Genomic DNA, 56282 nt, shown 5'->3' with positions numbered 1-56282 from the left:
TCAGGAGCACTTACAGTAATAAAATCTGTTAATGGCCGTACATCCCTAGCATTCACTTTTTCATAAATTAATTGAATAATTTCTTCTGAAGGTAATTCTCCGTTTTTTAATAAAACACTAATATTTACATAACCAGGTTGTGGAGAATCTACAAAAATGTCACTAATCAATGGTGATGCTGATTTTGCATAATACTCATAAGCACCTGTAGGACCTGCATTAGAGAGCCTCTCAGGTGCTAAATAAATACGATTTCGGTATGATTCCTCATCTTCTTCAAGTGATCCACCTGCTGAAACTGTAATATTTTCAACTTTGTTTACATACGGCAATGGCTTCACTAAGCTATTGATTTCTCCAATAGCGAAATCGTTACCTTCAGGCCCTTTGGTTGTACATTCTAACTGAACATCAATAAACCAATCGCCTCGTTCAATAACTACGTCATGTGTTGAAGCAAAAAAAATAGCCCCTTCGCTTGAAGTAGCTAATAAATCACCTTTTTTTATGAGTATTGATGATCTAAGTGGTTCTGAAACGGTACGATGTATTCTTAGTGTTGTCTTAGCAGCTGTCGCTTCCATTTTAGGCGTATCTGATTCAGCACCCTTATGGACTAATACATTTCCACGTGCATAATAAAGTAAATTTTGTTTTGCTGCGTCATTTATCGCCACATTTTGTTTGGTAATCACAGATGCACAGGATAAAAAAATAAGCCTCAATGGATCGGCTTGTGCAAGTTTTCTACCTTCTAAATTTTCATAAGTTGATATAATATCAGTAACCATTTTTTGTGCATCTGTTTCTAAAAAAATAATTTCAGGCAATACAACTTGCGTCATACATTCACCCCATTTTTTAAGCTGAAAATAATAATTGGATAAGCTATGCCATCCATTTCAGCTGTCATTTTCACTTCTTCTACAATGACACGTGGTTCATATTTTTCTACAGTTTCCACCACTTCGCGTACAAAAAGTGGGTGTAAAATACTCATAGGTTTATCGACGAATTCAGCTTCAAGACCAAACCCTCGAAACAAAGGAACGCTGAATTTGTACGTTCCTAAAATTGTATTGATATTTTGAAATATTTCTTCCAGCACACTTTCAGGGCGAAAGTTTATAACTGATGGATTATAAGTTAACGTATATTGTCGCGTCATACATATTCCTCCATTGTTACATTTAAACCTGCTGTTAAAATGTTCCCACGATTATCAATATGATCCCAAGATTGATCTGTCCCAGGCATGTACCATTTACCAACGCCCACACGTTTTGTACCAATTATTAATGTATGCGCCACTCCACTTCTGACATATTTGATGAATTTATCTAATTCCACAATTGGATTAACTCCATGAAAAGCTGAAAAATGCATGGTAAACGACACTTTTCCTGCCTCAATTCCAATAAATTCAGATTTTTGTTTTTTACCATGAATGTCATGCTTTGACCAACGCGCTGTTTCGGTACGTTTAAAATCATCAAATGTATTAATTTTTTTCTCTGATACCGTGAATACTACGTCACCCCATACAGCAATCATCTATATCACCCCGAACTATTAATACTAATGGGACCATTTTCATCTATTATTTCAATTTTACCTTTAATATCAATTGTTAATTTATGATTTGTTACATCGTAACGTATCAATGTGCCATCAGGAAAAAGAATGCCATCACAATTATCTGATTCTAAAAATTCCTTGGGGACTGTATCTGCTTCTGAATAAATAGCTCCAAGCACTACACCATCTTGTGCACCGTTTGCAAAGAATGCACAAATAACTTGTTCATTTGGTTCAGGCATCCAGTAATACTTCGTGTTTAGAGTATTTTTTTGCATAACTGGCAAATCGAATGACACTTTTTCATCCATATCAGGAAAATAAACTTGCGCTGTACAATTTTCTCGATTTACGGAAGATACAAGTCCTTTTCGAATAGCTTCAAACGGTGTATTTTCCATTCCACCTTTACTCAATAACTAAGCACCTCCCGTAAGTTGATGTTTGTTGTATAGCCACCTGTGACGTTATGACTTGAGGATTCAATGAAATATTTTCCGTCAAAGGCTCCAAAGTTCTTAATGTTTACAGTTACACCTTGAACCATCTTTTCATGACCCATCAACGTAATTTTCCCACTTTTAGATCCTTTGTTTTTGTTGCGTGCTTCTTTTTGCGCCCAACGTTTTGCTTCATCAATATTTTTAGCTCGCTTGTTAACTTTTAAAGTAGGACCATCTTTTACACCAGGAACATTATACGTATACTTGATATTTTTCTTTGTTTTACTATCGAAGTACGACAATTCAACTTTTGAATATTGTTCTTCAGCAGCTGTTACCTTGAAGTCATAACTTATTACATCACCTTCACCACGTGTAATCGTCCGCACTTCAGCTTTCTTTTCGTACTGCAGTTCATCATAAACAACTAGTTGCTCTTTTGTAACCTTTGTTGCCAATCCTTCGCGCTTTGCTAAAGACTTTGCAAACGCAAGTGGTGTTTTTTTATCTTGTTCCACACGATCATATAAAAATGTTGGTGCATCATATACCAATTTCAAGCCTGCTTCTTTTGCAACGTCTGTTAATATGTTTTGTAGTGTCGTATTCTCCCAGGCTTTTGTTTTCTTTGTATCCTTACCACCTTTGGTAAAAGGGACAGATAAAGCCTTAATCGAAACACTGTCAGGTGGTCCTTTAAAACTGACCTCATCGACAAAAAATGTACCACAATTTAACTTGGCCCTTGCACCTTCCTTGTACCAATTACGCAATTCTATCGAAGCACTAATTTTGTCGCCTTTTTGTGGTAGCCATGGCCCCTGCCACTTTCGTTCACGATCTTCAAGATCGATGGAAATATCGTCACTTTCTCCCTCGTTGTCATTAAATGTGAAGGACTTCAAATAGGGGGCAATATCTTGTGTAATATTTACGCCCATGTACGAAATGTTAGCAATGGCACGCCTTGTATTTGTCATTAGACATCACCTCATCCAAGGTGGTAGATCATCTACACTTTGTTTTTCCTCTAAATTAAAAGCAGGCATGTTAAGTACAATGCCTGCCGAAAAAACGACTGTTTTCATATGTGAAGGATTCGCATACATGACTTTATCTAATAACATCTCACCATTTTCACCATAATGTTTGAAACAAATTCCATCCCACTCGTCACCTGAAATAGTTGTGTATGTGTTCGTGCTAGTCACCAAACGATTTCCTCCTTTCGTTACGTGCAATCTCAGCTAGACGTGCTTCTAAGTCGTCTTTATCTGTATCAGCATGTTGTTTCACCTGATCTAAATCCTCTGGTCGTTGGACACTGTATTGCGGAGCATAATGTAAGACAATTCCTCCACCATTATTAGTGTTAGCTACCTGTTTTGGATCAATAATCGATGCATCTGGAGCAGTTTGTTTTTGCAGATCCGCAAGCATTCCATCATTGTTCAACATACCAAGTGCTTGGCCTGTTTGTAACCACAAGTCTCTGCTTCGTTGACTATTATTCCAAGGGATTACAGACTCTGTGTCACCGCCCTCACCAATCCATGCTAATGTTGGATTACCAACGATACCACCTTCAGCAAAGCCAGGGAGCGCCCCTAAAAACTTACTAGCTGCGCTTTTCAAAGGTTTAGGTACTAAATCACCTATCGCGCCTAAAACAGCCCCACCCATGGATTTAATACCGTTGATTAATCCATTGATAATTGCTATCCCAACATCATACAGATTAATTCCTTGGAAGAATGAAATGATATTATTCATTATTGTTTGTGCAGTTGATAGAATTGCACTCCAAGCACCATCCCAATCGCCACGCAAAAGGGCCATCCCTGCTTGTATAATTCCATTTACGATTGCTATAGCATTTTGAATTATCATTTGAACATATGGAAAGACAAATTGTACAATTTGTAAAAAACTAGATAAAGCAGGGACTACAAAATTTGTGAAAATCAGTGCGATTCCTTGTATCAGCATAGCAATTACTGGAACTGCTGTTTGAATTACAGAAACTATAATCGGAAATACAGATTGAATAATGGTTGATAAGATGGGAATTGCTGCAGTTGCGATTGACATTATAGCTCCGCCTAAAGAAGAAAATGCCTCCATAATTACTGGAAGGTAGCTCATAACAGTTGAACCTATAGCAGATACACCATTTATGAACGTCTCTTTTAACAGCGCTAGCAATGGCGATATGGCGTTTCTAAATGTTTCCGACTTCTGATAAGCAAAATATAAACCAGCGCCTAATGCGGCTAATCCTGCAACGATAAGCACAACAGGATTGGCTAACATGGCTGCATTAAACGCACGCATTCCACTGGATACAGCTGCAAGCATTCCTTTAAATCCTCCACCTGCAAAAGTAGAGGCCAACATAGCTGTACGATGTGCAGCCATTAAAGCAGTGCTTGCTTTTTGAATGCCATTATATATCTTTTGATAGGCAACAACAGCTGATAAACCTACCTTATAAGCCGCAAAAGCACCAACTAAACCTAATACAATCGGTCCTATAACAGTGAGCACCATTTTGAGCCTTGATACAGCAGTAGGTAGCCTGTCCTTTAAGTATTGAGCGAACATATTGAGATATGGAAGCACAGCATCTCCTATTGGATACACCAAATCCATAAATAAAATGCGCCCAATTCCTCGAATGGCCGCATTAAAAGAACTAAACTGTATTTGGTTTACTGTTTCCATAGCACCCTCAAAACTTTCCATGGCATCAGTAGATCCTAGCATGGCATACATAGCTGTAGACTCTAAATCTTCCCATTTTGTCCCAAAAAGCGCAACAGCTAATTGGTTGGCTGTGACTTGGTCATCCATGCCTTGGAGCTCTTTTGTCACAGCGCTTGCAACATCAGCTACGCTTGCTTCGCCCCTGTTGAATGACTCCCAAAGGTCAAATGTTGATTTACTCATGGCCGAAAATGTTTCGTCAGTTGACTTCGAACCATCTTTGACACGAATCTGGAATTCTTTCATTACATCGTTTACATAATCTAAATTGTAAACACCTGCCTTGGCCCCACGTTCCATGATGCCAAAATATTCTTCAGCACTATAACCCATCTCACCGAAAAGTGGTGCGTATTCAGCAACGTTATCGAGCATTTCATCAGAAAAATTAAGACCTCTTTGCGCGCCTGCAGCAAAAAGGTCCATAGCTGTTGCTGAATTAACACCAAAGCTACTCATCATATTGTTAGCAGCTCTAGTTACTTCATTTATATCTTCGTCAAAAGTTTTGGCAAATGATAAAGCCTCACCAGTGAATTGCTCTAAATCGGCATCACTCAATTCATGCATGTTCTGTTTGACCTTGGCCAATGCATCAGTAACTTCTTCAAAAGAATCTCCATAGTTATTGCGAAATAGATTCTCTGCAGTTCCTTTTAGATCTTCGAAATCGTCACCAATTAAGCCTGTTTGAGCTGATAAATTCGCCAATTCTTGGCTCATATCAGCTACTTGTGAAATGGCATTAGTAAGAGCAGCCGCGCCACCAAGAGCAGCTGCGGCACCTCCTAACATTTTCATCATGCCATTCGCATTGTTAAACGTACTCGCAAAGCTACTCGTTAGTTCAGCTCCAAGCCTAAATGCAATATCAAATACTCTACCTGACACTAACTTTCACCTCACTCCTTAGACTTTTCAATAAATTGTATAGTTTCATACCAGCTAAATAGCCTTCTTATTGATAGCTTCAAATAAAAATCGACTGATGTTTCACTACGCACAGCGCAGTAAATACAAATCAGTCGAATACTTTGAGCAGGCTCTTTGGCTATTTGCCACCTAATAAAAAAAGCGAGCAACGAGTCGTTACTTTCGCGTAGTCTGGTGCTGATAATTTACGAATTAAAGACACATTAACTTTAGCTGCCTTTGAAGCCACAATGGCCAAAAATGGTTTAGACATTTCCTTTACCATGATCATCGAGTTTTGTGGATTTTCCGCGTTAAATTGGGCTTCGGCTTTCTCAATATCTTCACCTGTTAAACTTTCAAAATCTAAATTAATTTGAGAGATTGTCTCATTCTCAAAAACAATAGGCCGTTTTAAATCAATACGTGTTTCTAAAGCTTTGTTGTCTACCACTTCTACATTAGTTGTTTCCATAATTCCTTAACCCCCTATAATCCTAAGTTTTTACGTACTTCTTCCATCATGTCTTTGCCATTTACTTTGTACACGAAGTTAAATTTATCAAACTCTATTCTTTCTTTACCATCAATTAAAATTTTGACGTAATGTACTTCAAATTCATTTGCGGTTTCTGTTGCGGAGGCAACCGCAAATTTACCAGGTGTTAAGTTAGTTGGTACACAACGTGTTTTTACAACAACTTCTTGATGAATGTACCCTTTCAATGGGTCAAATATTTGTTGGTTGCCACGAAAATCCAGCGCATGTACTTTCGGTTCTGCTAATTTTGTTGCATCAGATGAAAGTGTGCGCCACGTTAGCTTTGTTGTCTGTGAACCAAAATGGCCAATTACAGGTGCTGTAGATTCCCCTGCAATACCTGCACCTTTCAATGTTTCCGTTAATGGTTCGAAATTTGGCAATTCTACATCAACTACACCTAACCAATTTACTGCATCCTCCCAAGCTGTAAAGTTAGTTAAAATTTGATCAGTCTTTTTCATTGATTATCCCCCCTATGCAAATAACGTTTCGAAATACGTTGGATCAAATTCAAACAATGCTTTTAATTGACGGCCTGGTGTAGCTGGCGTAAGGAACAAATGAAATGCATAAGTACCATCAATTAATTCAGTCAGTGGATTTTCTTCACGTAAAAATTCAATTCGACCACCTAAAATAAATTGACGTGCAGCCTTGCCGTTTAAATCAATATTTTTACTATCTACAACATTATCGATTAATTTTCGATTACCAGGCTTATCTACCTTTTGCCAATATGACAAGATAAACTGATTCATCTCATAAATAAAGACACGTCTGACAGAAATAAACGTGTCTTTCGGATCTGTATTACCTGGATAGCAACTTGTACGATGCCCCCAAAGTTTCCAACCACCAATGAAATTGAGTGAAGTAACAATTCCTTGACCATTCAGATAGTTGGCTTGTTCTAAGCCTAGTAAAATTTCTGTCCCATCTTCTAAGACAGCTGCATCCATTTGTAAATTATTATTTGAGGCTTCGTGATATGGGTAGCCTTCGTTTTGAGCATCAATTAAGTTAAACAAACTCGCCGCTTGAGTAGATTTATGATACTGAATGCCGTCAAGAGAACATTTTGGCCAAAAGACTTCCATGTTGGGATCATCTAAATTATTCATATTTTTGTATTCGGGAACTGCAGTATAATCACGTACTTCTGTTGTTGGAACATCCACAAATGCTTTAGCTTGGAACAAACCATTAATATTTTTTGATTTTGCCTTTAGTACAGCTGCAACTAATGGGTTCGTTGAGAATTTCGGTGCAATTAGGATGCCAGGAACTTCACGGAAACGAGGGAATACTGTATTTACTAATTCAATACCCTTGTATGATCCATCTAATGATACGCCACCTACAATATCAGCAGCTGCCACTAATGAAGGATCTAGTCGTTCAAATTCTACGTTTACTTCACCATCATTACTTGTATAGATGTGAAGCTTTCCTTCGTCATCAAACTCCAATTCATAATCTTTTTTATCAATAGGATTGGAGCCATTTTTCACAACGACTGTTGCTTTTAGTACACCGTCTGCTTCAAAAACGCCTTCACCTTTTGTAATTTTCACAGTTTCAGAACCAGCAACAGCATGTTTTTCTGGATCTAATACATTTATCATTACAAGTGGTGCTATTGCAAATAATGCAAAATGAGAGCTAATAGCCTCGCAAATTGTATATTTATCAAAGTCAGCACTATATCCCATTTTTTTTACTGCTTCACTGTACGTGTAAGCTAACTCTGCACGATTTACAGCCTTTTCGGGTTCGTTTAACAAATGTATTGGTGCCGTACCAAAAACCACGGTAAGACCTGCTGTAGACACTAAAGGAGGCACTATAGATGTTGGCAACTCATAGCCGTATACCCCATGTTTATATGCCATTATGATTCACCCTTTCCAACTCTAAATTCGGCTACTTTGTTGTGATAACGATGTTCCAAAGTACCTTTTTGTGTTACACGGGCCTCTGTTTCTGCCATTTCATCAATGGCGACAAACAGTTTTTCGATTTCTGGACATTCCTTAATGAAGGATTGAATATGTGGTACTTCGATAGATTCGACCACTGTATATTTGGGTAGCCCTAATAAATTGGGACCCACGTATATTTTTTGTGAAACTGTTTCTTTATGAATTGCAATCTTTTCTTCAGCTGCTGTTGGTAAAGCTGATTCAATTGCATCAGCAACTTGCTCTGTTGTCGCTTTCGCTTCTTCTTTAATTCGTTCGTTTGCCACGTTAATCCCCTCCTACAAATTGCATCGATGGACTTTCAAAGCGTAGACGCATTATTCCATAGTAGTATGGATGTGTTTCAGCATCATCTTCATTCAAAGCGCAATCGAGCTCATACTTGATTTTGAAAAAACTCGCTACAACAGGGTTTTTATTTAGATCATTCCAAATATGTTGCATGCAAGATAGTACATCGTCATAACCTTGACCTTCGTATCCGTCATTTTTGACACCGATAAATACATTTACAGCAGTTTCTTGATTTGAAACATTTTCTTCTTTTGAAAAAGTGTCGATTTTAACCACACAAAAAGGAAACACATCTTCCTGCGTTTCCTTTGATCCTTTGATCTTCACTCTATTATTCAATTGTTCAGGCACTTTATGCCGATAAATATTGAATTTTATTGGTGTAGAATCTGCTAGTTTTATCGGGAAATCTTCTAATATATCTTTTAAACGTTCAACTAACCCATCCATTAAATCTAATGCTGTTGACAACTAATTAGCCCCCAATCTACTTAACAAGCGATTAATTTCATGATTAGTACGAGTTTCATACGTTATATAAGCATCTTGATTAATCTTATTAACTGTAGATTCATTACCAATCATTTGTGGTACAGATGGACCCATTAAACGACTAATTGGCAATCGACCGATCCCATCTCTTTTAAACACTTTTGTCCCATTTATATTAGCAATAAATGCGCCTAAAATTTGTTTGGTTCCACCTTTCTTGACAGCAACTTTAAGTTGGCTTTTACGTTTGGGATTAACCGTCTTAGGTGAAACTTTAAACTTATCCAGGCCTAATGTTTTACCACTTGATTTTACTTCAGCTTGTAATTTAGAGGCACTGGCTTTAAAAACTTTAAGAGTTGCTTTAATATCGGCTGCTTTAGCATGATAATCTTTTCGAACTTCCTTTGGAACATTGGCTTTGATGTTAGATACTGATCGATTTAAAGCATTGGCAATAACATTTGGTGCTTTGTGTTGTAGTTCACCTAGTCGTTGCCGAACACTTTGTAATTCTGACTCATCAATTACCACACGCATGCTCATGAGTTATTCCTCGATAAGGTGATTTTTAACATGCCCATATCGTTGCTCACACTTTCAATCATGTAGTCACGACCATTGAAATTCATCAACTTTTCAGCTTGTGGAATTTCTTCGAAATATGAGCTTGCAACATGGAATACGACATCATAAGCCGCAACCTGGTATTTCTTATCAGCTGGTGAAATCATGTCAGTATCTAGCACTATATCCATTTCTACACCTTCGACAATCGCCTTCTCAGCAAATTCATCTTGATTAGCAAAAACATTATTTACATCTTGTAATAAAAAACCTTTAAAAGTCTTATTCATGATCATCATCTACTTTTTTCACGCGGCGACTTTTTGGTTGTTCATCCTTACTATCTACTGCATTTGCTACTTTAGCAGAACCACCCTCGATTAATTTAGTAGCAAAGGCATCATCTGCTGAAAAAACTTCACCTGGCGGAATCATTCGTCCAGCGAACCATACGTGAGTGATTGACTCTAAAATAATGGCCATATCATTACCTCCACTAATCGATTTTTACTCGGGCAATAGTTCCAGCTTGTGATTTTGGCTCAATAATCCAACCTGCAGGTGTAGCATCTGTTTCGGTAGCTTGTACCTTGCCATCTTTAAAATAAACAGTTTGGCCAATTGTAAATGCTTCTGTAGTAAGGGCAGGTAAATCATACACACCCATTACATTGATAGCTCCTTTTGTACCCACAGGAATTGCAGTAGCTGCAACACCAATGCGGTTGGATAAGGAGATAACTTCGCCTGCTACAATGTCCGCACTAGTGTTATTAATAAAATCAATTGTTTCGCCACGTTGTACATATTTTGCTTGCGCCATTTTGTCTTAACCCCTTCCTTATTTACCGTTGTTTTTAACTACTGTTTGATAATCTACAACTGTTACACCATAATCCATATAAATGTCCCATAGGAAACCTAATTGGCCAGCTGGTGCTTGTTTCATTACAATCGTCGGCATATCTTTCCCATTTAGGAAATCAACTTGAATTGGTGAACGTAAAATATCTGATGTTACATACCATTCTAATTCGCCATTTACACTTGCATCATCAAGCTCTGCATCTGAAACGATTGTAAATTGATTATAGAATGGGTTTGGAATATTAGGATTCGCTTGTGATGGATCCACAGTTGAACCAATTAATTGACCTGCCTTTGTTTCAAGTGAAGTTGGTACTAACATGAATCGTGCAGGAATATTTAACTTCACATCGCCACCTGCAGCCGTTTGTTTTCTTAATAGCTGACGTGCTTGTGACAATGTATCAACCGATGGTGCTCCGCCTGTGGCCATAACATTCTTATGATCTGCATGGAAAAGTGTCTTACCATCCCAAATTGCTGGGTTTTTAGCTAATGTTTGATAAACCAAACGGTTAATACCAAGTCGTGCTGATTGAGCATAAAGTGCAGGAATAGTTTCAATAAAACTTACATCATCATTGATAAACGCCTGGCGTGACATAGAGAATTGACGACCATAAGTTAATAATTGACGAGTTGGTCCTTCAACGCCATTAGGATCATCATGTTTTAATTCGCCATTCTCTGATACTAGTAAAAGTTCACCTGCAGTGCCAACTTGATATGTTTTAGTTGGACGGAAATCAGTTAATGTACCACGGCGTGTCCAATGTTGATATGTTGTAGCTGCGTCTGTATATGCTTGTTGGAATACATTACGAGCTGTTTGATCGATAATATTTGTAAATAGAGACGTTGGTGTTAAATGTTGACGTAAAAGTTCATCATCACTTAATCGATAAGCGTTATTTACACCTTCGATAATCAGTGATTCTTTTGCTAATTCACGTAATGATAAATTACGTAATTCTCCAGCGCCATCATTCGGCTTTTCAACGTTCATTCCAACACGTAAAGCTAGTCCATCTGCAGCTGCATCACGGAATTTATCACGCTCATCTTTCCCCATTTGAATACCTGAAGGTTGTGGCGCACGATCTTTAATTTGCTTTTCTAATATGAATTGACGAACTTGGTCAATTGAATGGCCATCTTTAATATATTCCTCAGCGTTTAAACCAAAATCTCGGCAAAGTGATGTAATTCCAAGAGCACGTTGACGTTCGGCTGCAAGTGCACGCTCCGAGTTATCTACTGGTGCTGGTGTTGGCTCATTTGGATCACCTTGTGCATGGAGAGCATCAATTTTACTTTGTAATTCATCAAATTCTCGCTTTTCTTCAACTGATAATGCACGATTTCCCTCTGCTTTTGCAGCATCAACAATCGCCTTTTGACGTGCTAACATTTGTAATAAATTCATTATTTTATCCCTCCAAATAGGTTTTCATTAAGTAAAATTTGGCGTTCATAATACGAATAGTCGCCTTTTTCTTGTATTTCTTGCTCAAATTCATCTTCCATATCTCGACCCACTCCTACTGATGCATCTGCAGGCACAGATACGATGCTAATTTCGTATGGTTGCCACTTTAAAGCGACACTACATGGTCCAACATGGCGTCCATTTGCAGATGTTTTACCAGGTGCAACTTCTTCCCACGATTCAACTTGATAACCAACCGACACAGCTTTCAACGTTTGTGACTTTACTTTTTGATAAATCACATCGGATTCATCATCTTCATCAAAGGTAACTTGCGCATAAGCTCGATTATCCTTTGTCCACGCTTTATCGATACGGCCAATTACTTTGTCACGATTATGGTTATATAAAAGAACGCCAATTTCATTTAATCGACTTAAATCAATTGCACCTGGTTCATGTGAGAGAATTTCAGGACCAAACCAACGTTGATATGGTTCTTCTGATGAAAAAGACAGCTCAAATGTCCGTTTTTCGTCATCTAATGAGCGAATATCAAAAGATAAATCACGATTCATCTTCTGGTTTTTCGTCATCTGTTTCCTCAATGAGTTTGTCGATTTCTTCTGATTTTGTTGCGGATTCACTATTTATCACCCCCTTTTCTTTCATATATTCGATTTCACGTGCTCGCTGATCAATGATTTCACGCCAATCATTCCCTGTATTTCCTGCAATCTCTGCAAGTGTCGTTTGATTTGTTTCCAGCGCTATTTTATTTGCATTTGCTTCTTTAAGAGGATCAATCCATTTCATACCTGGTGCAATCCATTCATGCTGTAGGTAGCTCTCTTTTTTTGTATAAAAGTCTTTAATACTGATCTTTCCAGCCAAAACAGCTGATTCAACGAAAGCTTCATATACAGGAATAAAAAAGTGGTCAATTAAATATAGTTGTTGCATCAAATATGTTTTTTGGTCCTCTAATAGCCCTTGGCGAGCTGATGAATAGTTGACTTGTGACATATCACGTGCTGCAACTTCATAGGAAATGCCTTGAGCCGAACCTGAAAGGCGCTGTTGTAAACGAATAAATTCGGCTGAGTTAGCGGCCTGTGCTGGAGGCTGAACAACATGAACATCGTCCCCTGGATTCAATTCCATCATCATACCTGGACTAAGCATTTTTCCTGCATATCCAGTCCGTTTATCAGGTTGGCCAGTTCCTCGTCCAAGACCTCCACCATTAGTAGGCGTTATTCGCTTTATTAAAACCGCTAACAATGCTGCAACACGTTCTTTTACAGATACAGCTTCCATAAATTGATTCATGTCGCGTACACGTGGGAGCGTAGACGATAATTCACTCATTTCCCGTAACTGACTAGGACGTTTTTTCTTGAATAAAAAAAGCACATCTTTAGCGTCAATTCGCTCAGATGTACCGATATAGTTTCCATATGCATCATATTTTTTTAGATAATAGGCAACTGGCCGATTATAGGCATTGTATTCAATACCATTCACAATCTTTTTTGTCGTAGTTGTATGAATCATTGTATCTAAATCATCTACCTCATAGATTTGTAATGATAAAGGTACAACACCATCATCAATATATCTCAAAACTACAATAATCCCACCGTCTACCTTTTGGCGTCGCACAAGCATTTGACATATTTCTGAAAAACTCTGTTGTTGTGTAACATCACAATTTTTAGGACGGCACCACAATTTGAATAATGATTCTATAGCTGTATTCAAATCTTCATTTTCAGTTTTCGCTTGCAACTTAAAGCCTCCGCCAACGACATTTCGTTCAAATGCCAGGACAACACTTTCTAAAATGTCGCTATTTCGTTCTAAATCACGGCTTCTCGCACGAATTGTATCGCGATACATACCATCAGTAGATTCAGCTTTTGCATTTACAGCTCGCCACCCTGCGTTTAAATGATCATCCCCAGCTGCGTCATATGAACGCATATCATTAACAGCTTTTCGATAACCCAAACGTTTATATGCAGATTCAGGAGATAACCAAGCAATTGTTCTATCTAACCAATTCATTAACACACCTACCTTCGATCAAATATAGCGACAGATGTATTGGCCAGGCCAAAACCATCAGATTTTTCAGCCTCTAACTGCCCATGTAATTCCTTTTGTCGCTGATAAAGCAAGGATAAATCAGCACGCTTCAACCGTCTTGAACCGATTTGATATTCCTGACCACCTATTTCAATGGCAGCAATAGCATTGTTTACTTGTTGTAATTGCTCTAGAATACTCATAGCCTCTCAACTCCTTCCCAAAATTTGTTATAATCACTTTGAAAGTGAGGTGATTACATATGTCAAAGTTATTAAATAAAGAATTCCTTATACAATCTGCTAATGAGTGTTTGATGTTTTCTAAAGATGCATTAGAAGGATACGAAAAACATTCAGACAAAGTTGTTTCAACACAGTTCATTAATCTGGCTTCACAAAGCATTAAAAATGCACAGGCTTATTATTTTCAAAATAAAGATGAATTTAAAATTCCAGAATTCGAATATTACTGTTATCAATTCAACCAATTTAGTAGAGAATTTTTATGGTCCCTTGAAGGAAACCATGATTTTCAACACCCAACAAATTTTTTAAAAGAGTTAGAAAAAATGTATTTCGACCTTAAGCATCTATTAGTTATTTAATTGACACATCTACTATTTGTAGTCTCTTTAAAAATAAACTTAATTCATCTTTTGTGAGTTTATATTTTAAAAGTTCGTTTGCTGTATTATTAGCTAATAAAGCAAGTTTTACTTCTCTTTTTTGAGCCTCTGTTACAACAGGGGCATTTTCTTTATCCATTATTAATTCACCCCCAACCATTTTTTCTTACCATCCAACCAATCATTATTAAATTCTTCAGCATCAGAATTTACATTGTCTTCAACTGGTGATTCCTGTTGCAATAAATGCAACGTCCTAACGCCTAAAACATCCGCCATTGCAAAATCATAGACCTCACAATCGAGATAGTGGTTATCTGCATGGGAAGTTTTCTTTACCCATATAGAAACGGTTCGGCCACTTCGTTTTTCATTAATTTTATGTTCAGCTGTCACTTGTTCCGCATAGTCATCATCAATGCCTTTATAAACCATCCATGATCCAGTACCGTTTTTCTTTTTCATTCGTGATGCGATCATGTCTTTATATTTACCGCCATCAATAAGAATTAACTGCATACCATGCGCTGATGATGTTGTTCGATTGACCATACTAATGCGGAAGTGATGAAGTCCATCACCAACACCTTTGATTGGTATAGCCCATTCACTATTTCGTGCACAGAAATCATACACCTCATCGGTTTGGTCCCCTGAATCAATTCCAGCTGCATTTACTATCATTCTTTCGCCATTCTCTTTATAGAATTCTGCATTCATGATGTTTTCAATATCAGTGAAACTTGATACTTGACCCTTCGCAACTAATTGAGAAGTCATATATTTTCCCCAAGCTCGAATTGTATAGTATAAACTTGTTTCCTGGACATCAACACCTGCAGTTAATAGTTCGGCCCATTCTGGGACTGTAAATTCAGGAATATCAGTTTGTCGTTCCCTAACCATATCTGCATTAGTTTTTAATTTGGTATCTTCCCAGACTTCTGCTAACCAGGAATTGACGAAGTTTTGAAATGCTTCAGGATCATCCTTTGATGTTAAAAATTCTTTTGCAATGGCTCCAAATGTTACAAATGGCGAGTACAAAGTATTCATCCAATATGCAACTTTACGAGGAAATTTAGTACGCTGTTCTACAGGTTCCCATTTCCCTAACCTCAGCATTTGAATTTTGTGCTGATCAGTAATGATGCAGCCGCATTCTTGACATACATAATGGGCGAACTCAGCACGATCGATTTCACTCATACCTTCTTCTTTTGGCCATTTTATTTGTTTAAATTTAAGCTCAATCATTTCTCCACAATGACAGCAAGGTAAAAAGAAATGCTTTACTACATCTGCTGTATCTTTTGCTTTTGCAATATGGCCAGTTCTAATAGTTGGTGTAGACGTTATAAAAACCTTACTATTTGAAAAAGTTTTAGTACGTTCACGTGCCAACTTAATTGGATCGGCTTCTTTTTTAGAAGCACCAGGATACTTATCAACTTCATCCAGTAGTAAGTACCGCATGGCTTTTGAAGATAAAGAAGCTGGCGAATTCGCACCTGTCAAAGATAGATACATTCCATCAAACTGTAATTCCAACCGACTTGATTCATTTTTTTTGAATTTGCTTTTAAGTTCACCTGATAATTGGAACATTGGTTGAATACGATTTTCAGAAACAGATTCGGCTAAATCATCTGTTGGATAAACAACCATAGCTGGATTAGGATCCTGCATAACTACGTAGCCTAAAACATTTAATAAAACTTCTGTTCCACCAACTTGTGTTGGTTTAATAAAGACAATTTCTTCTGTCTCTGCATTATTAAATTCATCCATAATCTCCACTAAATAAGGTGTCATTTCATTTCGCCATGGACCAGGAATCGCACTTGTTTTTGGATCTAATTTTCTATATTTTTCAGCCCATTGGCTAACAGTCAAATTCTCAGGAGGTTTTAAATGGCGTAATGCATTTTTCAAGTAGGTTGGTAATTCATTTTTACTTTTTCTTGGCATTATAAACACCATCCACACTCATTTGATTCAATGCATCATTTATTAGCTCTGAAATTTGCTTTTCAACTTTTCGCAATTCCATAGGATCCAAATAGCCAGTGATAAAACCAATTAATTTGCGAGGCAACATCATGGCTGATTTTTTAAATACCAAGAAAAAGCGAGTAAGTTCAGCTTCAACAATTTCCTTCTCGATGTATTTCCCCTCAGCAATATCCATTTTGATTCGTGCAAGCTCTGTTTGTGATTCTTTGAATGCAACCTCTGCTTCTAGCTTTTTTTGTTGCAGATTTACAGACTTACTCGTCTCGGAATCACCGTTATAAATTTCGCCTCGCCATTTCAAAACATGTTGCAGATCCCACCACCCACGACTATGCTGTGTCAGCCCTTGCCTCTTCCAATCTGTTAGCGTTCTGTCGCTGATTTCAATCAATTCGCAAAGCTTATTTGTACGAATAAGCACTCGTCCTTTTTCCTCTTTAAAACCGTCCAATTTGTTCACCTCAATTCCGAAGTTCCGAAGTAAAATTTTTAAAATAAAAATAGGCAAGCCGCGGGCGTCGCTAGCCCCGCATAACCCCACCCTCCCAGGAAGGACCCAAAGCCTTGGTATCACTGGGTTTATGATGGTTCACGTATTACTCTTTGTGACTATCATTACCCTTCATGAACTCTCTAGCCTTCTTAATAGGGATGTCCATAAGAATGTGTAGCCGTTTAGATATAACAGTGAGCTCATTAACTGCTTTCTTTTTCTCTCCAATAGAAACTACTACATGAACAATACCAGCAATCAACAACATTACACATAGCGCACGTATGATTAAGTCCAACACTAGTGTCATGTATACAATCATAGTCATGGTCTTCTCACCACCTTTTAAGGCATAATAAAAAGCCTACACATATCTGCATAGACTCTTTTTGCTGCTTTTTTATTTTTTCTTCGATTTGAATTGCATATCCCATGAATGTTTAGAAATTACCGCAAAATCAAAGGGTAGTGTTTTACTTGGGAATTGCATTATTTCTATCTTCCTTCCGCTTATCTTATTCAAATCTCTGCGCATCTGTTGGTGTAAACTTATGTAAATAGGTATAGCTCTCTCATATATAATAAGTAACTCAAAGAGCCATTCAATATCTACATAATCATATTTATTCACAATTATTTTATCTTTTTTTATTTTTTCAAAATCTAAACCACTTTGTTCTTTCCACTCTTCAGCTTGTTTTCGTCGATACTCAATCTGAGAAATAAATACTGAATCACCCGTATGAGCCAAATAATTCCTAGAACGGTAACATCCATTTAACTTTTCATTAATATCTTGTGTTAATTCATCTAATAATATTTTAGGTTCAAAGTTATTATTGTATTTTTTTACAGCATCTCTGAATTTATAATAAGAAGCAGCTTCTTTGGTCCTATCTCCTATTATATTCAATATTTTTAATTGTACATAAGTAACCATATCTTTATATTTACCATATTTTTTATATGTAATAGGAGAGAAATTTTCCCTTGTATCTATGTAGTTATCAGATATAATCATTTTCAATAGTATATCAGAGTTTATGTCTTTTGCTTCAGGTTCAATCTCTTGATATTTTTCTAAACACAGCTTTTTAATTTCTCTGTGATATGATTTGTACCTGATAAGATACTTATCTAAATTTTCTATCAGGAGTCGTAAATAACTCTCAAAGTCTTCAATGTTTTTAAAATCATAAATCACTTTAACCATAGAAATCCCCCTCTTATGTAAATATCTACTAAATTATACATAAAGGGTTACAAAAAGACTACAATCATTTTAAGAATGTAGTCTCAATTGCTTGTACGTGTTTATTTTGTAATGGAAATTTTATTAGCGTATTTCCTTACGCTTTTTGATACTCCTATCATATAACGATTTTTCAATACTTAACATTGTATCTATTAATGGTAAATCAATGTGAAGTTACTAAATCTAGGGCAAATTCTATCATACGTTTTATTTGAGCATGCTTATTGTAAATGTAGCTGGAACTATAATTCATTTCCTCTGCTATCTTTTCAAGTGTCTTACCTTCAATATATTTTTTATAAACAATTTTGTATTCAAGATCATTAAATGAACAAATGAATTTTTTCATATCTTCTAAATCATTCATTTTATGAGCTAATTCATATTGAATAGCCTCAATACGTTCCTCTAATCTTGCACCATCACTTTCAGCTGTTAATTTATATTTTGCTAAGTCACCTGTTGTCCATCTACCTAATTCTCTTTTGCTTCTATTTAAGTTATTTTCTAATCTCATGATTTCAAATTCTAATTCTTTATAGTCTTTCAACCATTCATAAGATAATTTGGTCATTCGCAACCACCTTTCGGTCACTGTTATTGAGGAAAATGCGTTACGTTCTGTTACATCTGTTACGCGTGAAAAGTCAGTATTATCAAGGTGTCAAGGCACATACAACTGTAAAACGTAACGCATTTACCCCCTATTTTTCTTATATAAATAGAAATTTTTATTTTTTTAATAAAAAATATAAAGAAGTTCATTTTATCTGTTACATCTGTTACACACCCCTTGAACCCTTGATACGTCTAGCTTTTTGACGTAACGCATTTCTGTTACACGTAACGCATTTGACCTCTTTTTTACGCTTTTTAATTGAAAATAGTGTGAATTTCACCTAATTTCGTGACCAAAAATGGTCAAATACCCCCTATTTTTGACCGAATTTGGTCACGCGCGAAAAAAAGGTGTAAAAAACGTTAAAACGTAACGCATTCACAATTTAGACATTTATTCGTCATCCACTACAAATAGACGTTTATTTTTTCCATCCACTCGTTGAACCTTTGTATTAAAACCAAATAAGTGTTTTATTTGTTTACTAAAACTAATATTACTTACTGGATTAAATCCATTATCTGAGCAATATAGCTTGTACTGCATGTAAATGTCACCAACTACGCTGCGTTCCAAATAAATGTCTTCATTATTCACAAAGCTAATAATCGGATTGTTTTCTTCCTGATATTTTTCCATCTCTTTCTCAACAGCTTTGGATTGTGTGAATTTTTTGTTGTTAAGTAATCGTTTAAGTGCAACCAATGCAACATTTAAAATATATTGCATCGATTCATCCGAAAGTAATTTATCTGTTATGAAGGGATCGTAATCTTCATCATTAGGTGTAAATTTAGCTTTGAATGGCACTATTTGAAGTCGCCGACCAAGACCGTCACTATAATCATTAATTCTTGGCATTTCATTTGCTGAAAAGATTAATTTTGCATAGTTGGTAAAATCGAATGGATCTTTTCCTTTACGCTCAACGTTCAATGTTTCACCTGTAGATAGTTTTTTAAATACAGATGAATCTTTAATATAGCCTTTGGCAATATCATCACCAATATTGACTAACTTCCCAAATAACTCAGCTGTTTTAAATCGTTGATCCAACTCTTTCAAATCCAAAGATGCAGCATTATCTTGTCCCACTAAACGGCGAATTATTTTTAAGTAAGATGATTTACCATTGGAACCATCACCAGTAAGAATAAAAGTTGCTGCAAACTCGTTCCTCCTGAATAAGATGTATCCTAAAATCTCCTCTAACATTGCACGAATTTTTTTATCCTGGACAGCAATTTTATTTAGGGTACGGTCCGTTACTTCATAATAAGCACCTGGCACATAAGCAATTGGAATTTTGTTGCGTGTAATAATCTCAGGTGAAAAGTCTTGCAGCTGCCATGTTTCTAAATTAAATACTCCATTTTTCATGACAATATATTGTGTTGAAGCGAACTGTTTTTCTTTTGCATTGAGCTGGATATAAGCGAGTGTTTCTTGTCTTCTTGCCCTGGTCAGTGATGATATGTGTTTGACCATCATTCGCTCAATATCTTCCTCACGATCTGAATAAACCCCATCATGGTAAATATGCAACACGTTCGCTATTTTACAAATGTGATGTTCATTGATTAAAAAATCACCAAATTTGTCGTGATGAAACACACCCTTAATAAAAAATGATTCTTTCATGAATGCATCATCACGTAAAATAATGTTTAATTCACTCTTATCAACGGGTTGCTCTAAAATATAATTGTTGATAATTGCAATGGTTTCTTTAATATCCTTCTTGGCCATGCCCTGCGACTGCATTTTTAAAATGTAAGTAAAAAGTTTATCGTTTCGTCCATCACCATCAGACAACTTGGTCAAATTAGGATTTTTCTTGTTGTAAGGATACAACCAAGCTGGCAAAGGATCATGTTCTTCACACTTACGGAGCCATTTACGTACTTGGCCATTTATTTTTAGTGGATCTGCAGTATTTTTAATTCCCAACTTATAATCACAATGAATGCCGATATTGGAATACCATTTAATTTTATTCGCTGTTAAATCGTAGCCTTTAAAGTAAAAATGCATGCCGTTGTTCGTTTGTAAAACGGAACAATTAATATTTTTGTCTTCTACTATGTCGAGTAGTATTTCTGCCTCGTCTATATCATCCACGTCAACCATGATAAAATCATCTGCTAAAATACCAACATAGGAATCTTCTTTTCTAGCTGTATTGTAGGAAAGTAACTTGCTACCATCTTTGAATGATGTGGCAGCATGCTTACCATTTCCTTTCAGGTAGCCTTTATAAATTGTAATCACCTACTTTTTATTTTTTACTTGATTTTCCATATAAAAGAAACTATTATACTATTCGAAAGGAGGGATGGAAAAATGACAGTTTGGTTTTCAAATAACAGAGTAGAAACATCTGTTGTAACAGTTAGTTCTAGAGATTTTATTGTTTGTAAAAGAATAGTAGGTTCTCACGCTATTGTATTTGTAGAAGACATTAGAACTGGAAAACGTGCTTTCCCAGACACAGATAATGCAGGATTCGATTTAGCACAATCTGAGAAAATTGCTAGAGAATTAATTCAACAACTTATTGAAGAATAAAACTAATCTTTACAAAAATACTATTAACACTTCTGTTACACCTGGGAAGCGAATTAATTCGCTTCTCTCAAAAAAATAAAATCACCCTCCTATAAATGCATTGATTCGTTCATTGGCCAAATCTAAGTACCACCAGTAATCAAGCTTGGTGGGTATTTTCATGTCACTTATATCCTCATTTACGATGAAACACTTTTCAGGTACATACGGTATCTTTTCAGCGGTACCGTTTTTCACTTTTTTCAATTCCTTGTCGTTCTGATCCACACTAGCGAATACACGAAATACTTTTTCATTCATCTTTCTTGTGCCATAACGTGCATAGTCATATTTGTTACTGACCTTTACAATCTTTTGAAATTTGATTAAATCTGTACAATTAAAAATAGTTTCTTCTGGATCAATACCTTTTACAAACCAATTAACAATAGCTTCATTAACTATTGGAAGGTCATTGTCTAGTGGATTAAGCTTTTTCACATACGCACCTTTTGCTTTATAGTTACCAGCTGCATCAACAAGAATATAATTGTTTACATCCTTTTGAATAACCTTTGTAAATTCCTCAAATTCTAGCTCCATTTTTGTCCGTTGCTCCCACTCATAACAAATATCATCGATTAATTCGTAATCATCATAATCTCTTAATTTAACAAGAACACCGTCTGTATTTGATTGGATGATGTCACAATACGGCTCTAATTTTTCTATTAAATCGAGTAGCAATGTCATTCCACCAATACACACGTTGTTAGCCATCAATGGATCATAAAGACCGTTATACTTGTCCTTCATCGCTCCGTATGTACCGTTAATAACGATTTTTAGAGGAGCCTGACGTTTATCCTTCGCTGCTTTATACTCAAGCCGTCTATCACGAATTTCAGTGAATTTTTTAGGATCTTTTACGTTCCTGGACAAATAACCATATTCAATCATTAAAGCTGGATAATAACTTGCTACATCGATATTTAAAAAGTGACCAGTACCAATGTAGTTATTCCTTGCACCATGTAAACCACCCCAGGCAAATAGGTGAAGTACCCCTGCTACATCGATTTCAAAAACTTTACTGTAGTCTTTATTTTCCTTATAAAAATCAAGCACTTGGGTGTATTTAGTTATTTTTAAAGTCGGAGGAAATGAAAAATCAAATTCATCATTTCGCTCTATTTTCGGTTGCTGCGCTTCTAAAATTACAGCTGCTAATTGCGCTTTAGTTTTAGATATTTGCTTTAATGGCATATTGAACATTTTTAGTAATTCAATCTGTGATTCAAATTCTGAAATTGTTTCCATGAAAATGTGAATGGTTTCATGTACATCATGACGGCAATATTTAAATACCTCTAAAATTTCATCATTAGTCAATGGTCGATCAGTGGTAAATGAAACTGTAGTTTCTCGAATATCATGTCCTTGAAATCCTTCAAGCTGCTTTAAGGATCTAAATTTATTGGTCATTACATCATAGTTAAATAATTGGATTTTCCAAAAGTCTTTATAAAACTTCCACCCTGGTTCTCGTTTAACTATGATCCAGTGATTTATTTCTTGTGGCGTGAAGCCGCAAATAATTGCCTTTAAAATGTATTGGTCATAGTGTCGTGAATTGTAACCTATCCAAATGTCATTTTTATGGTCATTGTAGAATTGAATAAGACCAGGTACATCGTTTATAAATTCATGTTCTTTTTTTGTATCTGTATCAACAATGACAACTAGCCAGTCGTGATTGAATACCTCAAAGTCATAGAAAAGCATGCTATCACCTCAAAATAAATATTTTTTTTTTGAAATGAATGGTAAAATATTAGTAATTTAATGTAAGGAATGATTATTTTGCATAGTACAGATGTTGTCAAAAAAATATTACACCAGAATAACTTCAACAACTTTGAAATCAAAATTAAAGGTAGGATAAGTAAGTGTGCTTACAACAAAGAAAAAACAATTATTTACATTTGTCCAGAAGATAATAATGATTCAGCTAATTCATTAATAGTAGCTGCTCATGAAGCTAGTCATGCTCTTAACTATCGTGAAGGTGTTACAAATCCTTCACTCTTGAAATTTTTAGAAAAAGCTCATAAAACCATATTTATAGCGACCTTACTTATAATCCCTACTTTATTTTTTCTTGAGTTATTCAATATCTTGCAATTTCCTAAAACCTTTATCTGGTCTCTTATATATCTAAACGGTTTTTTTACAATCCTTTTTCAAATCTACTACACTCGTGATGAGGCAAAAACTGAAAAACGTGCCATTATAGAACTCCAGAATATTTGGAGTGACGGTGAACTTGATAAAAACATTTTTAAAATAAATAAGAAAACATTAATTTGGTCTATTTATACAGTTACTATTTTAGTAGTACCAGCTTTGGTACTAGCACCATATGGTCTTTATTTTTTACTTAATTTATTTCTCAACTTAAAAGGGAGCTTATAGGCTCCCTTTATTCATTTATTCAACTTCGAAAACTTCTTCGATTGCAAACTGATCGTAGCCTTTATCATCAGTTTCTTTTTTCAGTAAGTATTCAAACTTACCTTCAATATCCTCATGAATATCCAGGACCAAATCGGCATAATCTTCGAATCCTGTGAATTTAACATCGTCTTTTTCACAATCCCACAATGCACGTAACATTTCATTGTTTTGGTGAACCTGTAGACCAAATGCTCGATCATTTTGTGGCTGCATCACTTTGTTATAGAAAATGCGCTGTCCTTCATAATCACCTTCAAGGACTTTGAACCAAATTTTTAACATTGGATCGCCTGCTTTGGAAGTAACCAGCTCCATTACTTCGACTTCTACTTCATATTGACCATCAGGAATAGGCTCAAAATTCCCACCACCGTTTTCTTCAACTTCTTTTACATCTGCTTCTAATGCCTCAATATCAACGTTTTTATCAAATTTTGACCAATCGAATTTTTTATCTGCCATTATTCTTCATCCTCCTGATTGTCATTTACTGTTACAGTACCATCACCATTTACTACAACCTCAACACCTTCATGTTGTGGACCAGTGGCATCTTTTTCACGTTCCTTTTTTGCGGCTTCATCTTCCATTAATTCGCGTGGCGTGTTGTAACTAAACTGCAAATCTACCAAATGGTATGTTCCATACTTATTGTGTTTCTCAGAAATAGCATGCTTGATTAAGCCCTCAGACTCTTTTGCTTCGGCTACAATTTCCTCTGCTTCTTCTTCAGTATCTGCGTACCATTGTTCTTTTTGATTAAGTAATTTTTTCAAATGAATATCCTCCTATTTCAAGGTTTTCAAAATGGTAAATCGTCCTCTGATATTTCAATTGGACCTTTTAAATTAGCAAATGGATCGTCCTCAACTCGCAAATATGTTCTTACGCTACCGACGGCGACGACGGCGTGATGATGGTTCTTCTGCAGGTTCATCAACTGTTTTTTCACCTGGCGGTGTATCATCTTCCACTGGCTTACGTTCGCGACGTTTGCGTTCACGCGGTTTATCATCTTCTTTAGAATCGTCTGCAGCTGCAGCATCATTTTTTGAACGGTCACGGCGTTGACGTTGTGTTTTTTCTTCTTTTACTTCTTCATCTTCGCCCTTTTCTTCATCTACTACAGATTGTTCATCATTCTGATCTCCATCTTCCTTACGTTTACGTGAAGAACGCTCACGTTTTGGAGCATTATCTTCTTCATCTTCTGTACGTGATTTTCGACTAGGCTTTTCATCTGTATGTGTTGCTTTACCTTCCTGAGAAACCTTTAATTCTTCAATGAATGCCTTGTAATCTAGTGGAATAGTATCTACTTGGAAGTCAAAACGCCCACCACCAAATACATTTTGTTTCTTAGCGAGTTGTAAGAAACGTTCATCATCTGAATTAACAAATGCACGAATAGTTAAGTCCACTGTTCCAGTAAGGAAATTAGCTGTTTTTTCATCAATGTTAGGGCGATATGTTGTACGTTTTGCTCCGCCTTTTAATGTCACTTCATTTATGATTTCTTTTGAAATATAAACCACCTGATAGCCCAATGATTTCAGACGTTTGATAGCATTATTAAACTCTGTTTTTACCTTGTCCCAACCTTTACCGTAGGATCCATCAGATTCATGTTCCCAACCATTTTTCTCAAATACAAAAATACGGCAATGTTCTTTCAAATCCTCAACTAAATCGATGGCAACTGTTTCAAATGTATTATCTTCCGTCTCTAAATCAGCTACGCGGTCCAAGAATACTTCCCAAGCTAATTTGCGAGTAGTAACACGACCTGTTTTTGTAACCTCGTCCTTAATTGGAATAACTGGCGCTGTAGTATTATCCGTATTCCCATCAGTATTGAAGAAAAGGACGTTAGGGAAGTTGTCCACAAATGTTGATTTCCCCACATAAGAATCTGCATATAGCCATAAATCAGGGTTTGTATCAATTAGTCTTTCTCTACGTTCGTTTTTAGGTAATGCCATGATTATCTCTCCTTTGTCATTTGTGATTGCTTCCAGGTAATCGGGAGCAAATCTTGGATTGCAGCCAAAACAATTTCCACTAGCGTTTTTAGGATATTCTTTAGCCGTCTCGATTTTTTCAATACTATTGAGGAAATAAATAGTCTTCATTTCATTAAATTCAATAGGTACAAATGTGACCTTCATTTCATCAAGTGTAGAAATGAGCCGTTTTCTAAAATGAAATAGATCCTCGTCTTTCTTTTGTTTAATGCTTGTTTTTGGAACAAATAAGTAGGCTAGTTTTTTCACTTTAAAGCCATCTTGTTCTAGGTAATCTTTATAGATGTGTAACTGACCACTGTCTAAGTAGTTTTTAATATGATTAGAGTATTTAAAATCGATAACCATACATTGACCATCATTTGCAACAGCTATTAAATCAACAAACCCCTTATAATTAGGCTTATCGATTTCGTATTCATGAATTAGCTGCCAACCATCAAACATTTCATTCAAAAAAGCTTGTACTTTTGGAATTAAAATTTCTAGTTTAATAGCTTCTTCCACCATGCGATCAGTAAGAACAGGAAACGATTTATAGTAGTAATCAAGTGCCGTTTGCACATCATGCTCGATACCAGTGTGTAACGCCTTTCCTATGGTCAATGCGTTGGCAGCGTCATAGTTTGGTAGCTCTGTCAGTTTATCGATGTAACGCAATTTAAAGTGATATGGGCAATCTTCAAAAAGTGATACACGGCTGTAGCTATATTGAGTCACCTGAACCACCTCTCTTTCCAAGCTTCAAAATCTTTAGGGCGTAAAATATAAGCTTGGCCACCTGCATCATTAATTTTTCGAATGTTATACAGCTGCAGCTTACTGGGTGTACCGACATCTGTTTTAAGCTCAATTCCATGAAATATACCATCGATACAAGCTAGAATGTCAGGAATACCCTCTTTCGTGTATTGAGATCCTGCCCAATACTTGATATGCCACACGTTTGGTTGCTCTTTTAGAAATTTAATTACCTTTGCTTGGAATTGATTTTCACGCATCTACTTCACCTTTACAGTCATCACAGTCTCGCGGATAACCAACTACTGCGCCATCGATAAATTCACCACAAGATTGGCAAATAACACCCTCTAACACTAGTTCAGTCATCTATAATTCCTCCTTTTCAAATAACGCATCCGTATAATCGCGCCTTTCATCCAGCACTTCTTTCATGCGCCACTCTATGCTCCCAACTGTAAGTAGATAATAGTAGAAACATGGCCGATTCTGCCCTATACGGTGTATGCGTTTTTTACTTTGTTCAAACAGCTCGCTTTTATCTGTAAGCGTGAAATAAACAATTTTATTGGCCTTTTGTAAGTTAAGACCCATTGCGCCAGCCTGGTACTGAATTAACGTCACGCTGTTCTCAATCTGCTCATATGCCGTTAAATCTTTAAGATCACCATTAACTGTGCTTATTGGCCTTTCAATCATTTCAGTTAATGCTACGTACTCTTTTTTAAAGTTGTAAAAGATGATAATTCGGTCATTGGTACTCTCGATTAAATCTTTCACATACTGCAGCTTATTTTCGTTGTACACACCTGCCAGCATTCGCAAGCCTAATTTCTTAGATGTAGCTGTATCACCTATCAACAGCTCATTTTCAAGCTCTAAAATATGATGTTTAGCAAATTCCTTATAATGCTTTGTAGAAGGTATTTTGACAATGTTTTCATTTACTGCAGGTAAATCAAATACTTCATCTGTTTTCATAAATATTGCGCCATACTTGCGTAATTTTGCCTTTAAACGATCTACATTTTTATAACCTGTAATGACGAATTTTTGATTTTTGTCATCCCATTCCTGGACCACGAACTGTTTTAAAAATAGTTTTTTACTAATCTTCCAACCTAGCAAATGTAGTTGTGACCACAATTCTTCATATTTGCCACCTGTCGGCGTACCTGATAATAAAATGACGTTTTCAGCATTCAATTTAAGGATGAATTTTGTTTGCTTAGAGTTTTCATTTTTAATCTTGGAAGACTCGTCCAACATGATTGTTAAATGCTTTAACTTCAATAATTCATCCCTACGCCATGCTCTTTCATAATTGATAACAAGAATACTTTCAGGTGGTATATCCTCAATTTTTTGCTTATCGAATATGATTACTTCGTAGTCGTAAAACTGCTCAAAATGCTCTTTCCATTCATCTATTTTGGACTTTTGACAGATTAATAGATTAAATGGTGTATTAAGCTCCCACATCTTTTCAGAACCTACAAATGTTTTTCCTAATCCCATATCTAAGTAATAAGCGACACGATCATATTCATAGGTTTTATCAAGTGCTTGTTCTTGGTGTGGGAATAGTTTCATTCACATCACTTCATTTCGTGTTATAATGTCTTTGAAAAGACTTGTATCTGAGCCTGAACCGTTCTGGCGGTATGGGCTCATTTTATTTTGCAAGGAGCATTTCACCCTTTAGATGTTCTGTAAGGTAATCATCTAAATTACTTTCTAAGACAACTGATTCACCGAAAATATAATAAATATCCCCTTTTTGAATTTCTGTACCATACATATCTTCGATTGGATAATCTTCAACTGTTTTCATTAAACTGCTACCCTTTCAATTTGTTAATTGCATGAACAGCTCACGATCATTATTAGCTAGAGCCATATCAATCAAATGTTGACGGTGCATTTCTTCGATTTCATTTACAAGATTGATTGTTGTTGGACTTAATAAAACACCATCTTCTTCAACTAATAGACCCTCTTGTATCGCAAGTGCTATAGCAGCCTTCAATATAGAATCAAACAACTAAATCACACCCCTACCATTTAATAGTTAGACCTAAACCTGATAAATGTTTGTTAGCTATATAGCCATTTTCTCGTAATGTCTGTTGGAAAATAGCAACGATCTGCTTATTGGTATTGTGGTAATACGTATACTCAGAAAGACCTTTCTCAGCTTGATTTTCAATGCCTTTAACGAGGTTTTTGAAATCATCACTTTGCAATGCGTCAGCCTTTAATTTGTCAAAGTTGCTGACACTTACTTTTTTCATCTCAGCTGCAGGTTGTAGTTTCATCCCTTTTTCACCTTCCTTGTATATTGCATTGTCATTGGTTATAGCATTTGGCAAGCTTTTCTGTGCCTCTATTTGGGCATTCTGTGCTTCTTCAATGTCTCGCCAGTAATCCATTTCACGGTCATAAACATCAGCATGTGTGTGGCCTATACGCAATCAATCACCGTCTTCCAATGCTTGACGAGCAATATGCCCATGATCCTCTGTTATGTCACATGGAGTAGGTTCACCTATGCAATAAAGCTCATAATGTTTTTTATCAGCGTAATAGGAAAGTGCCTGACGTAATCTATTAATCTCACTTGTGACGATATGCTGTAATACCCCATCCACACGCTCACCACGTCGGGCATAATGATTAACTGCTTCAATTGCGTTCATTTCCTCACCAACTTTCTTAGTTCAACTTGCTTAACCTCATCCGACATTGCTAGCCATTGTAGGTTGGTTGTGTTCATTTGGTTTCACCGCCTTCTGTATTAGTGATTAACCAATGCTCAATTGTAGGTCTGTGAAACAAAATTCTTCCTCTCACTTTTGTATGAGGAATTTCTTTTTCGCGCGCCATAGTGTAAATAGTTGTTTTACTAACGCCCAATTCACTTGCAACCTCATCTACTGACATAGTGAGTTTTCCCACAGGATTCACCTCACTTAATCCCAAAAACTTGTATGATTTTAAGTACCAACTCATTAGCGCGCGGACCTGTTTTCTTACCTGTTAAAACTTCCTGTACGTACACAGGTGTTTTGTTGACCATTAACCCTAGTTGTTCATAGGTCATGTTTTTGCTTTCCTTGTACTCTAGAATTCTTCTGCGTGCTTCCATTGTTTCTGGCATACTTACACTTCCTTTCTCACTCAAAAGCCATTTGGCTATTGCAACTGTCAATCTCCATCTGTAATGATGTGGATGGACGCCATAGGCTGATAAATCTTAACGCTTCCTCATGCTTCACTTTTGGTATATCTCCGTACCTTGGAACTTTAAAATATTGCTTGAACTCATTCCAAAATGCAGAGAACACTTTTTTGCTAATTTCTTGGTAAGCTATTGAATCTTTACCACCTAAAGCTTGTACAATAGATTGTTTGGCAGCTTGTTGGATTTCTTGTTGTTGTAGACCATCTATCCGCATATTGCCTTTTAGGTAGTCCACATCAGTTTTAATCTCTTTAATGGCTTGTTCATGTTGTAATGCTGCCTGTAATGCAACCTCTAAGCTACTGTATTGAGGTGGTTGTTCAATCACCTTGTAATACTCGTCCACAAGCAATTCATAAGCCTCCCACGCTCTATCTGTATTTAATGACTTAGCGTGAAGCCACGCACCTTTTTCTGTCCATAGGTAGAGCGAGGATGTGTTCTTTTTAACCACCCCTAAATTTTCGAAGTCGTGTTTGAAGGCTTTCAATTCTTCACCTTGTAGCAAAATGAAATGTTTACCTTCTTTATACCGTTCCTTATTATTGTTGAAATTTTGCTGAACTAATTTTTCTTCAGCTTCATAATTTTCTGCAAGCTGTGCTGTTGTTAAAACACGTTTACCACGTAGTTCAATGACTACTAGTTCCATTTCACTTCACTCCTCTCTAAAATCATCCAAACTCACTTCCAAAGCATCTGCTATTTTGCACATGACACGAAATGTAGGATTTGGATTTTCACTATTTTCTATCATTTGAAGTGTAGATTCATTTACCCCTGAGAGTTTAGCGAGTCGATACCTTGATAGCTTACGATACTCTCTTAACTCCTTAACACGAATATTCAATATATAGACCTCCTATCATTTGACCACCACAATATATTGTGTTAAATTGGCAATAAGGCTATTAACATCTATTTGAAAGAGGTGAAAAATAATGCAATTTCAAGGAGCAGTTTTAAAAGAGCAAGGTGTTACTTTTGCTATTGTTATTGTAAAAAGTTACGTTTTAAATTCTTCTAACAGGGAAAATGTTAGACAATCTTTTGCATCGTACTTCCCCAACATGCCAATTATATTAATGGCACAAGATTCACGTGGTGTCCCTACATACCATGGTAGAACTGATATTGCTAAATTCTTGGCTAATCTCCACATTAGTCAAATCCCTTGGAAACGTTATACGGCTTAATTTCTTCTGGAATTGCATCTGTAATTTTTACAACAGGTGCATTATCGAGTAACTTTTGAAATTCTTCTCTAGTTACATGGTGTTTACTTTTAACAATCGTCGTTCCAGTGGCGATTGTTTTTTTATTGTTCTCCACACTTCTCACCCCACTTTATTAAAAATCCATACCGTCATTGGCTCGGTATCACAGCGCCTCACATATTTGGAAATTTATAAGCTAAATTATTAGCTAATTTGACTATAGTCATTGACAATATTTAAAACTAGTTTTAATATAAAGACATAGCTAAATAAGACTTTAAAAGCCTGTTAAATTACCATTTTTACACGTTCCCCAACGATAAAATGATTTTATTAGGTTGTCTTTTCTATTGTCTTTTTAGCTAACAACTTAGCTTACCTAGAGTATATTAAAACTAGATTTAAAAATCAAGCATTAATTTAAAACTAGTTTTATCTCCAGGCGTGTAAATGGGAGGAAACGTTGATATGACTGCGTTTGACATTCTAAAAAATCTTTGTGATGAACAGGGTATATCTGTAAATACACTTGAAGAAAAAATAGGACTTGGTAAAAACACACTATATTCATGGAAAAAAAATACTCCAAAAGGAAGTAACCTAATTAGGGTAGCCGACTATTTCGACGTAAGCACTGACTACTTACTTGGTCGCACAGATAAAAAACGTTACTACGACTTAACAGAAAAAGATGAACGTGATATCGAAAGAGATCTGGAGCGTATCCTTAACAGTGCGGAAAGTGAACTCGGTCTTGCTTCATTTGATGGTCGAGTATTAGATGAAATGGATCAAGAGGACAGGGAACTATACATTACCTCATTGAGAAATGCTTTGAGATTGCATAAGAGACTTGCCAAGAAAAAATTCACCCCTAAAAAGTATAGATAAGGTGTGATGTTATGCATACAAATAAATTGATTAGACAATTGATTAAAAAGTACGACACATCTAATCCATTTAAAATAGCAAAAGCCATGGGTATTACGATTGTATATGAAGATTTAGGGAGTTCGTGGGGTTATTTCAGTAATTTATACAGAACCTTTATTATCCACATAAATAAAAATTTATCCTATGAAAAACAAATGCTAACTTGTGCTCATGAACTCGGCCACGTTATCCAACATCCTGAGCACAACATGGCTTTTTTAAAAGCAAACACATTTTTTTCAACAGATAAATACGAAATGGAAGCCAATCTATTTGCGGTTGAATTACTATTTTCTGATAACGACAATCCTATTACTTATGAAGAAGCAGTGAATACATACGGAGTACCAGAGCAATTTCTAAAAAATTTTTTACCCTAAACAGAACATGCATTCTATTAAAGGTGGTGATTAGTTAGAGCATATCTGAAAGTTAAATCGAAAGGAGAAATTTTAAATGGCAAGTATCGTAAAACGTGGAGAAAATTCATATCGTTTCACTGTTTATTTACCTAAAGATGCAAAAGGTAGGTATCCACGTGAGACAAAAACTATTACTATAGAAGAAAAAATGACTCCAAAGCAGTTAAAGGAATTTTTAGATCGAGAGTATCTAAAATTCAAAAATGAAGTTTTGTCAGGAAATTATGTAAAGGTAGAAAAAATCCTTTTTAAAGATTTTGCAGAACAATGGGAAAAGGATTTTGCCTCAACTCTTGCTTTAACCACTTATGGGAATCATCAGCGAAAATTAGAACTTCATATAAATCCTATTATTGGCCATATGCCAATGGATCAAATCAACGCATTCCATCTTATGTCCGTTGTGAGAGATATGAAAAGATATGATGGCAAAGATGAGCCAGTAACCTATCATAGTAAACAAGATGTGTATAGAACATTAAAAAGCATATTTAAGTATGCTGTGAAGTGGAATGTTTTATCTAACAACCCTATGGATGGAGTTGAAAAGCCTCGTCCAAGCGATACTGATGATGTTGATAAAGAAATGCAAATTTATGAAGAAGATGAGATTGAAACATTAATGTATATGTTACAAAGTGAACCTGAACTATGGAGAATGATGTTCACTTTAGCACTAGCTGCCGGATTACGAAAAGGAGAATTGTTAGGTTTAGAGTGGAAAGACGTAGATTTTGAGAATCAACAGATATACATTCACCAATCTATTGTTTTGACTAAACAAGGTCCACATATCAAAGCTACTAAAACCAAAAAATCTAAACGTTATGTGACATTACCTGAGTCAGTTATGGAAGAATTAAAAGCATATCGTATACATTGGGCAAAAGAAAAATTGAAAAAAGGTGATAAATGGATAGAACAAGATAGAGAATGGCTATTCCATTCATTTGATGGTACTCATTTATATCCAACAAGCCCTTCTAAACATTGGAAAAATTTTATCGATGGGCATAACTTTAAGTACATTAGGTTACATGATTTGAGACATACTTCAGCATCATTATTAATCGCACAAGGTGTGCACGCTAAAATTATTAGTGAGCGTTTGGGGCACGCTGATATTTCAGTGACAATGAACACGTATGGACATGCTTTTAAATCTGCCGATCGTGCAGCTGCTGACAAATTAGATAACTTCTTTAAAGTAAAAAAACAATCTTAATACCAGTTAAAATAACTGGTGCTATATTGGTGTTAAACTGGTGTTAAAATTGTTTATAAATAATTGTAATCAACGATAATTAATGATAAATACTTTTTAAAAAGCTTTTATTAACAGCATTTATTGCTATTATTTATAAATAATTTTCGTGTAACAACTCATTTGAGGAGTGGTGGTTTAAAACTTTCTATAATAACTACGGCATACGCGGCTTTTTATACATGATTGATACAGCACCTTAGCTATTTAGGTTAAGGTGCTTTTTATATTCAACTTATTCTCCTCTTCTCCTTATTCAATCACTTCCTAACCATTCATTAAAAGTAAGGACAACCTTCTTGTATTTTGTATAATTCCCTCCCATTTTGCACATAGATGGAGTAACAAGGGAGGTTATGACATTGAAGAAATTAATTTATCTATTGGTTTTTACTTCACTACTATTAGTAGCTTGTGGAAAGAACGCCGAGCCAAAGGAAGTAGCAGTCGATCAAAATACGAATGTTGAAGATATTGTAGGCGCGATTGTGAAAAATGAATTCTCTGTGGATGAATCAAAAGACGGTGTTGTCACAATTTCCATTCAAGATACAGATGTAACAGAAGGATCGAAAAGCCAGATGCTAAAGGATTCTACTAAAATTTTCGCTGATTTGTCCAAATTAAAAAATGTGAAGACACCAGCTATTACTTGGTATGCTCCTCTCACTGAACCTGATGGGGACAAAACAATGACCGAGGTTTTGAATATTTATTTTAGTGAAGAGGATTTTCACAAAATAGACTGGGCCAATTATCTACAGGTCGATATCGAGTCTAGCGCTACAAATTATCATGAAGATGAGGCTTTAGAAGATTAATCACATAAAGATACCCCACAGCCTATTGTGGCGTATCTTTTTTTACATATTGTTCTATAGCGTTTTCTAAAAGAGCGTGCTTTATTTTGTAGTGAGTTGCTTGCCAAATTCCTTTCCCACCCTGCAGGATTATTAGTTGAGGAGATTCGTGTTTCACTTGAAGATCACAGGCAATAGCATTTGAAATTACCCGATCCATTTGTACAATGACAAGATATTTAGGCAATTCCGTTTGTAATTCTTTATATTCCTTTAATGCTGAAATACTACTTATACATGTCATGCTAATTTTTAACACAAGACAAGGTTTGAACTTCGATTGCTCTAAAACCTCGCACCATTTGTTTAATGTCTTTATTCGTTGCATTTAGTAACCCCCTAAACAGATTATATACTACAAGGGGTATTTTAGGTTACAAAAAAACACGAGACTACTTACGTGCTCGTGCTTAAAATTTTCTATTTAAATGCCTTCCGTATTCATGAATACTAGACGCCAGCCATCAGGGTCTGCAATGGTTACCCCTTTCTCAGCCCAATATGGATTTTCAGGCTCAACTTCGGGATATCCCATGAGCGCAAGACGTTCGGCAATATGACGAATCGTATCTCTGTTTGGGATATAAAGTACGAGAAGATTGTCCTTACTTGGTGCTGGACAAGGGCTACCGTCACTATGCTCAGTAAATTCTAAGTGATAACCTACATCTGGAAGACCAATCATTAAACCATTGTAGCCACGATGTTCTGTAAACGAACCAATTTTCTTTAATCCGACACCTTCACAGTAAAATCGTTCTACTTCCTTTAGCTGATCGGTTGGTCTTGCCACACGCACCTGTGCGACTGCTAATTCATTTGTCCATTGCTGTTCCATTGTTATGAAATCCCCTTTTAGACTATTGTAAAATGAGACCATAACGCTGGAAACAGTCCTAGGTCTGAAGTTATTGTATAAGAGCAACGCTAAAAGAAGCAGCTGTTTTCTCTTTTACTTCCTCTAAAGAAACACCATCTGCTAATTCTATTAGTTGCATACCATCTTTTGTAAAATCAAATACAGCCAAATCTGTAATTAATCGATGTACGACACCTTTACCCGTTAGTGGCAGTTCACATTGTTTTTTAATTTTAGATTCACCATTTTTATTCACATGCTCCATGACGACAATCACTCTCTTTGCACCAACGACGAGGTCCATTGCGCCACCCATGCCCTTTACCATTTTCCCCGGAATCATCCAGTTAGCAAGGTCTCCTGTTTCAGATACCTCCATCCCTCCTAAGATGGCAAGGTCAATATGTCCACCTCGAATCATCGCAAATGATTCTGCACTGTCAAAGAAGGATGCCCCCGGAACTGCCGTAACTGTTTCTTTACCTGCATTGATTAAATCCGGATCTACTGCATCTTCTACTGGATAAGGACCAATACCGAGAAGTCCGTTTTCGGATTGTAAGAGTACGTCATAATCGATTGGGATTGCGTTCGCAACAAGTGTTGGAATACCTATGCCTAAATTGACATTCATACCGTTGGCTATTTCTTTTACTGCTCGGTTAACAATTTTTTGTCTTGTATCCATTATGCTTCCCCCTTCTTCACCGTTAAACGCTCAATACGCTTCTCATAATTTTCACCTAATACTACACGTTGTACAAAAACCCCTGGTGTATGAATATGATCAGGATCTAGCTCACCTACTTCTACAATTTCCTCCACTTCAGCTATTGTAATTTTCCCTGACATAGCAGCTAATGGATTAAAATTGCGTGATGTTTTTCTGTAAACTAAATTTCCTAGCTTATCGGCTTTCCATGCTTTGACCAGCGCAAAGTCAGCAACAATACCTTCTTCCAAAATATATTCTTTGCCATCAAAAACCTTCACTTCTTTTCCTTCAGCAATTGGCGTTCCAACCCCTGTAGCTGTGTAAAAACCAGGAATACCCGCTCCACCTGCACGCAAACGTTCTGCAAGAGTTCCTTGCGGTGTCAACTCTACTTCTAGCTCACCACTTAAAAATTGTTGTTCAAAAATCTTATTTTCTCCTACATATGAAGCAACCATTTTTTTTATTTGCTTGTTTGCTAATAGTAAACCCAATCCCCAGTCATCTACACCACAGTTATTACTGACAACCGTTAAATCCTTTGTTCCCTTTTGCACTAATGCTGCGATTGATTTTTCGGGTATACCACATAGCCCAAAGCCACCTACAGCTAATGTATCTCCATCCTTAATATCCGCAATCACCTCTTCAAACGAACTCCATACCTTCCCATTACCCATCTCGAAACCTCCCTGAATTGCTCGTTTATTAAGAAAAATTCTACATCATTGCTATTTTACAAGTAAAGGAATTAATTAGAATACTATTTATTCCTATATGGAATAAATCTATTTTCCCCATTCTTACCTATCATTTCAAGTAACTGTTTTAATGCATAAGATTGGTAGGCATTTTTCTTCGTAATAATCCCTAAACGCCACGGCATTTCAAAATCATCTAATGGAATTATTTTCACATTGGTATTTGTTTGCTTAGCTGCAATGGAATGGGGTAACAATGTAACCCCTAAATTGGAGGATACTAACTCTACAATCAAGTCCCACTGTGAACTTTTATAGCCGATTGTAGGTGTAAAACCAACACTTTCACAGGATTTAATTATATAGTCGTGAAGCGTGAACTCCTCTGCAAAGATAATGAACGTTTCATTTTCTAAATCTTTTAAAGCTATGGATTCCTGGTGTGCATAGGGGTGAGATTCATTCATAAAGACATAAAACTGGTCTTCTATAAAGGGTTGAACAGCAAACTTCCTTTCGTCTACTGGTAATACAACGATGCCCATATCAACATCACCATTTTCAACTAGCATTTCTACCATTTTTGCACCACGTTCGATAAGCGCTAAATGCACTTCAGGATATAGTTGATGAAATCTCCTAGCGATTTCAGGGAAAAATAAAGTTCCAATTAAAGGTGGAATCCCTAATTTGATAGCACCTGTCTTAATATTTAATAAATCGTCTAGCAAAATATGTAGTTCTTGGACAGCCTGCATTATTTTTTGTCCTTGATGATAAACAATACTACCTGCATCAGTAAGTTCTACATTACGCGTTGATCTGTTCAACAATTCAACTTGTAATGATGCTTCTAATTTTTTGATACTTTTGCTTAATGAAGGCTGAGATACAAAGGAATCATGTGCAGCCTTAGTAAAACTCCTATGCTCAACAACAGCCATAAAGGCTTTTAAATCTCTTAATTCCATCACTATCTTCTCCATTTATTCGTATTTGTTATAAAAGCATCTTCAATTACTGCCCTTTAGCAATAAATTCTCCATCCTTTCTTTTTAATCCTTTGCAATGTGTTGAACTATAAATTTTAGATATTTTCACCCCTGCCATTATACGTGTCTTTTCGACTTTTGGAGAGTTTTTTAAGAGTGATATGACCTACAATCATTTATAAATATTGTCATAATTTATCAAAGATTGGAGATGTAACAGATGTTGAAGCAATTGCTTGAAAATCGAATAGTTAATAGGCATTATTTAGGTCTTACATTAAGCAACATGTTTATGAATTAAAGAACTGTGAGGAATGACTCTATCTTAATAAGTGCCAACAAAAAATACACCACCCTATAGTAAAAAATAATCTAATAAGGTGGTGTATTTTTTAGTGTGCTTTTTCTAATGCTAATTTAATACCAAATGCAATTAATATTGCACCTGTTAATCCTTCAATTACTGCCTTAGTTGATGGCTTTTTCATAAATGCACTAATTCGATCTAAAAGGTACACGTAGAAGATAAACCATAGCATTGTTAATGCTGTGTAAATTAGACCCATTATTAAAAAAGGAAAAAATGTTCCACTATTTCCATCTACAAATTGAGGGAGAAATGTTAGGAAAAATACGGCGACCTTTGGATTTGTCACATTTGTGAGAAACCCTTGTTTAAAGCAAGATTGGTGAGAATATTTGTGTTCTATACTTCCTTCATCGTCTACAACTGGAGATTGTGTTCGAATTGTTCGAAGTGTCCACAAGGTCTTGATTCCTAAATAACATAAATAAACCGCACCAACATATTTTAAAACAGCAAATATATAGGCAGATTTTACAATAATCGCCGAAAGTCCTATAACAGCCGCACAAGTATGAATTAATAAACCGCAACAAGAACCTATGATTGTTTGTAAACCACCCTTTCTACTTACAGTCAGTGTGTTTTTTGTTGCAATCGCTGTATCAGGGCCAGGTAAAATAATAAGTAAAATGCACATAACTAAGAATACAGATATATTGACCATATTACGCCCACCCTTTCTGTCAGAAAATTATAAAAGTAATTGTAACATACGCCAAGACCAACAGAAAGATACAAAATTTTTCCGTTGACATATAACCGTAGGGTGTTATATATTCATAACACCTTATGGTTATATTTTATACAGATTCCTCTGCTAGTGGACTTAATAACGTTGAAAAAGGAGTAATAGAACATGACTGAAAAATTACAGGATATTGTCAAAACAATTACATTAAATGCCCCTATCGAAAAAGTTTGGGAGACTGTGGCAACAGCTGACAAAATAGCTTCTTGGTTTATGCCAAATGATTTTCAACCTATCGAAGGATACGAATTCACTATTCAATCACCGTTCGGCCCATCACCCTGTAAAGTAGAACGTGTAGATGCACCGCACTTTCTACGATTTGCTTGGGATCAAGATGGCTGGTTCGTAACTTTTGAGTTAAAAGAAGTAGGCGAGCATACTGAATTTACTTTAACACATGGTGGCTGGAAGGAAGCTTCACATATTATTCCGAAAGCAAACACTGCTACTGAAGCCGTACGTACTAATATGGATAACGGATGGACAATGATTATTAATCATAAATTAAAAGAGGCTGCTGAATTCTAATGACTGAAGCAGCCGTAAAGTATGATATTTTTCAAGCAATCGCTGATCCCACAAGAAGAAGTGTTTTACAGCTCCTTGCAGCAAGCGACAGACCTATTTCCAATATTACTGAGCATTTTACGATTAGTCGAACGGCTGTCGTAAAGCATTTAAAAATATTGGAACAGGCGGAGCTAATCTCTGCTCAAAAAAAAGGTCGTGAAAAAATCTATACCTTGCATAGTGAGCGTTTAAAGGAGATTGAAGATTGGCTCCAATACTTTCATTTATTTTGGGATAATAAATTGGCTCAGCTTCAAAGCATGGTTGAAGATCATTAAAGCAGAAAAAGAGCTGTCTTTTTGTCAGACAGCTCCTCATTTAAAAGAGATAAAATAATCCCCCATTAATGACTTCTATTTTAATTTTTGCTTCATATTGCTCCTCTAATGCTTTTCTTTCAATTTCATAACACTCTGGTTTATCATCTATATCCTCATAAAAATAATCTAATACACGTTGATCACGTTGCCATCGTTTTTGTGCTTCCGTTGCCCAGGAATGGTCATCCTGCTCAATAATTGACTCAATTGTAGCTTTCAATCTTTCCAGTGCTCTGGCAGGCTTAATAATATATTGCACATGAAATACATTTTCTTCAGGTTCTATGTTAAAGTCCGAAGAACAAATCCTTTCATGAAAACCCTCCTTGATGACGCCCGTCAATAAATTAATGCCAAATGAGTAAAGCATTTCTTTTGTACGATCACAGCAATACGAAACTTTAAAGTTAACACCTAACCAGGGCGTTAAAATAACCTGCCCCATCTCACGATCCACTTTTTCAAACAACTGAACATAAGCTCCTAGTTCCCTTGTAGCTAAAAATATCTGATTTAAACGTGGAGAGCCGTAATGAATAGCTTCTCCAAATAAATTACCAGCCATTGCTGTTTGATTTGTAATAAAGGTTACTTGCGCTGGGTTTGGTTCACTATTCGTTGCTTCAACATATTGCCAATAAAATGGCCTATTCATAATTCTTTTATCGATGTCTATCGTTAATTGAACGGTTAGATAATGATTCTCTTCTCCTATAATTGCACAGTTATTCTCCATAAAAAATTCCTTTAAATAGTGGTGAACTTGCTGTGGATACATAGCTGCACCTCCCTACCTTATACAGATTCTTTAAAGTTTGTTAATATGGCATCTAAATCGCCAACCACCTTCTCAAACACATCAATTTTTGTATGAAGCAATTCCAAGATTTTCTCTTCAATTGTATGTTCAATGGCGAGATTATAAATATGGACATCATGCTCCTGCCCCAAACGATGGACACGACCAATACGTTGCTCTAGCTTCATTGGATTCCAAGGTAGATCATAGTTGATCACATGATGACAAAATTGAAGGTTTATCCCCTCTCCTCCTGCCTCAGTAGCGATGAGCACCTGGGCTCTTTCTTTAAATAGGTGCTTCATATAATCTCGTTTACTTTTATTAAATTTACCATTAAACAACACACTTGATATGCCATTAGAATGTAAGTACCATTGCAAATAAATTTGCGTAGCACGATATTCTGTAAAAATAATAACCTTGTCATTTGCTTGTTTAACAATTTCCAATGTCTTTTCCGCCTTTGAATTCACTTCCAAGGTCATTAATTTAGTAATAATCGCTTCAATTTCTTGTGGTTGTACATGATCATCTAGCATATTCGTTAATGTTAATGCCGTAGCTTCCTTGCTACTACACATTTCTTTTTGCAAGGTAATTAATGAAAATGACCCTGTGTTTTGAAGGTTGCCAAGCATTTCGTAAACTTCTCTTTCTTCGTCCGTAAATGTAATCGGTACAATTTGAACACGACGATTTGTCCAATCAATCCCCGTATCTTCCCTACGATTTCTTACCATTACCTGATTAACCAACTCTTTTAAATAATCATCATGTTCTAAATCATGCTTGCTAGCAGAGAAAGCCGATTGGAAGGCATCATAGTTACCAAGATGCCCAGGCTTTAATAAGGAGATTAAATAATACAATTCAAAGATATCATTTTGAATAGGTGTGGCAGTTAATAATAAGCAGAATTTTTTCTTTAAGCCTTGTACAAACTCGTAAATTTGTGTTTTATTATTTTTTAATTTATGTGCCTCATCAATAATTATCATGTCATAATCCTGCTCATAAATGCGCTCTCTATGTGGACTCTTTTTTGCCGTATCCATACTCATAATGAGGACATCATAGCGCTCTATCGGGCAATTTTTTTTATATGCGACGGCAGGAATATGAAATTTTATATTTAACTCTTCAATCCACTGATTAATTAAAGAAGCAGGTGCTAAAATTAAAGCTCTTTTCACAAGCCCTCGAATAAGGTATTCCTTTAAGATTAAGCCCGCTTCAATTGTTTTACCTAGCCCCACCTCATCAGCTAAAATAGCTTTCCCATTCATACGTTCAATCACTGTTTCGGCTGCTTCTAACTGGTGTTTCAAAGGTTGTAAATTAGGTAAATACTTTGTAGCCTGCAATCCTGTAAAATCAGGAATTAGTTTCATTTTCACAATATCATAGTTCATCTTGTACAATGTCCAGCTATCCCATTTTTCAAGATGATTTAATCGATCGATAAAGCCCTCTTCCCACTCGGACGACCTTTCTATTTTCATGATCATCACCCCATGTCATTTTTTCTAGTTTAGGGTGTCCCAAAAAGGAAAAGCTATGTTCTTTCTAGATGAAAAACACCTAATGAAAGTTATTTTTTCATTAGGTATTTGTTAATTCATCTATTTACGGAATTGTCTTGGAGATTTTTCAGCAAATTCTTTAATGATAAATGAAAGTTTGTCAGGTACATTTTAGATTTTTAAATACAACACATCCGCGAGATAAGTATTTGTCGAACACTCATTTTTTTCTCAAATAGATAGGTTCTTTATTAAAATGTTTCGCGATATCCATGACAATCATATTCTTTGTATAGTTTTCTTAAATATACTCTATAATCAGCGTTATATTGATAGTCCACCAGAAGTATTTCCTCTAAAATATACATCAAGACAAAAAGAAAGGAACACCAACGATATATTAGTGCTCCTAAAGTCGATTATTTTAAACTTTCCTGTAATAGCTTACGATTACGATGTTTGAAAATGTCATTATGTGAGGAAACAATACCTCCCTCAGAAGCATCAGGTTGAATATACTTCTTCGCACTATTCACTGCATGAAGTGCATCATGAAAGGCTGCTGCAATTAAATGAATTTTACCATCATGGCTCAAAATATCACCCGCAGCATAAAGGCCTGGGATCGATGATTCACTATTAATCGTACCAGCGATAAAATAATCATTTTTGCGCTCAATGGCTAATGGACTATTATCTAACAATTCTTTATCACGCACATACCCATGACTAATAACAACTTCATCAATAGGAATTTCTGTTACAGTCCCAGTTTCATGATTTGTTAAAGCAATAGCTTTAATCATTCCTGCTTGATCGTCTGCAATCAGCCTAGTAATTTCAGAATTGAAATGGCATTCGATCGAACTATTTGCAAGCTCTGTAATTTGAGCCTCATGTGCAGACAATGTATCTTTTCGATAAGTTAAATAGACCTTGGATGCTACCTCCGTTAATTCTAATGCCCAGTCTACCGCTGTGTTACCACCACCAGAAATAATAACTGCCTTATCTTTAAATTTTTCATAGGATTTAATTGTGTAATTTAAATTAGATACTTCAAAGCGTTCAGCCCCCTCAATTTCAATTTTTTGAGGATTTAGGATGCCACCACCAATAGCAACGATAACTGTTTTGGAATAATGAATGTTCCCTGACTCTGCTGCGATGACAAATATACCATCTTCATTTTTAGCAATGGTCAGCACTTTTTCATTTGTATAAATAGAAGGATTAAAGGTTAAGGCTTGCTCAACTAATTGTTTAATAAGTAGCCCCCCTGATATAGGCGTTACACCTCCCACATCCCAAATCATTTTCTCTGGATAAACATGAATTTTACCGCCTAGCTGTGGTTGTGATTCAATTAGCTTGGTTTTCATTTCACGTAAACCACAATAAAAGCTTGAATATAAACCCGCTGGCCCACCACCAATAATGGTTACATCATACAATTCTTGTTCTAACAATTCCTAACACACCTTTCATTTGGTCATTACTATCTCAACAATTGGACTAGCTCAACTGCATACAGCTCAATCGTAAATGTCTAAATGTAAATATTGCTTTGGAAAATCCTCCTTAATCCCATTATACGATAATGATAATCATTATCAAATAAAATTATAACAAATCATGATATTAAATTTATGTATTTGTCCATAAAAATTTTCATCATTATGCTTTTGCACTATTCATTCTAAAAGCAGATTATACGTTTTACTTACTTTTTGATACACTATTGGAAAAAAGATCGAGGGCACAATGAAAAGAAAAATTTTTATATTACATGAAATCTATGGAGTTAATCCTTTTATTGAAGAACAAATACAAATATACAGTGATGAGGACACTGCCGTTTCCCTTATTTCACTTTATCCAAAAGGGCTTTCATTTCCATATGACCAGGAAAAACAAGCCTATGACTTTTTCTTACAGACAGTTGGCTTTGATGCTCCTCTTGAGTTGCTTTCACCAAAAATATTGGAGGCTTGTGATAACTACAACGAGGTAATATTAATTGGATATAGTGTAGGTGCAACTTTAGCCTGGAGATTAACTACACTCCCCCTACACCGTGTCATTTGTGTATATGGCTCACGGATCCGCCAATACCTTGATAACATTCCATCTTGTCCAACTTTGGTTGTCTTACCTAGCCATGAAGATAGCTTTGATATTCAATCATTGAAGGATACTCTTGTAAGCATACCGAATGTTCAAATCAAACAATTTCAAGGCTTACATGGCTTTATGGATGCCTCTAACTCAAACTACTGTCAGTTGAGCCACTCGCAAGCACTCAACGATATTCAATACTTTTTACAAGCTAGCAAGCTATAGGAGGAATAAACATGGAACAAAATATTGATATTCAGGTTGATCCATATATTGAAGCAGGTAATGTTATTTATCCAAGCTTCCATCTTTCTCTACAACCTGGCACGATTATAGGCATCTATACAGATGTTTCCAAAATACATACATTAATGCAATGGTTTATGAAACGAGATGATACGTGTACTTCTTTTCGTGAAAGCTCGTTATATGAGCGACTCACAGCGCGCGAGTATATCCAGTTCATTTTAAAGCTTTTTAACCGCCCAACTAATGAAACAGAGAACATATTGAAGCTTTTTAAACTTACTGAACAAAAAAACAATAGAATTAGTAAGCTTTCTAATAGTGAAAAACAGCGATTAAAACTATTGAATATGTACCTACATCCGGCATCTATTCAAATTTTAGAAGAACCGTTTCAAAATATAGATGAATTTTCAAAGCAAACTATCCAACAGTTACTAAAAAATCTCGCAAAAGAGCATAAAATTATCATTTTGTTATCAAATAATCTAGAAGACTTAATGGTTGCAAGTACAACTATACATCGATTAGATGGGGCAGACTTACATCCTTTAGACGTAAAAGAGGGTAGCCTTGAGCAAGCTCCAAAGCCTCTTGAAGATGCACCCATTCGACTAGATAAAATCCCAACAAAGAAAAATGAAAAGATTATTTTATTTAATCCACCCGAAATTGATTATATTGAAAGTGTTGAAGGAGAAGTATCTATTTATGTAGCAGGTGAAGCTTATCCATGTACTCTATCGCTAAATGAGTTAGAGCAAAAATTGACACCATTCGGCTTTTTTAGAAGCCATCGTTCTTATATTGTGAACCTACAAAAGGTTCGAGAGATTATTACTTGGACACGCAATAGCTATAGCTTAGCACTCAACAGTACAGAAAAGACAGTTGTTCCACTGTCGAAAAATAAATTGGCAACTTTAAAGGAAATACTCGGAATTTAGTAGATTTCCCAGGAAATAATCGACTCCTGTCACCTTCAATAATGTTCTTCCCATGCTTTTTTTTCTGCCATTCACCCCATTTTTACTGTACCCCTTTTACTTGTTGTTTATAGTGTAGACATCAACAACAAACAGGAGGTTTATACATGAATGCAGTGATTGAAGTACAAAACTTGAAAAAAACATTTAATAATGAAACAGCATTACAGGATGTTTCCTTTACCATTAAAAAAGGGGAAATATTCGGCTTTCTTGGCCCAAGTGGTTCTGGTAAAACTACTACAATTAAAATATTAACAGCACAAACAGATAAATCGGCTGGTAATGTTCTATTATTTGGGCAGCATGCATCTGAAATGAAGCAAAGTCAAAATCGTAAACGTTTTGGTATTTTAACAGATAATAGTGGCTTGTATACGAGACTATCAATTGAAGAAAATTTAATACTTTATAGTAATTTATATCAGCTATCTCAATCTGCTGTAAAAGAAGCTTTGGACTTTGTCAATTTATATGCTGAACGTAAAAAGAAGATCAGTCAGCTTTCCAAAGGAATGATTCAACGTGTTACACTTGCACGTGCCATTATGCACAAGCCCGAATTGTTATTTTTAGATGAGCCTACTTCTGCTTTGGACCCAGTAAATACACAGCATATATATAACGGCTTACGAAGATTAAATGACTTGGGTACAACGATATTTTTAACTACGCATGATATGAGCGAAGCAGAGATACTTTGTGACCGTGTAGCATTCCTTCATAGGGGAAAAATCCGAGCAATCGGCGCTCCAAAAGATCTAAAAAAAGAATTTGGCTCTGACACTATTACAGTAGAGCTTAAAAATGGTGAACAGGATATTATAGAAAATGGTTCTCAAGATGCAGAGAAGTTATTTCAATGGATGCAATCCGATCAAGTTACACGTATCTATACAAACGAGCCAACACTAGGTGATATTTTTATGCAAATAACAGGGAGTGATTTAATATGAACATTTCAATGGCACGTATTCAAGCTATATTGATGAAGGATTATAAGGAATTCTCACGTAACTATGCCGTATCATCTATGGTATTACTACCACTTATAATGGCGTTTTTATATAATCAATTAGGTGCAAATACTATTAGCATGTATTTTCTACCAATTAACATGACATTTTCCATAGTGACTACTTACGTACAATGTAGTTTAATTGCAGAAGAAAAAGAAAAAAACACGCTTCGCAGTCTTATGCTCTCCCCTGCCACACTTGGAGATATTTTAATTGGTAAAAGCCTGTTTGTTCTAATTATTACAATTGTATCTGTAACAATGGCTATTTTTCTAGTTGGCTACGAACCTGCAAACCTTTTTATCTTAGCAATTGCATTATTGCTTTCTGCTGTGTTTTATATTGCTCTAGGTACAATATGTGGTTTATTTGCTAAATCTATTATGGAAGCATCTATTATTGTGTTGCCTGTAATGGTTATCTTCTCATTTGGTCCTCTGGCCTTAGCTCTATCTTCGGCCTACCCAATCTTAAAATTAGCTGAATGGCTACCAAGCTCACAGTTATTACTTTTAGCAGAGGCGTTAGAAGGTAAGTATTCTATGGCAGATGTTCTCATTCCTATGATTACGATAATTGTATGGTCTCTTCTTTCTTGGATTTTCGCAGCAATTATCTATAAAAAAAGAATGGTCGATTAAAGACCATTCTTTTCTTCAGGTAATAATTCCTTCTCCCGTTTTTCAATTTCATCTAGCGTATCTGCATACCATACACCGACAAATCTTGAAGGGACGGACTCCTCGAAATAATCACCATCATAGAAAGATAAAGGAAATAACATACCTTTTTCTATATATTTCTTAATTGTTTGATAGAAGTGATCATTCTGTTGTGGGCTTTGTGATGAATAGGAGCTAAATTTATTGATGGGCTTTCCTAAAGCATCATGAAACATCAGCATTGAGGTTGAACCATTTTGGCGGAAATTTAAGTCTATTGCTTGAACATCACCAGCTTCCGTGACAATTAAATCAAAGCCTGCCACACCTACAAAGCCTTCCTCAACGCCACGTTCCATAATATGCTTTCCTACTTCAATTACTTTTTCGGGTACTTTATCTACAATGATATTCCCTTCGTAAATGCCGTTATCATCCGTAATTTGCTGGGAAGCTCCCAAGTATTGAATACCTAGCTCCTCTGAGTAAACAAATTGACAGCTATAGTTGTCCTTTGTCTGTAAAAGCTCCTCAATAATTATACTTTCAGTTCCCGTCATGCGAAATTGTCGTAAACCTTCCGTCAATTCATCTTTATTATGACAAATGGTAACGCCATATCCTCCCGAGGTTGGCGAATCATCACCAGGCTTTAATACTACAGGAGGCTGCCAATTTTTAATGGCATCTGAAAGTCTATACGTCTCCACATTAAGACGACTTGGCACATATTTACTATCGATTAAATGATCAATATAAGCTTTTGTATTCAACTCATTAAATTTCTCAGCATCCATCCAATAACATTGACGATCCATATGCTCCAGGTCATGTATATATTGGCATACAATGGTCTTCCCTTCCTTACACCAAGTTTGGATCTGTGAAAGATATTCCTCTTGAGTCTCATAACTATAAGGCTGTTCGACCCATGGTAATCCTGCTAATTGATGAAGCTCTTGCGCCTTTTCTGTTTGTGTTGCTCGATGTACTAGCACGGGAATATCAGCAATAGCAACTTCTCTTGAGGTTAAAGCATCTAGCTTATGAGGATCATCCATCATCCACGGATTATCACTATACGGTGTTCTTGGTGTATACACAGCATTATCACCATAAATTTGTCTTAACGTGTATTTAGGTTTCAAGTAGATTACCCTCTTTCAATTTTTCAGTACTCTACTCTACCCTCCCCTTTATTTTTTGACACTTTTTATAAGAAAAAAGGGTTTTATGGATTATTCAAATTCCTTTTTATACCTATGGCTATTCTAATGGAACTAATAGCTTTTCTAAATGCTCTTTCACCTGTGGCCATTCTTCTATTGTGATGCTATACATAACGGTATGCCTAGTCGTCCCATCCTTACGAATCATATGGTTACGCAATATTCCCTCTTTTGTAGCACCGATCCGCTCAATTGCCTTTTGAGAACGGATATTATCATGATCCGTTTTTATTTGTACACGTTGTAATTGAAGATGCTCAAATGAGTATCGTAATAGCAAATACTTACAATTAGTATTAATAGCTGTACGCCAGTATGTGGGTGTTAGCCAAGTATAGCCAATTTCTAATCGCTTATGCTTGTCATCAATATCCATAAAACGTGTAGACCCGATAATGTCCCCTGATTGTATATCCACAATCACAAATGGAAATTCTGTTTTTTCGTTTTTTGCCTTTAAGGCGTTTTCCACAAATTTATTCACATCCTCCTTTTTTTCTATCGTTATGGACATATGTGACCAAATTTCTGGATAACTTCCTGTCTCTAAAATCCCTGGTAAATCGCTTAATTCTAAAGGCTTTAGTTTAACTACTTTATTTTCTAATGTTATAAACTCCATTACACTTCACTCCTTTTTTACTTATTTAACGGTAAAATTGATATGATATATATAACCAATTACTAAAAAATCAACCATACCAGAGAAGGGAGGCAATTTTGTGGAGCTCTCCATTATATTTACAGGCAATCAAGCAAAATACATTCAGATCTATGAAGAAATAAAGCGTGCTATTATCACTAAAAAATTACTTGCTCATGAACAACTGCCTTCTAAGCGAGCTCTCGCCCTAACATTGAATGTGAGTGTGCACACCATAAAGGAAGCCTATGAGCAGTTACTTGCAGAAGGCTATATTTATAGTAAAGAGCGTTCTGGTTATTTTATTGCGCCCTTTGAATTGGATTGGCTACAGCAAGTACCCCGGCATGTATCTGTTCCAAGTATCAATATCCCTAACAATATTCAATTTGATTTTACAAATGGACATGTGGACAACGAGGCTTTTCCCTATACTGCTTGGCACAAGCTTATTAAAAAGCATTTTAATAGTAACAACTTATCAACAAGCCCTTGGGAGGGAGAGACAACTTTACGCACAGAGATTGCCCGCTATGTAGAGCGTTCTCGTGGGGTTAGCTGTGAGGCTTCACAGGTATTTATTTATAGTGGTACACAAAGCCAGCTTCAGGCTCTTTGTCATTTTCTTGGGTCTGCGACACGCGTTGGGTTAGAGGAGCCAGGATTTAAAAGAGTGTGTGCCGTTTTACAGCAATGTGGATTGTCCACAAAGGCGATTCCTGTGGACTATTCAGGGATTACACTCCCTTCAACACCAGTTCACATGTTATACACAACACCTGCTCATCAATTTCCATTAGGCATGATTATGACCATAGAAAGAAGAGTAGCATTGTTACAATGGGCTAACTCGAACGCGGCTCTTATTATTGAAGATGATTATGATTCTGAATTTCGTTATAAGGGGCTACCAATCCCTTCTTTAGCAAAAATGGATCAGCTTGAGCGTGTCATTTATTTCGGAACATTTTCGAAAACATTGCTTCCATCATTACGCATTAGTTATATGATCCTTCCAAAGTCTCTAGTTATGCCGTTTATGACTTTTCATTCTGAGCAAAAATCGGTTGTCTCCAAAGTAGACCAGCTTGTCTTAGCAGACTTTCTTGCACAAGGTCTATTCGATAAGCATTTGGCAAAAATGCGAACAATCTATCGTAAAAAGCAGCAAGCATTATTGACTGCCATCTCTACACATTTTTCTAATGAATTTCAAGTAATCGGTGAAAAATCCGGGCTTCATATAGTCATCAAGCTACCACAACATCTCTCCGAGAGTAGAGCGATCCATCTTGCTCAAGAGGTAGGGGTTCAAGTCTATCCATGCTCTACCTCCTATCAGAATGGAACAAATGAAGCAATGATCATTATTGGGTATGGTGGATTGACGCTTCAGCAAATAAAGGAAGGAATTGCACTTCTTGCGTCCGTTTGGCAATAGCATGTGATTCATTAGTTTGTCGAAATCTCATTTAAATAAAGCGAAACTTTATATATTTTTTTTCGTATTTAAAGTTAAATGGACACATAAGGGGATAAGACAATAATGGAGAATCGAGAGTTATTAGAGCAGCATTTACAAGAAATTCAAGTGTGGGAAAAAGATCAAAAAGATTTATGGTTTTGGGAGAAATTAGGAAGAATACCATTTAAATTATTAGATAAAATGACACCTACCTTTCTTCAAAATAAAATTGCTTTATTGGTAGATGAACTAGGCAATTATATTCAGTCAGGTGGAAAGTATTTAATCAATGAACAAGCCATGATACAAAAAATTCGTGACCTTTCTTCCACACAGCATATTATAACTATAGCTGATATTGGTCAGATTCCTTTAGAGGACATGATCTCCCTCAGTGACAAATTACAAAATGAACGTGTGAAATTTGCTACTGTACAAGGAGCCTCTACTGGCTTTGGTGGCATCTTTACTTTAGCCATTGATATTCCTATGATTTTAGGGACTGCACTAAAAACTTTGCAAGAAATAGCAATTATACATGGCTATGATCCGAACGATAAAATGGAACGTATTTTTATTGTGAAATGTTTACAATTTACCTCTGCTGATATTGTTGGTAAAGAAGCAATCTTACAGGAGCTTTCTACTATGAATAGCTCAAAAAAGGCTTCAGATAACATGATTTCTCAGCTTCAAGGATGGCAGGAAGTATTTTACACATATCGTGATCAGCTAGGCTGGAAAAAGCTGTTTCAAATGATCCCTATTGCAGGGATGGTTTTTGGAGCCTATGCTAATAAAGGCATGATTCAGGATGTAGCCGAAACTGGTATTATGCTTTATCGTAAAAGACGTATTTATGAAAAACTTACTGAACTAGATGGTTGATGGACAAAAGATGACACCCATATTTGGAGTGTCATCTTTTTTGTGCTTTTATATTTTAATTAGTATTTTTCCTTGATGCTGACGACTTTCCATAAATTCATGAGCCTCTTTCATTTCCTCTAGTGGGAATATTTTAGCAATTGGCACCTGAAAACTGTCTTCGTTTACTAAAGAGAAAATATCCTGTGCCACCTGTTGTAACAGTTCTGGCTTCAAAGCTCTTGTCGTACCTAAGCTAAATCCTTTTATATTGCGGCAGCTACTGTGTAAATCTGCTGTTTTTATATTTCCTGCTCTGCCTCCACTATTCCCGAATTGGACAAGAGTGCCGTAAGGGGCTAAACAAGTTAAACTCTCCTCGGTGATAGCTCCTGCAATAGAATCGTATACAATATCAACACCCCGACCCTTTGTAAGTTCATTGACATTTGTACTAAATTGATCATATGTAAGTACATGATCCGCACCAAGCTGATAAACGATTGGGGCTTTTTCTAAATTACTTACCGTACCTATAATCTGCTTAGCTCCGAGCCTTTTTACCATTTGGACAAGCATTGTCCCTACCCCACCAGAAGCAGCATGAATTAAGACAGCATCCTGCTGACCAATGGCCGCTATTTGATGTGTTAACATATACGATAAAAATAAAACTGTCGGTACAGCTGCTACCTTCTCTATTGATACACCCCTAGGAATTTTAAAAACTAGTTGTTCCTTTGCTACAACAAATTCTGCATAAGCACCGTTTTTCGGGAATGCGATAACTTGGTCACCCTTTTGAAAACCACTGTTATCATTAAAAACTTCTTCAATCACCCCTGCAACATCTAAACCAAGAACCATCGGAAAATTTGCTTTAGCTTTATTACCTGTACGGTTTTTAATATCTGCGAAGTTCACGCTTGTATAGGTTGTCCGTATTAAGACTTCACCCTCAGAAATAGTCGGTTTTGGACAATCAATAGATGTTAAAACATTAGGTGCTCCAAACTCATTGATAATAATAGCCTTCATAAATTTCTCCCCCTTTGTTATAGTACAATTATAAACTATTATTACTATAAATGGAGGAATCTTCATGAAAATCAAACCTAAGCATTCCATGTACAATGGTATATCCTATAACTTTTTTGACAGAAAAAGCGATAAAATATGTTTTATGCTCTCTGGTACGGGATATACCTATGATAAACCTGTACTTTATTATTCTACGGCATTAATGCTAGAACTTGGCTATGATGTCGTCCAAATCAATTATACATTTGAGCAACAGCAATTCGAACAGGACTCCCAAGCCATATCAAAAATGGTCTATCGTGTTGCCAACCCTATAGTAGAAAATAGCTTGCAATCAAAGCCTTATCGAGAAGTCGTTTATCTAGGAAAATCTTTAGGTACTATGCCGATTGTCGATTATTATATGCAGCAGACTCCTTCTATTCCTGCTCGTTATGTACTTTTCACCCCATTACTTTCTCTTCAACATACAATGACAAATCTATTAGACAAACATGCATTTTTGGCAATTGGTACAGCGGACCCTCACTATTCACAGGAAAAGCTAGCGCAACTTGCTACCCTTCAGCTTGCAGTTTTGGAGGACCTTAATCATTCACTTGAAATTCCTTTGAATGCTGTTTTATCCATACAGCTTTGCCAGTCGCTTATAACACAATTAAAAAGCTTTCTACAAAATAATTAGTTATTTTTTTATAGTACTATTTACCAAAATGATGTACATATGCTACACTAGCGAAAATACATTGAAGAGAAGAGTAAATAATGAAGTTCTTCCCAGAGAGCTCGGATTGCTGAAAACGAGTAAGAACGAATTATTGAAACAAGCCTCGGAGTAGCGCATTGGATTTTGTTTGAATGATGGTGCGACGGGAACTCCCGTTATAGAGTTACAGTATAAGCATAGGCTCTATGCCGTACTGAAAAGGCTATTATGGTGACATAATAGTAAACTAGGGTGGCACCACGTGAGTATATAAATTCTACAACCTCGTCCCTAAGACTAATCGTCTTGGGGGTGGGGTTTTTTATTTTGCAAATCGTCACTTTGCTTAAGGAGGAATTTATATGAGAAAAGCTTTGGAAAGTTGGCGCTATCCTGCCATCCTATTATGTAGTATTGGTGTTTCCAGTGTTGGCGAATGGATTTATTTTATCGCCTTAAATTTAATTGTGTTAAACCTCACAGAATCTGCTCTGGCTGTCTCTGGATTGTATATTGTAAGAGCGATCTCTTCCTTGTTCACTAATTTTTGGTCAGGCAGCCTAATCGATCGTTTTAATAAGAAAAAGCTAATGATTATTCTAAATATGTTTCAATCTATACTCATTGTCATACTCCCCTGCTTTTCAAGCCTCTTGTGGATGTATGTCCTTGTTTTTCTCATTACAGTAGCTAGCTCTATGTATCAGCCGACATCTATGACTTATATCACTAAGTTAATTCCTATCGAACAAAGGAAACGTTTTAATGCATTACGCAGTTTACTCGACTCTGGTGCATTTCTAACTGGGCCAGCAATCGCAGGTTTCTTGTTCACAGTCGGAACACCCTATATGGCCATATATTTAAACGCGATTGCTTTATTTCTATCAGCCTGTATAACGTTCAAAATGCCGAATATTGAAGCGCTTGAAAAATTTATTAATCACACAGAAAAAACATCTCTTTATCGCGTATTGCTTCAGGATTGGCAAATGGTCATACGCTTTAGCTTAAAAAATTCCTATGTGATGGTAGTCTATTTGTTGTTTAGTGCTATCATCATCTTGATGACAGCTACTGATTCTTTGGAGGCTGCCTTTGCAACACAAATATTAGCTTTATCCGAAGGAGAATATGGTATTTTAGTCAGTATCGCAGGGGTAGGTGTTTTAATTGGCTCGCTAACCAACTCTGTTATTGTTGAAAAAATACCAACTTCTTGGTTAATAGGTATGGGGTCTCTCGTAACAGCATTGGGCTATTTAATATTTACATCATCCTTTTCCTTTCTTATAGCCGCTTTAGGTTGCTTTGTATTATCCTTTGCTACTGCCTTTGCGAATACAGGATTTTATACATTTTATCAAAATAATATTCCTTCTGAGAGCATGGGTAGAATAGGAAGTATTTATGGATTCTTTGAAGCTCTTTTTATTATTATTTTTACTGCTATTTTTGGGATTTTTGCTGAATGGATAACCATCCGCTCAGTTGTCGTTAGCGCATCCTTTATGATGGCATTTGTAGCTGTCATTCTACTATGGCTAAATATAAAACCTTCGAAAAGCCACTATTATAAAAGGTTGATAAGTAGCAAGCAACAGTAATCTCACTTTTCATATAAAAATTAACCATCTAATGTCTACTAATTACTGACATCAGATGGTTTTTATCGTAATAAGCAATCTTATATATACCCTAATTCAAAAGATAGCTGCTGTGCAGTTTTAATAACTTCCTGTGTTATACTTTCTAATTTTCCAGCATCTGTATCATATTCAAAGCACTCTGCACTAATGGCTGCAATTATTTGTTTATTTGAATCAAATATAGGTGCTGCTATGGATACTGTCCCCTTTGTTTTTTCTCCAACGCTTATGGCAAAGCCTTTTTCTCTTACATCATTGAGGCTCTCTATCAACTTTTCTTTCTCAGGCTCCTCAAGTTGTTGGAAAAATTGTTGCTGTACATCGCTTTTAGAAAACGCAAGTAATACTTTATTTGGAGCTCCTATAGGATATGGAATTTTTTCACCAATCATATCAATAATACGGACATTTTTAGGACTATCAATTCGATCAATAATAATGGATGCAAACTGTTTAGCAATACTTAAGTAGATTGTTTCGCGCACATTATATGCAAGGTTTTCTAATAGAGGATGTGCTTTTTCTCTAATATCCGTCTCATGATACATTTTCATTCCAAGTTGGAGCCATGTATACCCTAATCGAAATTCTTTTTTATTCTCATTTCTCTCTACTAAATCAAAACTTTCTAATGTATATAATAATCTGTAAATTGTGCTAGTAGGCAAGTCTGTTTCATTAAAAATTTCTTGCACAGTAAAAAAACGCTTCGGATGCTTCGCCAGTATATTTATAACTAACATAGCTCTTTCGATTGATTGAATCATTACAATTACTCCCTTTCATTTCCCCATATGATCACTATCTTAAGGTTTTTATAGATCCATTTAGCTTTAACTAGGATCATTATGAAATTAAAATTCATGCAAATTATCAAATTTTTATGTACCTTCAATTTTTTACATGTAGCCCTGCTTTTAAATGTAGTTTCATTTTATTTTAACTAATTTTTATGCATATAAATAGATGCTACATGAAATATATACATAGTTCCACTCAATTAGCGCAGAAAATTACGAGTATTCATAAAAATTCAAATTGACAATTTGTTGTTTTGCATTTACGATGAATTTATATTCCACTATGTAGATTTAATTTCACATAGTGGAATATAAATGATAGTAAAAAATGCATTTCTATTCTAATTATCTATTTGTATCATCTTGAAAATAAAATACTTTACTATAAAAGGAGCAAAAATTATGAATACTTTTATGTGGGATACACCCGAAAAACTACGTGCCCTATTATGTGAGCTTGTGAGCTGGGAAAGCCGAACATTAACGGAGGGCGAAAATAAATTTGC

The 56282-nt window shown here is 35.9% G+C and carries 73 protein-coding genes and 1 other annotated feature (1 of these 74 running past the window's edge); of the genes, 17 read left to right on the top strand and 56 right to left on the bottom strand.

Annotated features, from left to right (window positions below; genetic code table 11):
• The 20 genes from EW028_RS22765 to EW028_RS22670 form a co-directional block, all read right to left on the bottom strand.
• Positions 1-845, bottom strand: partial view of a baseplate assembly protein gene (locus EW028_RS22765; protein WP_131522532.1) — the 5' portion only. 283 nt of this gene lie to the left of the window's left edge; only the first 845 of its 1128 coding nucleotides appear in the window; the start codon lies at positions 843-845; the stop codon falls past the left edge of the window.
• Complete coding sequence (locus EW028_RS22760; protein ID WP_131522531.1) at positions 842-1168, bottom strand: GPW/gp25 family protein; 327 nt, start codon at positions 1166-1168, stop codon at positions 842-844. Before EW028_RS22760 ends, EW028_RS22765 begins: the two co-directional genes overlap by 4 nt.
• Positions 1165-1554, bottom strand: coding sequence for a phage tail protein (locus EW028_RS22755; protein ID WP_131522530.1), 390 nt, complete (start codon positions 1552-1554; stop codon positions 1165-1167). Before EW028_RS22755 ends, EW028_RS22760 begins: the two co-directional genes overlap by 4 nt.
• Positions 1555-1559: 5 nt before the next feature.
• On the bottom strand, positions 1560-1994 hold the full coding sequence (locus tag EW028_RS22750; protein WP_131522529.1) for a phage baseplate assembly protein V: 435 nt from the start codon (positions 1992-1994) through the stop codon (positions 1560-1562).
• The gene (locus EW028_RS22745) at positions 1991-3001 is read right to left on the bottom strand and encodes a phage late control D family protein (protein WP_131522528.1); all 1011 of its coding nucleotides are present in this window, start codon (positions 2999-3001) and stop codon (positions 1991-1993) included. The genes EW028_RS22750 and EW028_RS22745 overlap by 4 nt, the downstream gene beginning before the upstream one ends.
• Positions 3002-3007: 6 nt before the next feature.
• The gene (locus EW028_RS22740) at positions 3008-3232 is read right to left on the bottom strand and encodes a tail protein X (RefSeq protein WP_131522537.1); all 225 of its coding nucleotides are present in this window, start codon (positions 3230-3232) and stop codon (positions 3008-3010) included.
• Positions 3225-5678: a phage tail tape measure protein gene (locus EW028_RS22735; RefSeq protein ID WP_131522527.1), complete on the bottom strand. Its 2454-nt coding sequence runs from the start codon at positions 5676-5678 to the stop codon at positions 3225-3227. The genes EW028_RS22740 and EW028_RS22735 overlap by 8 nt, the downstream gene beginning before the upstream one ends.
• A 160-nt stretch (positions 5679-5838) precedes the next feature.
• Positions 5839-6174 (bottom strand): phage tail assembly protein, encoded by a 336-nt coding sequence (locus EW028_RS22730; protein ID WP_131522526.1) that lies wholly within the window; start codon positions 6172-6174, stop codon positions 5839-5841.
• Positions 6175-6188: 14 nt separating this feature from the next.
• The gene (locus EW028_RS22725; protein WP_131522525.1) at positions 6189-6704 is read right to left on the bottom strand and encodes a phage major tail tube protein; all 516 of its coding nucleotides are present in this window, start codon (positions 6702-6704) and stop codon (positions 6189-6191) included.
• 12 nt (positions 6705-6716) lie between these two features.
• Entirely contained in the window at positions 6717-8135 is a 1419-nt protein-coding gene (locus EW028_RS22720; RefSeq protein ID WP_131522524.1) for a phage tail sheath family protein, read from the bottom strand.
• Positions 8135-8491 carry a hypothetical protein gene (locus EW028_RS22715; RefSeq protein WP_131522523.1) on the bottom strand — a complete coding sequence of 119 codons (357 nt, stop codon included), beginning with the start codon at positions 8489-8491 and terminating at the stop codon, positions 8135-8137. Before EW028_RS22715 ends, EW028_RS22720 begins: the two co-directional genes overlap by 1 nt.
• Position 8492: 1 nt before the next feature.
• Complete coding sequence (locus EW028_RS22710; RefSeq protein WP_131522522.1) at positions 8493-8990, bottom strand: hypothetical protein; 498 nt, start codon at positions 8988-8990, stop codon at positions 8493-8495.
• Positions 8991-9551, bottom strand: coding sequence for a phage tail protein (locus tag EW028_RS22705; RefSeq protein ID WP_193767452.1), 561 nt, complete (start codon positions 9549-9551; stop codon positions 8991-8993).
• A 2-nt stretch (positions 9552-9553) separates the two neighbouring features.
• On the bottom strand, positions 9554-9868 hold the full coding sequence (locus EW028_RS22700; protein ID WP_131522520.1) for a hypothetical protein: 315 nt from the start codon (positions 9866-9868) through the stop codon (positions 9554-9556).
• Positions 9861-10061: a hypothetical protein gene (locus EW028_RS22695; RefSeq protein WP_131522519.1), complete on the bottom strand. Its 201-nt coding sequence runs from the start codon at positions 10059-10061 to the stop codon at positions 9861-9863. Before EW028_RS22695 ends, EW028_RS22700 begins: the two co-directional genes overlap by 8 nt.
• Positions 10062-10074: 13 nt before the next feature.
• Positions 10075-10401 (bottom strand): DUF2190 family protein, encoded by a 327-nt coding sequence (locus EW028_RS22690; protein WP_066036979.1) that lies wholly within the window; start codon positions 10399-10401, stop codon positions 10075-10077.
• Between the two features lie 18 nt (positions 10402-10419).
• Positions 10420-11871, bottom strand: a complete 1452-nt coding sequence (locus EW028_RS22685; protein WP_131522518.1) for a phage major capsid protein — start codon at positions 11869-11871, stop codon at positions 10420-10422.
• Entirely contained in the window at positions 11871-12452 is a 582-nt protein-coding gene (locus EW028_RS22680; protein WP_227745008.1) for an HK97 family phage prohead protease, read from the bottom strand. Before EW028_RS22680 ends, EW028_RS22685 begins: the two co-directional genes overlap by 1 nt.
• Positions 12442-13944: a phage portal protein gene (locus EW028_RS22675; protein ID WP_131522516.1), complete on the bottom strand. Its 1503-nt coding sequence runs from the start codon at positions 13942-13944 to the stop codon at positions 12442-12444. The genes EW028_RS22680 and EW028_RS22675 overlap by 11 nt, the downstream gene beginning before the upstream one ends.
• Positions 13945-13952: 8 nt before the next feature.
• A complete protein-coding gene (locus tag EW028_RS22670) occupies positions 13953-14168 on the bottom strand; it encodes a peptidylprolyl isomerase (protein ID WP_131522515.1) in 216 nt (71 codons plus the stop codon).
• 59 nt (positions 14169-14227) lie between these two features.
• Here EW028_RS22670 and EW028_RS22665 point away from each other — a divergent pair, with 59 nt between their 5' ends.
• Entirely contained in the window at positions 14228-14572 is a 345-nt protein-coding gene (locus EW028_RS22665; RefSeq protein WP_131522514.1) for a hypothetical protein, read from the top strand.
• Here EW028_RS22665 and EW028_RS25425 read toward each other — a convergent pair.
• From EW028_RS25425 to EW028_RS22635, 7 genes are all read right to left on the bottom strand, one after another.
• On the bottom strand, positions 14565-14732 hold the full coding sequence (locus tag EW028_RS25425) for a hypothetical protein (protein ID WP_193767451.1): 168 nt from the start codon (positions 14730-14732) through the stop codon (positions 14565-14567). The two genes, EW028_RS22665 and EW028_RS25425, sit on opposite strands and share 8 nt — an antisense overlap.
• A gap of 2 nt (positions 14733-14734) precedes the next feature.
• Entirely contained in the window at positions 14735-16564 is a 1830-nt protein-coding gene (locus EW028_RS22660) for a phage terminase large subunit family protein (protein ID WP_131522513.1), read from the bottom strand.
• Positions 16548-17117 carry a hypothetical protein gene (locus EW028_RS22655; RefSeq protein ID WP_193767450.1) on the bottom strand — a complete coding sequence of 190 codons (570 nt, stop codon included), beginning with the start codon at positions 17115-17117 and terminating at the stop codon, positions 16548-16550. The genes EW028_RS22660 and EW028_RS22655 overlap by 17 nt, the downstream gene beginning before the upstream one ends.
• An 88-nt stretch (positions 17118-17205) precedes the next feature.
• A complete protein-coding gene (locus EW028_RS22650; protein WP_131522511.1) occupies positions 17206-17430 on the bottom strand; it encodes a hypothetical protein in 225 nt (74 codons plus the stop codon).
• Positions 17431-17502: 72 nt separating this feature from the next.
• Positions 17503-18315: a hypothetical protein gene (locus EW028_RS22645; RefSeq protein WP_131522510.1), complete on the bottom strand. Its 813-nt coding sequence runs from the start codon at positions 18313-18315 to the stop codon at positions 17503-17505.
• A 205-nt stretch (positions 18316-18520) separates the two neighbouring features.
• Positions 18521-18931 (bottom strand): hypothetical protein, encoded by a 411-nt coding sequence (locus tag EW028_RS22640; protein WP_131522509.1) that lies wholly within the window; start codon positions 18929-18931, stop codon positions 18521-18523.
• A gap of 438 nt (positions 18932-19369) precedes the next feature.
• A complete protein-coding gene (locus EW028_RS22635; protein ID WP_131522536.1) occupies positions 19370-21238 on the bottom strand; it encodes a DNA primase family protein in 1869 nt (622 codons plus the stop codon).
• A gap of 81 nt (positions 21239-21319) precedes the next feature.
• On the opposite strand from EW028_RS22635, the gene EW028_RS22630 reads away from it, so the two are divergent.
• The gene (locus EW028_RS22630) at positions 21320-21544 is read left to right on the top strand and encodes a hypothetical protein (protein ID WP_131522508.1); all 225 of its coding nucleotides are present in this window, start codon (positions 21320-21322) and stop codon (positions 21542-21544) included.
• Between the two features lie 81 nt (positions 21545-21625).
• Here EW028_RS22630 and EW028_RS22625 read toward each other — a convergent pair whose 3' ends face one another.
• Positions 21626-23308, bottom strand: a complete 1683-nt coding sequence (locus EW028_RS22625) for a hypothetical protein (protein ID WP_131522507.1) — start codon at positions 23306-23308, stop codon at positions 21626-21628.
• 78 nt (positions 23309-23386) lie between these two features.
• Here EW028_RS22625 and EW028_RS22620 point away from each other — a divergent pair, with 78 nt between their 5' ends.
• Entirely contained in the window at positions 23387-23998 is a 612-nt protein-coding gene (locus EW028_RS22620; RefSeq protein ID WP_193767449.1) for a zinc metallopeptidase, read from the top strand.
• A 15-nt stretch (positions 23999-24013) separates the two neighbouring features.
• Here EW028_RS22620 and EW028_RS22615 read toward each other — a convergent pair whose 3' ends face one another.
• The 15 genes from EW028_RS22615 to EW028_RS25415 form a co-directional block, all read right to left on the bottom strand.
• The gene (locus EW028_RS22615; protein ID WP_131522505.1) at positions 24014-24502 is read right to left on the bottom strand and encodes a DUF669 domain-containing protein; all 489 of its coding nucleotides are present in this window, start codon (positions 24500-24502) and stop codon (positions 24014-24016) included.
• Positions 24502-24816, bottom strand: coding sequence for an organic solvent tolerance protein OstA (locus tag EW028_RS22610; protein WP_131522504.1), 315 nt, complete (start codon positions 24814-24816; stop codon positions 24502-24504). Before EW028_RS22610 ends, EW028_RS22615 begins: the two co-directional genes overlap by 1 nt.
• Before the next feature lie 114 nt (positions 24817-24930).
• Positions 24931-26784, bottom strand: a complete 1854-nt coding sequence (locus EW028_RS22600; protein ID WP_131522503.1) for an AAA family ATPase — start codon at positions 26782-26784, stop codon at positions 24931-24933.
• Positions 26781-27065 (bottom strand): VRR-NUC domain-containing protein, encoded by a 285-nt coding sequence (locus tag EW028_RS22595; RefSeq protein WP_131522502.1) that lies wholly within the window; start codon positions 27063-27065, stop codon positions 26781-26783. The genes EW028_RS22600 and EW028_RS22595 overlap by 4 nt, the downstream gene beginning before the upstream one ends.
• 109 nt (positions 27066-27174) lie before the next feature.
• Positions 27175-28398, bottom strand: a complete 1224-nt coding sequence (locus EW028_RS22590) for an SNF2-related protein (protein ID WP_131522501.1) — start codon at positions 28396-28398, stop codon at positions 27175-27177.
• An 82-nt stretch (positions 28399-28480) separates the two neighbouring features.
• Positions 28481-28639, bottom strand: a complete 159-nt coding sequence (locus EW028_RS22585) for a YqaI family protein (protein WP_131522500.1) — start codon at positions 28637-28639, stop codon at positions 28481-28483.
• A 15-nt stretch (positions 28640-28654) separates the two neighbouring features.
• Positions 28655-28849: an IDEAL domain-containing protein gene (locus EW028_RS22580; protein WP_131522499.1), complete on the bottom strand. Its 195-nt coding sequence runs from the start codon at positions 28847-28849 to the stop codon at positions 28655-28657.
• Between the two features lie 13 nt (positions 28850-28862).
• Complete coding sequence (locus EW028_RS22575; RefSeq protein ID WP_131522498.1) at positions 28863-29279, bottom strand: hypothetical protein; 417 nt, start codon at positions 29277-29279, stop codon at positions 28863-28865.
• Positions 29280-29504: a hypothetical protein gene (locus EW028_RS22570; protein WP_131522497.1), complete on the bottom strand. Its 225-nt coding sequence runs from the start codon at positions 29502-29504 to the stop codon at positions 29280-29282.
• Between the two features lie 73 nt (positions 29505-29577).
• Positions 29578-29748 carry a helix-turn-helix domain-containing protein gene (locus EW028_RS22565; RefSeq protein WP_284705949.1) on the bottom strand — a complete coding sequence of 57 codons (171 nt, stop codon included), beginning with the start codon at positions 29746-29748 and terminating at the stop codon, positions 29578-29580.
• A gap of 25 nt (positions 29749-29773) precedes the next feature.
• Complete coding sequence (locus tag EW028_RS22560; RefSeq protein WP_131522495.1) at positions 29774-29965, bottom strand: helix-turn-helix domain-containing protein; 192 nt, start codon at positions 29963-29965, stop codon at positions 29774-29776.
• A 16-nt stretch (positions 29966-29981) separates the two neighbouring features.
• A complete protein-coding gene (locus EW028_RS22555) occupies positions 29982-30701 on the bottom strand; it encodes an ORF6C domain-containing protein (RefSeq protein ID WP_131522494.1) in 720 nt (239 codons plus the stop codon).
• Positions 30702-30707: 6 nt separating this feature from the next.
• Positions 30708-30899, bottom strand: a complete 192-nt coding sequence (locus EW028_RS22550) for a helix-turn-helix domain-containing protein (protein WP_131522493.1) — start codon at positions 30897-30899, stop codon at positions 30708-30710.
• Between the two features lie 156 nt (positions 30900-31055).
• Positions 31056-31211: a hypothetical protein gene (locus tag EW028_RS25420; RefSeq protein ID WP_193767448.1), complete on the bottom strand. Its 156-nt coding sequence runs from the start codon at positions 31209-31211 to the stop codon at positions 31056-31058.
• A complete protein-coding gene (locus EW028_RS25415; protein WP_193767447.1) occupies positions 31211-31381 on the bottom strand; it encodes a hypothetical protein in 171 nt (56 codons plus the stop codon). The genes EW028_RS25420 and EW028_RS25415 overlap by 1 nt, the downstream gene beginning before the upstream one ends.
• A gap of 353 nt (positions 31382-31734) precedes the next feature.
• Here EW028_RS25415 and EW028_RS22540 point away from each other — a divergent pair, with 353 nt between their 5' ends.
• The 4 genes from EW028_RS22540 (at position 31735) to EW028_RS22525 (ending at position 34706) form a co-directional block, all read left to right on the top strand.
• Entirely contained in the window at positions 31735-32157 is a 423-nt protein-coding gene (locus EW028_RS22540) for a helix-turn-helix domain-containing protein (RefSeq protein WP_112117127.1), read from the top strand.
• A gap of 11 nt (positions 32158-32168) precedes the next feature.
• Entirely contained in the window at positions 32169-32579 is a 411-nt protein-coding gene (locus tag EW028_RS22535) for an ImmA/IrrE family metallo-endopeptidase (RefSeq protein ID WP_131522491.1), read from the top strand.
• A 76-nt stretch (positions 32580-32655) separates the two neighbouring features.
• Positions 32656-33846, top strand: a complete 1191-nt coding sequence (locus EW028_RS22530) for a tyrosine-type recombinase/integrase (RefSeq protein ID WP_131522490.1) — start codon at positions 32656-32658, stop codon at positions 33844-33846.
• 395 nt (positions 33847-34241) lie between these two features.
• Positions 34242-34706, top strand: a complete 465-nt coding sequence (locus EW028_RS22525) for a hypothetical protein (RefSeq protein ID WP_227745007.1) — start codon at positions 34242-34244, stop codon at positions 34704-34706.
• Positions 34707-34728: 22 nt separating this feature from the next.
• Here EW028_RS22525 and ytxJ read toward each other — a convergent pair whose 3' ends face one another.
• From ytxJ to EW028_RS22495, 6 genes are all read right to left on the bottom strand, one after another.
• On the bottom strand, positions 34729-35073 hold the full coding sequence (gene ytxJ, locus EW028_RS22520) for a bacillithiol system redox-active protein YtxJ (RefSeq protein ID WP_131522488.1): 345 nt from the start codon (positions 35071-35073) through the stop codon (positions 34729-34731).
• A 96-nt stretch (positions 35074-35169) separates the two neighbouring features.
• Positions 35170-35583: a VOC family protein gene (locus EW028_RS22515; RefSeq protein WP_131522487.1), complete on the bottom strand. Its 414-nt coding sequence runs from the start codon at positions 35581-35583 to the stop codon at positions 35170-35172.
• A 70-nt stretch (positions 35584-35653) separates the two neighbouring features.
• Positions 35654-36292 carry a 3-oxoacid CoA-transferase subunit B gene (locus tag EW028_RS22510; RefSeq protein WP_131522486.1) on the bottom strand — a complete coding sequence of 213 codons (639 nt, stop codon included), beginning with the start codon at positions 36290-36292 and terminating at the stop codon, positions 35654-35656.
• Positions 36292-36999 carry a CoA transferase subunit A gene (locus EW028_RS22505; RefSeq protein WP_131522485.1) on the bottom strand — a complete coding sequence of 236 codons (708 nt, stop codon included), beginning with the start codon at positions 36997-36999 and terminating at the stop codon, positions 36292-36294. The genes EW028_RS22510 and EW028_RS22505 overlap by 1 nt, the downstream gene beginning before the upstream one ends.
• A gap of 83 nt (positions 37000-37082) precedes the next feature.
• Positions 37083-37991, bottom strand: a complete 909-nt coding sequence (locus tag EW028_RS22500) for a LysR family transcriptional regulator (RefSeq protein WP_131522484.1) — start codon at positions 37989-37991, stop codon at positions 37083-37085.
• A 413-nt stretch (positions 37992-38404) separates the two neighbouring features.
• Positions 38405-39043, bottom strand: a complete 639-nt coding sequence (locus EW028_RS22495) for a LysE family translocator (RefSeq protein WP_131522483.1) — start codon at positions 39041-39043, stop codon at positions 38405-38407.
• A 192-nt stretch (positions 39044-39235) separates the two neighbouring features.
• Here EW028_RS22495 and EW028_RS22490 point away from each other — a divergent pair, with 192 nt between their 5' ends.
• Both EW028_RS22490 and EW028_RS22485 read left to right on the top strand, forming a co-directional pair.
• A complete protein-coding gene (locus tag EW028_RS22490; protein WP_131522482.1) occupies positions 39236-39658 on the top strand; it encodes an SRPBCC family protein in 423 nt (140 codons plus the stop codon).
• Positions 39658-39978: an ArsR/SmtB family transcription factor gene (locus EW028_RS22485; protein ID WP_131522481.1), complete on the top strand. Its 321-nt coding sequence runs from the start codon at positions 39658-39660 to the stop codon at positions 39976-39978. Before EW028_RS22490 ends, EW028_RS22485 begins: the two co-directional genes overlap by 1 nt.
• A gap of 40 nt (positions 39979-40018) precedes the next feature.
• Here the strand turns inward: EW028_RS22485 and EW028_RS22480 are convergent, their stop codons facing one another.
• The 3 genes from EW028_RS22480 to EW028_RS22470 form a co-directional block, all read right to left on the bottom strand.
• Entirely contained in the window at positions 40019-40798 is a 780-nt protein-coding gene (locus EW028_RS22480) for a YqhG family protein (protein ID WP_131522480.1), read from the bottom strand.
• 17 nt (positions 40799-40815) lie between these two features.
• A complete protein-coding gene (locus EW028_RS22475) occupies positions 40816-42330 on the bottom strand; it encodes a DEAD/DEAH box helicase (protein ID WP_048393198.1) in 1515 nt (504 codons plus the stop codon).
• 434 nt (positions 42331-42764) lie between these two features.
• On the bottom strand, positions 42765-43814 hold the full coding sequence (locus EW028_RS22470; protein WP_131522479.1) for an NAD(P)/FAD-dependent oxidoreductase: 1050 nt from the start codon (positions 43812-43814) through the stop codon (positions 42765-42767).
• A gap of 295 nt (positions 43815-44109) precedes the next feature.
• On the opposite strand from EW028_RS22470, the gene EW028_RS22465 reads away from it, so the two are divergent.
• From EW028_RS22465 to EW028_RS22450, 4 genes are all read left to right on the top strand, one after another.
• Positions 44110-44688, top strand: a complete 579-nt coding sequence (locus EW028_RS22465) for a dienelactone hydrolase family protein (protein WP_131522478.1) — start codon at positions 44110-44112, stop codon at positions 44686-44688.
• Between the two features lie 11 nt (positions 44689-44699).
• Complete coding sequence (locus EW028_RS22460) at positions 44700-45656, top strand: LytTR family transcriptional regulator DNA-binding domain-containing protein (protein WP_131522477.1); 957 nt, start codon at positions 44700-44702, stop codon at positions 45654-45656.
• A gap of 146 nt (positions 45657-45802) precedes the next feature.
• Positions 45803-46651: an ABC transporter ATP-binding protein gene (locus EW028_RS22455; protein WP_131522476.1), complete on the top strand. Its 849-nt coding sequence runs from the start codon at positions 45803-45805 to the stop codon at positions 46649-46651.
• Positions 46648-47355, top strand: a complete 708-nt coding sequence (locus EW028_RS22450) for an ABC transporter permease (RefSeq protein WP_131522475.1) — start codon at positions 46648-46650, stop codon at positions 47353-47355. Before EW028_RS22455 ends, EW028_RS22450 begins: the two co-directional genes overlap by 4 nt.
• Here EW028_RS22450 and ldmS read toward each other — a convergent pair.
• Together ldmS and EW028_RS22440 are read right to left on the bottom strand one after the other, a co-directional pair.
• Positions 47352-48524: an L-aspartate--L-methionine ligase LdmS gene (ldmS, locus tag EW028_RS22445; protein ID WP_131522474.1), complete on the bottom strand. Its 1173-nt coding sequence runs from the start codon at positions 48522-48524 to the stop codon at positions 47352-47354. The genes EW028_RS22450 and ldmS overlap by 4 nt on opposite strands.
• A gap of 118 nt (positions 48525-48642) precedes the next feature.
• The gene (locus tag EW028_RS22440) at positions 48643-49227 is read right to left on the bottom strand and encodes a GNAT family N-acetyltransferase (RefSeq protein ID WP_131522473.1); all 585 of its coding nucleotides are present in this window, start codon (positions 49225-49227) and stop codon (positions 48643-48645) included.
• Positions 49228-49327: 100 nt separating this feature from the next.
• Here EW028_RS22440 and pdxR point away from each other — a divergent pair, with 100 nt between their 5' ends.
• Both pdxR and EW028_RS22430 read left to right on the top strand, forming a co-directional pair.
• The gene (gene pdxR / locus EW028_RS22435) at positions 49328-50689 is read left to right on the top strand and encodes a MocR-like pyridoxine biosynthesis transcription factor PdxR (protein WP_131522472.1); all 1362 of its coding nucleotides are present in this window, start codon (positions 49328-49330) and stop codon (positions 50687-50689) included.
• A gap of 105 nt (positions 50690-50794) precedes the next feature.
• Positions 50795-51601, top strand: a complete 807-nt coding sequence (locus tag EW028_RS22430) for an EcsC family protein (RefSeq protein WP_131522471.1) — start codon at positions 50795-50797, stop codon at positions 51599-51601.
• A 48-nt stretch (positions 51602-51649) separates the two neighbouring features.
• Here EW028_RS22430 and EW028_RS22425 read toward each other — a convergent pair whose 3' ends face one another.
• On the bottom strand, positions 51650-52618 hold the full coding sequence (locus tag EW028_RS22425) for a quinone oxidoreductase family protein (protein WP_131522470.1): 969 nt from the start codon (positions 52616-52618) through the stop codon (positions 51650-51652).
• Between the two features lie 64 nt (positions 52619-52682).
• Here EW028_RS22425 and EW028_RS22420 point away from each other — a divergent pair, with 64 nt between their 5' ends.
• Together EW028_RS22420 and EW028_RS22415 are read left to right on the top strand one after the other, a co-directional pair.
• Complete coding sequence (locus tag EW028_RS22420; protein ID WP_131522469.1) at positions 52683-53306, top strand: hypothetical protein; 624 nt, start codon at positions 52683-52685, stop codon at positions 53304-53306.
• Positions 53307-53358: 52 nt separating this feature from the next.
• Positions 53359-53623 (top strand) — a binding site (T-box leader).
• Between the two features lie 66 nt (positions 53624-53689).
• Positions 53690-54934, top strand: a complete 1245-nt coding sequence (locus EW028_RS22415) for an MFS transporter (RefSeq protein WP_131522468.1) — start codon at positions 53690-53692, stop codon at positions 54932-54934.
• A gap of 80 nt (positions 54935-55014) precedes the next feature.
• On the opposite strand, the gene EW028_RS22410 is transcribed toward EW028_RS22415, so the two are convergent.
• Entirely contained in the window at positions 55015-55743 is a 729-nt protein-coding gene (locus EW028_RS22410) for an IclR family transcriptional regulator (protein WP_131522467.1), read from the bottom strand.
• Between the last annotated feature and the right edge of the window lie 539 nt (positions 55744-56282).

The organism is Lysinibacillus sp. OL1 (assembly GCF_004332175.1).
GTDB classification, from domain to species: domain Bacteria; phylum Bacillota; class Bacilli; order Bacillales_A; family Planococcaceae; genus Lysinibacillus; species Lysinibacillus capsici.
Note: the sequence above shows the minus strand (reverse complement) of the source record. Positions and strands in the feature narration are given on the sequence as shown.

What these genes read in the sequence shown, in the direction of transcription:
- EW028_RS22490 (WP_131522482.1), top strand. Translation starts at nt 39,236, where the DNA reads ATGACTGAAAAATTACAGGATATTGTCAAAACAATTACATTAAATGCC.
- EW028_RS22690 (WP_066036979.1), bottom strand. Translation starts at nt 10,401, where the DNA reads ATGGCGCAAGCAAAATATGTACAACGTGGCGAAACAATTGATTTTATT.
- EW028_RS22410 (WP_131522467.1), bottom strand. Translation starts at nt 55,743, where the DNA reads ATGATTCAATCAATCGAAAGAGCTATGTTAGTTATAAATATACTGGCG.
- EW028_RS22440 (WP_131522473.1), bottom strand. Translation starts at nt 49,227, where the DNA reads ATGGAGTTTATAACATTAGAAAATAAAGTAGTTAAACTAAAGCCTTTA.
- EW028_RS22585 (WP_131522500.1), bottom strand. Translation starts at nt 28,639, where the DNA reads ATGAAAACAGTTGAAGATTATCCAATCGAAGATATGTATGGTACAGAA.
- EW028_RS22625 (WP_131522507.1), bottom strand. Translation starts at nt 23,308, where the DNA reads ATGCTTTTCTATGACTTTGAGGTATTCAATCACGACTGGCTAGTTGTC.
- EW028_RS22670 (WP_131522515.1), bottom strand. Translation starts at nt 14,168, where the DNA reads ATGAGTATTCTAGAGCAATTACAACAAGTAAACAATGCTATTGCTGCC.
- EW028_RS22685 (WP_131522518.1), bottom strand. Translation starts at nt 11,871, where the DNA reads ATGAATTTATTACAAATGTTAGCACGTCAAAAGGCGATTGTTGATGCT.
- EW028_RS22505 (WP_131522485.1), bottom strand. Translation starts at nt 36,999, where the DNA reads ATGGGTAATGGGAAGGTATGGAGTTCGTTTGAAGAGGTGATTGCGGAT.
- EW028_RS22485 (WP_131522481.1), top strand. Translation starts at nt 39,658, where the DNA reads ATGACTGAAGCAGCCGTAAAGTATGATATTTTTCAAGCAATCGCTGAT.
- EW028_RS22430 (WP_131522471.1), top strand. Translation starts at nt 50,795, where the DNA reads ATGGAGAATCGAGAGTTATTAGAGCAGCATTTACAAGAAATTCAAGTG.
- EW028_RS22755 (WP_131522530.1), bottom strand. Translation starts at nt 1,554, where the DNA reads ATGATTGCTGTATGGGGTGACGTAGTATTCACGGTATCAGAGAAAAAA.
- EW028_RS22510 (WP_131522486.1), bottom strand. Translation starts at nt 36,292, where the DNA reads ATGGATACAAGACAAAAAATTGTTAACCGAGCAGTAAAAGAAATAGCC.
- EW028_RS22525 (WP_227745007.1), top strand. Translation starts at nt 34,242, where the DNA reads ATGACATTGAAGAAATTAATTTATCTATTGGTTTTTACTTCACTACTA.
- EW028_RS22560 (WP_131522495.1), bottom strand. Translation starts at nt 29,965, where the DNA reads ATGCCAGAAACAATGGAAGCACGCAGAAGAATTCTAGAGTACAAGGAA.
- EW028_RS22615 (WP_131522505.1), bottom strand. Translation starts at nt 24,502, where the DNA reads ATGGCAGATAAAAAATTCGATTGGTCAAAATTTGATAAAAACGTTGAT.
- EW028_RS22595 (WP_131522502.1), bottom strand. Translation starts at nt 27,065, where the DNA reads ATGCGTGAAAATCAATTCCAAGCAAAGGTAATTAAATTTCTAAAAGAG.
- EW028_RS22530 (WP_131522490.1), top strand. Translation starts at nt 32,656, where the DNA reads ATGGCAAGTATCGTAAAACGTGGAGAAAATTCATATCGTTTCACTGTT.
- EW028_RS22570 (WP_131522497.1), bottom strand. Translation starts at nt 29,504, where the DNA reads ATGAACGCAATTGAAGCAGTTAATCATTATGCCCGACGTGGTGAGCGT.
- EW028_RS22500 (WP_131522484.1), bottom strand. Translation starts at nt 37,991, where the DNA reads ATGGAATTAAGAGATTTAAAAGCCTTTATGGCTGTTGTTGAGCATAGG.
- EW028_RS22675 (WP_131522516.1), bottom strand. Translation starts at nt 13,944, where the DNA reads ATGAATTGGTTAGATAGAACAATTGCTTGGTTATCTCCTGAATCTGCA.
- EW028_RS22720 (WP_131522524.1), bottom strand. Translation starts at nt 8,135, where the DNA reads ATGGCATATAAACATGGGGTATACGGCTATGAGTTGCCAACATCTATA.
- EW028_RS22645 (WP_131522510.1), bottom strand. Translation starts at nt 18,315, where the DNA reads ATGGTTAAAGTGATTTATGATTTTAAAAACATTGAAGACTTTGAGAGT.
- EW028_RS22660 (WP_131522513.1), bottom strand. Translation starts at nt 16,564, where the DNA reads ATGCCAAGAAAAAGTAAAAATGAATTACCAACCTACTTGAAAAATGCA.
- EW028_RS25420 (WP_193767448.1), bottom strand. Translation starts at nt 31,211, where the DNA reads ATGTGGAGATTAGCCAAGAATTTAGCAATATCAGTTCTACCATGGTAT.
- EW028_RS22695 (WP_131522519.1), bottom strand. Translation starts at nt 10,061, where the DNA reads ATGGCCATTATTTTAGAGTCAATCACTCACGTATGGTTCGCTGGACGA.
- EW028_RS22760 (WP_131522531.1), bottom strand. Translation starts at nt 1,168, where the DNA reads ATGACGCGACAATATACGTTAACTTATAATCCATCAGTTATAAACTTT.
- EW028_RS22725 (WP_131522525.1), bottom strand. Translation starts at nt 6,704, where the DNA reads ATGAAAAAGACTGATCAAATTTTAACTAACTTTACAGCTTGGGAGGAT.
- EW028_RS22475 (WP_048393198.1), bottom strand. Translation starts at nt 42,330, where the DNA reads ATGATCATGAAAATAGAAAGGTCGTCCGAGTGGGAAGAGGGCTTTATC.
- EW028_RS22420 (WP_131522469.1), top strand. Translation starts at nt 52,683, where the DNA reads ATGAAAATCAAACCTAAGCATTCCATGTACAATGGTATATCCTATAAC.
- EW028_RS22565 (WP_284705949.1), bottom strand. Translation starts at nt 29,748, where the DNA reads ATGTCAGTAGATGAGGTTGCAAGTGAATTGGGCGTTAGTAAAACAACT.
- EW028_RS22425 (WP_131522470.1), bottom strand. Translation starts at nt 52,618, where the DNA reads ATGAAGGCTATTATTATCAATGAGTTTGGAGCACCTAATGTTTTAACA.
- EW028_RS22540 (WP_112117127.1), top strand. Translation starts at nt 31,735, where the DNA reads ATGACTGCGTTTGACATTCTAAAAAATCTTTGTGATGAACAGGGTATA.
- EW028_RS22590 (WP_131522501.1), bottom strand. Translation starts at nt 28,398, where the DNA reads ATGAAACTATTCCCACACCAAGAACAAGCACTTGATAAAACCTATGAA.
- EW028_RS22630 (WP_131522508.1), top strand. Translation starts at nt 21,320, where the DNA reads ATGACAGTTTGGTTTTCAAATAACAGAGTAGAAACATCTGTTGTAACA.
- EW028_RS25425 (WP_193767451.1), bottom strand. Translation starts at nt 14,732, where the DNA reads ATGGATAAAGAAAATGCCCCTGTTGTAACAGAGGCTCAAAAAAGAGAA.
- EW028_RS22650 (WP_131522511.1), bottom strand. Translation starts at nt 17,430, where the DNA reads ATGACTATGATTGTATACATGACACTAGTGTTGGACTTAATCATACGT.
- EW028_RS22680 (WP_227745008.1), bottom strand. Translation starts at nt 12,452, where the DNA reads ATGAATCGTGATTTATCTTTTGATATTCGCTCATTAGATGACGAAAAA.
- ytxJ (WP_131522488.1), bottom strand. Translation starts at nt 35,073, where the DNA reads ATGCAACGAATAAAGACATTAAACAAATGGTGCGAGGTTTTAGAGCAA.
- EW028_RS22460 (WP_131522477.1), top strand. Translation starts at nt 44,700, where the DNA reads ATGGAACAAAATATTGATATTCAGGTTGATCCATATATTGAAGCAGGT.
- EW028_RS22640 (WP_131522509.1), bottom strand. Translation starts at nt 18,931, where the DNA reads ATGACCAAATTATCTTATGAATGGTTGAAAGACTATAAAGAATTAGAA.
- EW028_RS22730 (WP_131522526.1), bottom strand. Translation starts at nt 6,174, where the DNA reads ATGGAAACAACTAATGTAGAAGTGGTAGACAACAAAGCTTTAGAAACA.
- EW028_RS22480 (WP_131522480.1), bottom strand. Translation starts at nt 40,798, where the DNA reads ATGTATCCACAGCAAGTTCACCACTATTTAAAGGAATTTTTTATGGAG.
- EW028_RS22495 (WP_131522483.1), bottom strand. Translation starts at nt 39,043, where the DNA reads ATGGTCAATATATCTGTATTCTTAGTTATGTGCATTTTACTTATTATT.
- EW028_RS22535 (WP_131522491.1), top strand. Translation starts at nt 32,169, where the DNA reads ATGCATACAAATAAATTGATTAGACAATTGATTAAAAAGTACGACACA.
- EW028_RS22465 (WP_131522478.1), top strand. Translation starts at nt 44,110, where the DNA reads ATGAAAAGAAAAATTTTTATATTACATGAAATCTATGGAGTTAATCCT.
- EW028_RS22745 (WP_131522528.1), bottom strand. Translation starts at nt 3,001, where the DNA reads ATGACAAATACAAGGCGTGCCATTGCTAACATTTCGTACATGGGCGTA.
- EW028_RS22555 (WP_131522494.1), bottom strand. Translation starts at nt 30,701, where the DNA reads ATGGAACTAGTAGTCATTGAACTACGTGGTAAACGTGTTTTAACAACA.
- EW028_RS22515 (WP_131522487.1), bottom strand. Translation starts at nt 35,583, where the DNA reads ATGGAACAGCAATGGACAAATGAATTAGCAGTCGCACAGGTGCGTGTG.
- EW028_RS22700 (WP_131522520.1), bottom strand. Translation starts at nt 9,868, where the DNA reads ATGAATAAGACTTTTAAAGGTTTTTTATTACAAGATGTAAATAATGTT.
- EW028_RS22415 (WP_131522468.1), top strand. Translation starts at nt 53,690, where the DNA reads ATGAGAAAAGCTTTGGAAAGTTGGCGCTATCCTGCCATCCTATTATGT.
- EW028_RS22450 (WP_131522475.1), top strand. Translation starts at nt 46,648, where the DNA reads ATGAACATTTCAATGGCACGTATTCAAGCTATATTGATGAAGGATTAT.
- EW028_RS22455 (WP_131522476.1), top strand. Translation starts at nt 45,803, where the DNA reads ATGAATGCAGTGATTGAAGTACAAAACTTGAAAAAAACATTTAATAAT.
- EW028_RS22665 (WP_131522514.1), top strand. Translation starts at nt 14,228, where the DNA reads ATGTCAAAGTTATTAAATAAAGAATTCCTTATACAATCTGCTAATGAG.
- EW028_RS22705 (WP_193767452.1), bottom strand. Translation starts at nt 9,551, where the DNA reads ATGCGTGTGGTAATTGATGAGTCAGAATTACAAAGTGTTCGGCAACGA.